A 57,671-nucleotide genomic window follows, 5' to 3' on the forward strand; every position below is an offset into this window, starting at 1 on the left:
ACACTAAAGAAATGCTCTGAATAAACGAGTAATAGATCATCAATAGAAATTCCTGTATTTGCGCTTAAGTGTTCCAGTAATTGTAACATTTCTGAAAAACTATACGTACCAACTGCGGTATAAACTCCACCTGAATCTAAATTAGAAGCATTGATGATGTTATCAACCATTTCTAATCCAAATTTATCTTCAACTAACTCTAAAAACTCAGTAAAAACAATTCCTTTCATTAAATTTGCTTTAATTCGTTAATACTCCAATATGCTAATAATCTTTCCATTTTAGAAACGTAATCTTCATATTTTAAAGGCTTTAACACATATCCTGCAACACCTATTTTATAACACTCTAGCAAATCTTTTTGATTACTTGAAGTTGTCAAAATAATAGTAGGTATATATTTTAAAACATCATCATTTTTAAGAATACCCAAAAATTCAATTCCATTAATTTTAGGCATATTCAAATCTAACAAAATAATGTCAGGTAATTCATCTTTTTTCTTTAAAATTTTTAAGGCATCTTCACCATTATTAGCTTCAATAACTTTGTGATTAAGTTGAAGTTGTGAAATTGTTCGATTAAACTTCATGATTTCAATCATGTCGTCCTCAATTAGTAGAATATTTAATGTCTTGTCCATTTTGATGCTATATATTTACCGTAAAAGTATTATAAATATGCAGTAAACAGATTAGAGTTCGCTTATTCCAATTTAAGTGTCGATGAATACCGATTAAGTGTCGACGAATGGATTTTACACCATTTTACTTAACTAATACTACTTTCTTAAAATTGCTTTTTGGGGCTTCGCAAAGTGAACACTCGTAGGTATTTGGTAAGCTATCAAAAGGTGTTTTGGCAGGTATATTTTGGGTAAGGTCGCCATACGTTTCATCGTAAATAGTCATACAATCCGAACATTGATGCACTTCTTCCTCTATGGTTTCTTGAATGGTTAAATTTTGATCTTCTTCCTCACGCTCTGATCCTAATTGCTCGAAATACAACTGACTTAACTCCATTAGCAAACCCGGTAACTCCACCTTATCCACATCTTGTACATGTGTAATATATTCTCGGGTGTTAGTATCGAAATTTTTAGCGTACAGTAAATTATAGGTATCTCTAATTTTAAAATCTTTGATAGTTTGAGGTTGTCTGTTTTTTTCTATAACTATAGATGTAAAATTATAAGTATCACTATCAAAATTCGTAATACCAAAGGTTAAGCCATAAGTACTAATATCATTTTGATCGAAATTATTAACCAAATACTTTTTTAAATTTAAAGCACTTTCGTCGTTAACTGGTAAATGCCAATTCATTTCTAACATAGAATGGCGCACATTAATACCAAACTTACCCAATAATTTTTCCCATTTTAATTTAGACTGCAACGGGATCCCTTTTACAATAAAAGATTTCCATGGTGTTATGGATATTTTACCAATTTTATTTTCGGAACATAAATCGCACATAGCCTTTAAAAACTTAAGGTCGTAACGATTATTTCGCCAATACAAGCCTAACCAATACCTATCGGACCCAATTCTATTCATGCCTTCGTAATACGGGAATGGGTAAAATGGTACTTCTAGTGGTTTATCGACCGTTCTGTTATTCGTATCAACAGCATCACTTACTAAATCGAACACAGTTTCAATGGTTTCAGGTTCTTCTATAAGAATGTTTTCTATAGTAAATTCAATTTTATCCATATCCCAACTGTAAATAAGCGCTGGGTACATTTTGGTTTCTTTCCAACCCGGTAACCTTACAAATAAATACCAATAATCTTCATGATCTGAAGCTATAAAATTCACATTACCTGTAAACAGTGGTACAAGTTTTTGTTTTGGGTCTATAACATTAATACGCAGTTTTGGATGATACTTAAATTGCTCTAAAACATATAAATACCTATCACTAGTCAACCATGAAGTACTTGGTAAAATTTCTGCCGAAACGTATGATGACGCTATATTTTCTATGCCATCGCGTTTAGGTTTTACAAATTGAATTTTATTGAATTGATCGAACTTACTTTCGTCTATTTCCTCTGGAAAAATAATATCTTGCCTAGACCCAAAGGATATAGCATCTAAACCTAAACCTTCTGCTGCCTCACAAATGTATTTTAACTCGCCTGGAGATAAAACTCCTCCGTTTATCATTAATCTATATGGTTCTGTCATTATGCTAAAACTTTAGAATTTTGAAGTATCTCTCTAACTTGGGTTTTACAACTACCGCAGCCTAATCCTGCTCCCGTTTTATTACACAGCTCTGTAAAATCTGTACAGCCAGAAGCTATGGCTTCCTGAATATTACCTGCACCAACCTGACTGCAAGAACACACTAACTCCCCTATTACAGGTATATCGTTTGATGCGCCTCTAAGCAAAGTATCGCGTTTATCGCCCATTTCAATTTTACTTTCAATCATGGTTTTAAATTCTGCAAATTCATTTTTATCGCCCATTAAAACCGCGCCAATCAATAAATCGTCTTTTACGATACACTTTTTATAATAACGCTTTTTTATATCCGTAAAAATAATTTCTTCGTAACTGTTATCGTTATCTGGCACATTAATATCGCCAATACTACACAGATTTAGGTCGTTAAATTTTAAGATGTTCATTAACACCGATCCGTGATATGAACAACTAATATCGCCAGCAATAAAGTTAGCCAATGTATTGGCTTGTTCTTCTGCGGCAGATGTAATACCAAATAACTGATTATTATATTCTGCTATTTCACCTATGGCAAAAATATCGGGATCTGATGACTGTAAATGCTGATTTACAATAACCCCTCTTCGACATGCAATACCATTAGTTCTTGCTATTTCTACATTTGGAATGGTTCCTATGGCATACACAATGGCATTTGCGGTTAAAAACTTTCCACTTTTTAAAGTGATGTTTAATTCTCCTGTATCCTCATCATCAAACACCGTACTAACTTCATTATCAAAATAAATTTGAATACCTCGTTCTTGCACATCCAACGCGAGTAATTTACTAGACACCTTATCTAATTGACGCTCCATTAAACGCGAACCACGTTGTATTATAGTAATTTTAGCGTTTTTATGTTTCATGGCAGCGGCGAGCTCTAAGCCTAATAAACCACCACCAACAATAACTACATGTTGTTCTTCTGGCGGTAAACCTGTAGCCTCTAAATGAGCTTTAAAGCTATCGGCATCCATTTTGTTTCGCATGGTAAAACGACCAGGTAAATCTATCTGAACATCTTTAGGTACAAAAGCGCGACTACCTGTAGCTAATATTAATTTATTAAAATCATGCTCTACGTGATTACTATCGGTAACCCGTTTTGCTTTTTTATCTATTTGCGTTATGAATGTTTCGGGGTGAAGTTGAATGTTAAGCTTTTTAAGCTCTTTTTGTTTGATTTTTAGTAATTGTTCCCATGATAATTCTTCGGTAACATACTCCGGTAACAAGACTCTATTGTAGAATAAATTTGGCTCCTTTGAAAACACATGAATTTCATCTACCTCGTTGTATTCTCTATAGTTTTGCACAAACCTAAAGGCAGCAGCACCAGCACCAACTACAATAATTTTTTCAGCCGCTTTTTTATATTTAGCAACCGAAACACGGGTGAATTTAAAATCTGGCTCTTTGGAAACAGGATCGACATGTGTATTGGTTAAATTATTTGCCCTATTTAAATTACTTTGTAATTGTTTACCCCAATGCATTGGTAAAAACACGACGCCTTTTTTAATAGTATCGGTTACTTTTGCACGCACTCTAACAACTCCATTTTCGCTTTTAATTTCGGTAATATCGCCGTTTTTAATTTTATTTAAAAAAGCATCTACCGGATTTATTTCTAAAACAGGCGTTGGGTAATGTGTTTTTAAACGTGATACCTTACCTGTTTTTGTCATGGTGTGCCATTGGTCTCGAACACGCCCTGTGGTTAATATTAACGGGAAATCCCTGTTTGGTAATACCGATGTATTTTCGGTTACACTTGGTAAATTAAACTGTGCTTTTTTACTTGGTGTATAGAATATTTTATCTTCAAAAAGTCTTGGAGTGCCTTGATGCCTATGTTCTGGAACTGGCCACTGAAATGTACCTTCGCTCTTTAAACGATCGTAATTTAAAAAAGACACATCAATATTTGTGCCTTTGGTCATAGACGCATATTCATCGTAAATTTCGCTAGCATTATTAAAATTGAACCCTCTAAAGCCCATGCGTTGTGCAAAATCACAAAATATTTCGACGTCTGGTCGCGCTTCACCCGGTGCTTCTATTTCTTTTGGTAAATAGGAAATACGACGCTCTGAATTGGTCATAGTTCCTTCCTTTTCCAACCAACCAGCTGCTGGTAAAACTAAATCGGCAAAACCTACGGTATCCGATTTATGAGATATTTCTTGAACCACAACAAACTTGGCGTTTTTCATGGCTTTTTCTACTCTATTTAAGTTTGGTAAGCTAACTAAAGGGTTTGTACAGGCAATCCAAACGGCTTTTAATTTTCCGCTTTCCAAGGCATCGAACATTTCGGTAGCCGTTAATCCAGGTTTAGGGTTAATTTTATCGACTCCCCAAAACTCGGCAACCTCACGACGGTGTTCTGGATTTAGTAAATCTTTATGAACCGCTAATAAATTAGCCATACCTCCTACCTCGCGTCCGCCCATAGCATTAGGCTGTCCCGTTAAAGAAAAAGGTCCTGCTCCAGGTTTTCCAATTTGCCCGGTAATTAACGACAAGTTAAGTAGTGACACATTTTTATCTGTACCCACAACACTTTGGTTAAGTCCCATGGCCCACATACTTATAAAACCTTTGGATAGCCCTATAATATCTGCTGCTTTTCTAATATCTTTTTCTTCAACACCACATAATTTTGATGCTTGTTTTAAAGATGTTTTAAAAATTAATTCCTTGTAAGATTCAAATCCTTGTGTATGATTTTTTATAAAATCTTCATCAATTAAACCACGCTTATACAAACATCTTCCTATGGCGTTGTATAAAATAATATCCGTTCCGGGGAGTAATTGCAAATGTAAATCGGCAAAACTAGCCGTATCCGTTTTTCGTGGGTCTATTACAATAATTTTAACCTTTGGATTATCCTCTTTACGCTTTTCTATCCTTCTAAATAAAATAGGATGACACCAAGCAGGATTTGCTCCGGTAATTAAAAATGTATCTGCTAATTCTATATCTTCATAAGAAATTGGAACACTATCTTCTCCAAATGTTTTTTTGTAACCAACCACTGCCGAACTCATACATAAACGTGAGTTTGTATCGATATTATTGGTACCTATAAATCCCTTTGTAAGTTTATTTGCTATATAATATTCTTCTGTTAAACTCTGACCCGACACGTAAAAGCCTACGCTATCTGGACCATGCTTTTTTATAATCGATTTAAAAACGTTGGCAGCCCTATCTAATGCATCATCCCAACTTACACGCTCTCTTGGGTGCGAACGACTCCATCGCATTTCGGGATATAAAATTCTATCGGAAGTATCATTAGCAACATAATGCAAATTCATCCCTTTAGAACATAACATGCCTTTGTTTACGGGGTGATCTTTATCGCCTTCAACAAACACCTTGTTATTGCTGTCTTTTTTTACAATAATCCCGCAACCAACACCACAATAAGAACACGTTGTTTTTACTTCGCTTTTAATCATAGAGACTTACATTTTACACTAATTAATGCATTTTACTTGCAGTAAACAAATGCACAACTCATTATTCTTAATACCTTAAAAAAGGTAGTTATAATTTAAACTATATCAAATATTATAGTATTAAAATAATTTTTTAACGAACAGGAATTAGATCCTTTTCGCTAACCGCAGTATCTATTTCGGCGACCTTTTCGTCTTCTGTTGAAAAACGTATAGCTAAAGCAGAAATCGCTGTTACGACAACCACTATTCCAATAATAAAATAACCACTAGAAACTGCCGCCGATGAAGCTGCAGATTGTGCCGCTTGTATAGCTGCCTCACCCATACCTTGATTTGCTGCAATAGCTGCTTTTTCGGCCACTGCCGATTGCGATTTTAACAACATAGCCGCTAAAAATGCGCCCACATTTCCTCCAGCTCCTACTATACCAGAAACAGAACCAATAGCCTTTTTATTAATAAACGGTACTACCGAAAACGTTGCGCCTTCGGCCATTTGAACCGACAAACTAAACAGTATTAAAAAACAAATACCTATCGCTATACTAGTTGTTCCAGAAAAAGTAATTAGCATAAAACCTTGAATGGCTAGAATAGCTGCTAAAAAAATAACACGACCTCGTAAGCCTTTTAATTTACCAAATCGATCTCCAAAGAAACCTCCAAGTGTTCTTGCAAAAATATTCATTAATGCGAAAGACAGTACAAGGTTTCCGGCAGTAACTCTTTCTAACTGAAAAGTGTTTTGCAGATAATCATCCATAGTACCATAAACAGTAAGCTCTATACCAAATGAGGCTGCATAAACAAAAAACAAAATCCATGTTCTGTAATCTTTCAATACGGTTGCAAAACCTACTTGATCTTTTTTCTTTTCTATTTTAATTCCAGACTCTTTTAAATCTTTGAAATTACCTTGAGGTGTATCTTGTGTAAAAAAGTAATATACAATGCCCATTAGGAAACAAACCGCACCTGCAATAACCATAGAATATCTCCATGCCTCGCCTTCTGCAATACCAAAACTAACTACACCAGCAGCAATAATTGGCATACCTAATCGGTTGGCGCCACCACCAAGATTTCCCCAACCTGCCGACGTTGCATTTGCAGTACCAACTATATTTGGAGCAAACATTAATGAGGTATGTACTTGAGTAATTACAAATGATGCTCCAATAAAACCAATAAATAAACGGCAAATTAAAAACTGCGTAGGTGTTTGGACTAATCCGCATAATATAACGGGAATAGCTCCTAACATAAGTAACCATGTATAACATAACCTAGGACCATATTTATCGCATAATTTACCAATAAGTAAACGGGCAAATACAGTTCCTGAAACCGCAAGAATTATAGAGTTCCATTTCTGATCTGGCCTTAAACCAAGTTCTTTAACCACATCTGGCATAAAAGGCACAATACCAAACCATGCAAAAAAGCATAAGAAAAATGATATAGCCGTTATCCAAAACGTACGTATAGAGACATTTTTTAAGTTGAATAAATTTAATGTGGTTGATTTACTTTGTGTTGTAGCATCCATAATTAAGTAATTTATACGTACAAAACTAAGTATATTTACTTAATTTACTTAAATCATGAGTAAGTAATTAAAAAGAAATACGATATTAGTAATTATAGAATGTCAATTTTGATGAATCCCTAAAATGAAGAAATTAATTTATAAAATATTAAGAATATGAAAATCTAGATTATCCAAAAAGCGTAATTAAAGCGAAGATGTAAAATATAATAATTAATGCCCAGAGGCTAATATGAGCATTCCAAGAAGCAATATTACTATTTTTAAAACTGATAGAATCCTTCTCATTTAGCTTCTAAATTAACAACAAACTCGCCAAAGCAAAACTGATTAAACTTGAATATAAAGGATAATCTTCAATAAAATGAATGATATAACTTTTAATTGAATCCATGCATAACAATTACGTAGTAGCAAATAAAGTTTAAAGCACTGAGCTCTTGTATTATTTTTTATTTTCGTCTACAAAGGCATCTTTAAACTCGATTTCATCGTCAATTCCCCCCTTAAAAGCTTTAATCCAAGCGTTACTAAAAATATTAATAACAGTAGGCCAAACGCTGCCTTCTACGTTGTTTAAATCGCCCTCTAGTGGAATTTTAGTAGCAATAGTATTTGTGCTTTGATTTTTAAGAATAAATTTAAAAAAGCCTACTAAACCTTCCCATAGTACTTCTAAAAATTCATCATTTTTACCTATAAGTTTACTATTTTCTAGTAGCGGTTTCATATACCCCTTTAAATGACCGTCTGCAATAGCTATCTCGCTAAACAACTCGAAATTTCCAGATTCAAAGTCTATACCTGCATAATGACTTGTAAAATCATTAAGGGCTTTTACATTTGCTTTTTCTAAGGCAAACGATACGTCCATATCTGGTATTTGCTTTACTAAATTTATTTGGCCATCTAAAGTCATTTTGCCACCGCCAATGGAAACTCCTGTCGCATGAATTGGAGATGGTAAGGTTCTGTTTTTTTCTACAACATTTCGTAAGTTGGTTGCTGTAAGCTCTACATCATCAAAATCTAAATCGATATTTGGGTCTGTTCCTAGCTCAACATAAGCAATTTTACCTTTATGAATAGTAAATTTATTAATATCAATAGGTACAATTTCGGTTAAAGCTTTAGTCCAATCATCGACACTCACATCTGCATCTGTAGCATTTTGATCTTCAATTACATAAATCACTTCGGGATTATGCATGACAATTTCACTAACTATTTTGCCCTTAAATAACGAGCGCCATTCAATAGAAATATCACTTTTAGGGAAATTTAAAAACTGAACTTCTGTTTTAGCTTTTAACTTATTTAAATACATACCATCAATAACGTATGCTCCTCGATACAATGCAATATCTACATCCTTCACTTCACCGTAATATCCTGGTATATCCGCCAAGGTGTTGTTAATTTGATTTTTAACAAACGTAGGCAGATAAAACCTAAGCACAACCAAAAGCCCTAACACTATAAGAGGAATAGTTAAACGCTTCTTTTTATAAGTTTTCCGATTTTTTGGGGTTTCCATTCGCAACTAATTTTTAAACAAAGAAACGTTTTAAAGCGCTATTTTCGTAGTCCTATCCGTATAAGTATTAACGCAATTGCGAGATATATAACTTAAGCTAAACCAAACTCTTTAGCTTTATTATTAAGTTCCATTAAATTTTTAACCTCCAATTTTTTCATGAGATTAAAACGATGCACCTCGGCAGTTCGCTTACTAATTTTAAGCTCCTCGGCTATATCTTTATTATTTTTAAGCTGAAGCACTAAATTTAGTATTTGCTTTTCGCGTTTAGTAAGTTTAAAAGGATCTTCCTTTACCTCTTTCTTAGTAGCAACCGCTGCATTTGTGTTACCGTTTACGAAGTTATTCATAATAATAGAAGACACATCGCCAGTAAAATATTTTCCCCCAGAGGCTACGCTATTTACGGCTTTTAAAAACTCTTCCTTACTAGCTCCTTTTAATAAATACCCATCGGCCCCAGCTTGAATTGCTTTTACTACGTATTCTTCTGAATCGTGCATAGAAAGCACCAAAGTGCGCACATCGGTATACAATTTGTTAATCTCTCCTACAGCCTCTATACCATTCATTTCGGGCATACGAATATCTATAATCAATACATCCGGTTTGTTTTTGGCAACAACATCTAAAGCTTCTTTTCCGTTTGAAGCCTCATCAATTACAACAATTCCTGTTTGATCCTCTAAAAGCGCTTTAATACCATCTCTTACTAAAACATGGTCGTCTGCTAATACTACATTAATTACATCCATAAACTTAAATATGATAGTCCAAAAATACGTATATAAAAGAAAACTACGTATACATTTTTTAAGAATTGCTTCTATAATACTTACTTACTCTTAAATATCCTCTAAAGGAATATTAAGAGTCACTCGAGTGCCTTGTCCTGCGCCCGAGGTTACAAAAATGCGTCCGTTAATATATTTAATTCGCTCTTTCATAAAAGTCATTCCCATGCCGCCATCGCCCATTTTTACATGCTTAACATTATCTGGATCGAAACCTTTACCGTTATCGTCAATAACAATACTTAACATGCTTTCGCTATGCGATAAAGACACCAAAATATGCGTAGATTCGGCATATTTAATAGCATTATTAATAGCTTCTTGAGTAATTCTATAAATATTTATTTCGGTAAGCGAATCTAGTCTCTTATTAAAATCTGTTTTATTAAAAAGAATAATATCCTTACCCGTTAATCTGGTTAACTCTTGCGTTAACTTAGTAATTGCTGGCACAATACCATGGTCTGATAATTCTGGAGGCGTTAAATTAAAAGTTGCCGTTCTAACCCCTTTTATAATGTTAGTTGTTAACTCCTTTAAATATTCAATTTTAACGCTTGCTTTTTCAATATCTTTGGTATCAATACTTTCTAGGTTATATTTTAAACCGGTAAGCATTTGCCCTATACCATCGTGTACATCTTTAGCAATACGACTTTGCTCCTTTTCTTGGTTTTCAATAATCTTACTAGAAATTATTTTTTGCTGACTCATACGTTCTTCAAAACGTTGCGTATTAAGTCTACTTATTTCTAATTGAGCTAATTTACGCTCTGTAATTTCTGAAGCTATAATTAATATTTCAGATTTCTCATTTGTAGGATTGTATGGAATAATAGCCATTTCGAGCCAAATAACATCCTTAGTTTTGGTTGTTGCTTTTACTTCGCCTTGCCAACCCGTTTTTTTATACTTACTAATTAGATCTTCTATTATAACTTGTTCATTTTCTTCGGTAGACAATACCTTCCAGAACATGATAGAATTATTAAATTTTGAAAATTTAAATAATCTAGAAAACTTATTTCCTAAATGAACAATACTTCCATTGGGTAAAATACGAGCAAACAATAGCGTGTCTTCCATAACACGACTTAAGGCGCGCAATTCTTTAATAGATTTTTCTTTGGCAAGACTGAGCTCATCGGCATCGAAAGCCATTTTTTTAGCACGCTTTTCGGCAAGTAATAAATCGGCTAAAACAGATTTTACAGATTTTGCTGCCGGCCAAAATATGAATAAAAACTCGGCTAAAAGTATTAATAAGGTTAATGCTGTTAACCAAAATTCTAGTTGCCTTAACCGGTCTACTTTAGCGTTAGCCTCAAGATCATATTGATTTACAATATCATCCATGATACTTAAAAAGGTAGCTTCGTACGCCTTAACTTTTTCTACATCCTGTTTATAATTCTCATTGGAAAAGTCTGGAAATAGCTCAATTATATTAATAATAGATTGTGAAGCCGTACTTATCGAATCGAAAATAGGATTTAACCGCTTAAACTTCTCATTAATGTTTTCGCTATTGTTATTTGGTAACCCTAAACTATCATTACCTTTTTGAAGTGCATGATGAGATAATGACCAAAGATGTAGTGTTTCTTTGATTTTTTCCTTTAGAAGAATACGATTACTTGTATTAGTTTCTACTGATATTGAGAGGACATCTTTAGTGAGTTTCTGACTTAACATACGTTGGCGACCAGCAACATTTATTACGGTAGAATCGCTTTCCTGATCGCTTAAATGTGTACGTATTAAAACCTGACTTAAAACCACCGATATAGCGATGGTAAATAAGGCAATAATGTATAAACGGCGTAATTTATCAAACGTTCTTTGGTCTAATGAATTACTTGATTTAATCATACGTATGGTTTAAGAAATAGCCTGTTTTACTAAGGCTAAACTTTTTTCAGAAAAAGGTAAACCTAAAGCAGCTTCATGACCCTTATCGGACATTTTTACCCAGGTTTTTTTAAGAATATCAATTATTTTTTCGTCGCTATGCTTAGCTGCAAATTCCTCAAAATAATAATCTAGAAACACCAAACAAATGGTATCCTCTAAGGTTTGAGATTCTTCGTTTTTCTTAATTAATTTTTTAAGAATTATAGCTTTAACCCTATCGCAAAATTGTTCATCAAAACCCACTTGTATTAAAATATCGACAGTTAAATCGGCATGCATTTTCTTTAAGGTTTCACGCCATTTCAAATAACCCACACGATCCATTGGATATTCGTCTCTACCAATTTTCCAACGACAAATATGTTGTGCGCGTGCAGCGATTTGTAATGCTTTGGATGCATTAGGCTCAAACTGCAATAACTTCCTTGTCATACGTTGCGAATACAACAGTTCCTTTGGGTAACTCATACCTGCAACTTCGTAGGTATTAATATCTTCGGAGTTTGCTTTATCGATTAAAGCAATGGCAGTTTCAAATCTGGTAGGCTTCATATTTTGTGTGTTTTGGTCTATCAATTATTCTGAAAAGCCAATATACACATTTTCTTCTTCAATTTTAACAGGATAAATCGCAATAGGCTCCAATTCTCCATTTAAATTTTCTCCTGTTTCCAAAGAAAATGTTTTTTTATGCAACGGGCAAGCTACCATAGGAATTCCCTTATGATCACCTATCATACCTCTACTTAACACCATTTCCTCTTTATAAGGCGATAGGTTTTGGCAAGCATACCATGTACTTAATCTGCTAAAGTTAAAGACTGCTATTTGTAAATCTTTATACTTAACACAGGCACCTCCATCCTTTGGAAAGTCATTAATATGTGCTGCTTTAAACCAAATCTTTACCTCGTCGTTTTTTACTGTTTTGTACTTACTAGCGATTGTATTCATATGATATAAATTTTTGATATTAATTATTTCCAAGGCTCTGGCATTTTTTGCTCTCTTAAAGGCACAAACACTAAATTATCATCTTCATCTTCAGTGTTAACAAAATGATTAAAACGCTTCATCATTTCTGGATCATTGACCGCTTGAGTCCATTCGCACTCAAATTTATTTACTAATGATTGCATTTCGTTTTCTAAATCTTCAACAATACCCAATTTATCGTCAATAATTACCTCTTTTAAGTAATCTAAACCGCCTTCTAATCGCTCTTGCCATGCGGCAGTACGCTGTAAAGGTTTTGCTGTTCGCATATAAAACATCAAGTAACGATCAATATATTTAATCACAGTTTCGTTATCAATTTGTTCTGCAAATAATTCGGCATGTCGTGGTGTAGCTCCACCATTTCCACCTAGATATAAATTCCAACCACCTTCAACGGCAATTAAACCAAAATCTTTTCCTCTAGCTTCTGCACACTCACGAATACACCCTGAAACACCACCTTTAATTTTATGTGGCGCACGAATACCACGGTATCGATTTTCTAGCTCGATACCAAAGCTTACACTTTCGGCCATACCATAGCGACACCATGTTGAGCCAACACAGGTTTTTACAGTACGTAACGATTTTCCGTAGGCATGCCCACTTTCAAACCCATGGCTTATTAAATCTTTCCAAATTAGTGGTAATTGTTTTAAGGTTGCACCGAATAAATCGATACGCACACCACCAGTAACTTTGGTATATAAATCGTATTTTTTAGCAATTTCTCCAAGTGCAATTAACTTATCGGGCGTGATTTCGCCACCTGGAACACGCGGTACAACAGAATAGGTGCCGTTACGTTGAATATTTGCCATAAACCTATCGTTAGAATCTTGAATAGCATATTCCTTATTGGCAGTATCTGCATTAATAGAGGCCATTAATGAAGCAACAAGTGGCTTACATAATTCGCAACCATGACCTCCCGTGCCATGATTATCCAGCACCTCGTTAAACGTGGTATAGCCTTTTACTTGTATAATTTTATATAAATCTTGTCTGCTTAGTTCGAAATGTTCGCAAACGCCTTCTTTAACTTCAATACCCAAAGCTTTAAGTGTAGCATTAGTTAAATCGGCAACCATTGGTTTACAGCCACCGCAACCTGTACCTGCTTTAGTACAACTTACTACGCCTGCAATATCTGTGGCTTCACCATTTTCGATAGCTGAACAAATTTGTCCTTTAGTTACGCTCTCGCAAGAACATACCTGAGCCTCATCTGGCAAATCGGTTACATCTCCAAAGGAAGACGCACCATCGCTTGCCGGTAATATCAATTGAGATGGGTCTTCCGGAATAGCCATACCGTTTAAATATATTTGATGCAACATGTTGTAAGTAGAAGCATCTCCAACAAGAATCCCGCCTAATAATTTTTTACCATCGTGACTCACATTGATACGTTTATACAAATGCTGAGTTTTGTTTTCAAAAATTATAGAATGCCCTTTTGATGCCGGCATAAATGGTTCACCAAAACTAGCAACATCAACACCAATTAATTTTAGTTTGGTAGACATATCGATATCTGCAGGCATAATTACCTCTGCCTTACCAATAATTTGATCTACCGCTACCCCAGCCATATCGTAACCTGGAGCAACCAAACCATAAATCATTTGATTATATAGAGCAATCTCGCCTATGGCAAAAATGTTTTCATCGGAAGTTTGCATTTTATTATCTACCACAATACCACCACGAACACCAACTTCGAGTCCGCAGTTTTTCCCTAGCTCATCTCTTGGACGAATACCTGCTGAAACAATTAGCATATCAACATCTAACACATCGTCTTCACCAAACTCTAAGCCTACAATAGAACCATTACCTAAAATTTGATTGGTAGCCTTACTTAAATGAATATTTAACCCAATAGATTCTAGTTTTAGCTGTAAAACTTGACTACTTCGTAAATCTAATTGCCTTGGCATTAATTTAGATGCAAACTCGACAATATGTGGTTCTAAACCCATATCCATAACAGCCTTACCAGCCTCCAAACCTAATAGACCGCCACCAAGAACAGCAGCTTTAGCATTGGGGTTTTTAGCTTTAAGTTTTGCGGCATAAGCTAACATACCTTCTAAATCTTCTATGGTTCTATACACAAAAACACCTTCCTTTTCAACACCTTTAATTGGAGGTACAAAAGGTGAAGACCCTGTAGCTAAAACTAAATAATCATAAGAAAACTCACGATCTTTAGCAGTTTTTATAGTTTTATCTTTTCTTGAAATATCTGAAACACGTTCTCCAGTAATTAAGTCAATATTATTATCGGCGTACCATTCTGCCGGAGCCATTTCTAGAGCTTTAGCATCTTGGTTTTCGAAAAACTCACTTAAATGAACCCTATCATAAGCAGGTCTTGGCTCTTCACCAAAAACCGTTATTTTAAAATCTTTAAACTCGGTTTTTTGTACAAATTTTTCACAAAACTTGTAACCAACCATTCCATTTCCAACAACAATAATATGTTTCATAATTACGTATTTGAAACAAAACTAAGTATTTTTACTTAATTTACGTAGTCGAAATTAAAAAACTACTTAAAAAACACGTAATATTATTGATTTCTCAAATTGAAATACTAATAATTGATTTTTAGAAAAATTATGAAGTTGATTTTGCTGAAATCTTAAACTTTTGTGATAGTTACCCTAACACTCTTAGAAGCCGGTGTTTTAGCAGTATGAGCAAAACTATCCAACGGCACCAACACATTTGTTTCAGGAAAATAAGTCGCACAACAGTTTTTAGGAATATCGTAACCAACTACTTTAAATTGATTAGCCTCTCGTATAACACCATTATATTCAGACTTAATATTTACAACCTGATGCTCATCAAAACTACGTAGTTTCATATCGTCTCGATTCATAAAAACAATTCGTCTTTCGTTAAAAACACCTCTGTAACGATCGTTTAATCCATAAATAGTAGTATTAAATTGATCGTGACTACGTATTGTCATCATTATTAACTCCCCGTCCTTTAATTTCCAATTAGGAAGTTTATTTGATGTAAAATTGGCTTTCCCCGTTTTCGTTTTAAAAGATCTTACTCGTGCACCATTAGGTAAATAGAAACCTGAAGGCTGTTTTAGTTTTTTATTATAATCTTCGAACCCAGAAACAACCTCAGCAATATCATCACGAACTAAATTATAATCATCCTTGTAGGCTAGCCAATTAATTTTAGAGCGGTCTTTTAAAGTTGCATGAGCTATACCACAAACTACGGCAACTTCACTTAATAAATCATCAGAACAAGGTTCTAAAATACCTTTTGTTGAAGACACAACACCCATAGAATTTTCGACACTTTGTGTTTGTACTCCAGATTTTTGATAATCCTTTTCTGCACGACCTAAACACGGAAATATTAAAGCTTCTTGCCCAGTAACTAAATGCGAACGATTTAGTTTTGTACTCACATGAACCGTTAAATTACAATTGGCTAAAGCCTGTGCAGAATACTTAGTATCTGGTACCGCAGAGATAAAATTTCCGCCCATACCGAAAAACACTTTTACTTTGCCCTCGTACATCGCTTTTATAGATTCTATAACACTATAACCATGCTTAACTGAAGGCTTAAAACCATATTTATCTTCAATCTTGTCTAAAAACGCTTGCGGTGCAGCTTCCCAAATACCAACTGTTCTATCGCCTTGAACATTAGAGTGTCCACGAACGGGACAAGTGCCGGCGCCTTCTATACCAATACTACCTTTAAGTAATAATAAATTAACAAGCTCTCGAATATTATCGACGGCATTTTCATGCTGTGTTAGGCCCATGGCCCAACAGATAATAATTTTATCGTTATTCAGGATTAAATCAAAAGCCTCATTAAAAGTTTCAAAAGTAACTCCTGAAGCCTCCAAACAAGTTTCAAAATTATAGGTTTTTAAATCTGAAATAAAATCGTTGTATCCCGAAGTAAATTCATTAATAAAAGCTTTATCAAAAACACCGCCTTGAGCCTCCTCTTTTTCTAGTAATTTTAACAACAAAGCTTTAAAGAAAGCCACATCTCCATTAATGGTTATTGGCACAAACACATCTGAAAGTTTAGTACCTCCAGTAAGCATTTTTATTGGGTTTTGAGGATCTGTAAATTTTATTAAACCGGCTTCTGGCAAAGGATTTACTGCTATAATTTTACCTCCGTTTTTTTTAGTTTTTTCTAGAGCAGATAACATTCTTGGATGGTTGGTTGCTGGATTTTGTCCAATTACCATAACTACTTCTGCTTTATATAAATCATCTAAAGTAACGGAGCCTTTACCAATACCTAAAGTTTCGGAGAGCGCACTTCCACTTGCCTCGTGACACATATTAGAACAATCTGGCAAATTAGAAGTCCCGTATTCTCTAACAAATAATTGATATAAAAAAGCAGCTTCATTAGTTGTTCTACCAGAAGTATAAAACGCGGCTTCATCCGGATTATCTAAAGCATTTAAATGTTCTGCTATTTTATTAAAAGCATCATCCCAAGAAATAGGTTGATAATGAGATGCTCCTTTGGGCAGATACATGGGTTCTGACAAACGACCTGATTTTCCTATTTCAAAATCTGATAAACTCGCTAAATCATCAACGGCATTTTGTGCAAAAAACTCACGGTTAATAAGTTTGTTCTGCATTTCTTCAGCCATAGCTTTTAAACCATTTTCGCAGTATTCACCAATTGCAGAACGATCGTCGTCTGGATCTGGCCACGCGCAACCTGGGCAATCAAAACCACCTTTTTGATTCATTTTTAACGATACCTTTAAAGCATCTAATGGTTTCATGTATTTGTTAGCATGACCCAAAGAAGCTTTCAATGCTCCAAAACCCACACTATTAGTTGGCGGCGTTTTAGTTTTTAAATTCTCGAATTTTTCGGGTGTTAAGGCTTTTTCTATTGGTGATTTACTCATTAAATTTCAATTATTTGAATGGGAACTCTTTTAAATCAAATTTACAATATAATCGTCGTTTAGGTTATAATCTTCGAATAGCAAATGGTTTTTTTAATAACAATTATGATTAAAAACTAAAACAATTAATTATCTAACCTTGCCTGTTGCTTGCAAAAACAATCTTCCATCATTTTATAAAGCTCCGGATGCTTTCGTTTAAATAATTTAGGACGTTCAAAAAAATACTCGGAGGCTACGGCAAAAAATTCTTCTTGATTTGTACCGCCATAATTTCTAATATCTGATGCGTTATTATTTATAGCCTCCATTTTGTCGTGCATAAGCTTTAACCAAGGTATAGCGTAGGCACTGGATAATAAAAGTTTAGGAATACCATCTACATCGCCATCCAATTTATCTATAAGATGCACAAACTCATGGATTGCCGTATTTCCTTTATCTGTTTTATTATTAAACCCTAATCGCAATGCTTTTCTAGATAATATCATCTGGTTTTTAAAACGTCCTGTACCAACTAAGCCAGCAATATTTCTATTTTCGCCTTCAAAATTATAATCGGCATTAAAATGATCTGGATAAATAAGCACCGTTGTTAAATTTGTGTAGCTCCAATTATCGAAACAAAAAACGGGAATAACGGCACTTGCGGCAACTAAAACCACATCCAATTCTTCTAATTGAAACTTAACAGATTCTACATGCGTTTCCGATAAAAAACGTGCCATTTTGGATCTAAAAAGCGCTTGTTCTTTACTTAATTCTAGATTTTTATAAAACAATACATGACTTAACAAAAGCTTATGCCATGTATCTGGAATTTTATAAATCTTCTTGGGTTTACTGTTTTTGTAATGATAGATTCCATACAACAGCAAAGTAATTACTACTATAACTAATACCATAAATTAACCAACAACCGAATTTTCAACATTCATATTACTCATGTAAGGCTGTTTTGTTAAACGTTTGCCTGTGGCCTTATAAATAGCATTTGCAACAGCTGCCCCAATTGGTGGTAACGTTGGTTCGCCTAAACCTGTTGGATCTATATTATTTTCTATAAAATGAACATCGACTTTAGGCGTTTGCCCCATGCGAATTAATTGATACGTATTAAAATTATTAGATTGTGGTACACCGTTATTAAAACCAAAATCTGAATATAAAGCATGCCCAATACCATCAATAACACCGCCTTTAGCTTGGTTCATAGCACCTAGCGGATTAACTACAATACCACAATCTACAGCACAAGTAACGCGCTTTACATTAGGTATTCCATTTTCCATAGTAATGTCTGCCACCTCAGCGACATGCGAATTATGACAATAGTACACCGAAAGTCCTTGATATACTCCTTCTTCGGTATTACCCCAATTCGATTTTTCGACAGCCAATTTTAAAACAGCCTGTAAACGGTCTGGACTATACTCGATGTTGGCCTCCGGATTCTTCTTAACATTATCTAATAAATCCATGTGTAATTGCACTCTATCCATGCCTAATTCTTCTGCTAATTCATCAAAAAAGCTTTGCTCTGCACTAGCTAAAAAATTGGTATATGGCGCTCTCCACGCTCCGGTAGTAATATTACTCTTGTAGTTAGCAGTATCGACTTGATAATTCTCTATAGCACCTGCAGGAAAGAAATTAGGAATTAAACCATACATATTTCCATTTACACAAGCCTCTTTTAAATGATAACCTGTAACCTTACCGTCTTTAATTGATGCTGCTATTTTATATTTTGTTGACGGCCGATATACACCCGTAGTCATATCATCTTCTCTTGAAGAAACTACTTTTATTGGTTTCTTGATAGCATTAGATATTTCAGCAGCTTCATAAACAAAATCACCGTATAAACGTCTGCCAAAGCCACCTCCCATTCTGGTCATTTCTAAATGAACATCTTGTAAATCTCTTTCTAATAACTCTGAAACAACTTTAGCCGCAGCCTCCGGTGTTTGTACTGGACCAACCAAATGCACTTTTTCTGGTGTTACGTTAGCGAAGAAATTCATAGGTTCCATAGTGTTATGAGGTAAAAAAGGCGCCTCGTAAACCCGTTCAATAACTTTATCTGCAGCAGCAAAAGCTTTCTTTACATTTCCGTCCTTTCGCCGTGTTTTAAACTTCTTTCCATCCAATAATGCTAGTAAAGCTTTATCATGAGTTTCGGTGCTTTCTAGTGGTGTTTCGGTTTTCCAGATAGCTTTAATTGCTTTTTGGCCTTTCATTGCTTCCCAAGTAGATTTCGCTATAACAACCACTTTATCAGAGCTACTCATCTGCATTGACCAATTACTTTTTCCGCTGTCTCTGTAGGCTCTAATTTTTTCACCAATAGTAATTACAGCAACAACTCCAGGTAATGCCAATGCCACAGAATCATCAAAAGATTCTAAAACCTGCCCGAATGCAGGTGGTCTTAAAACACAAGCATACAACATGCCTTCTTCTTTATAATCTATTCCAAAAAGTGGTTTTCCCGTTATTATATTATCAATGTCAACATTGCCTTTTCCTTTTCCTATAATTTTAAAGTCTTTAGGATCTTTTAAAGTTACCTCTTCTGGTACTTCAAGAATGGCTGCTTCGGTTACCACATCGCCATAGCCTAAAGTTTCGCCTTTGGCGTTTGTAATTACCCCATTTGACACCGAACATTCTGAGGCATCAACACCCCATCTTGCAGCAGCAGCATTTACCAACATTTGTTTTGCCGTTGCCCCTGTTTGTCTTAAAGGTTCCCAACCATGACGAATAGACTGACTACCACCAGCTACTTGTCTTTGGTAATTTTCGGTATCTAATTTACCTTGTTGCACATATACATCTTTCCAGGCTACATCCAACTCTTCTGCAATAAGCATTGGCATAGATGTTTTTACGCCCTGACCAATTTCTGGGTTAGGAGAAAAAATAGTTACTTTACCTTCTTCTGAAATTTTAATAAACGCATTAAAATCGTTGTAATTTAGTTGGCTTAAATCTACCGGAGGTTTTACATCTGCTTTACAAGCATTGAATAAATTAAAACCTATAATCATACCACCACTAGCTAAAGCCGATGATTTTAAGAACGATCTTCTACTGAATGTCATTTTTTTTGAAGCTGCCATTTGTTTATTTATATAGGATTAACTTATTTTTTTGATGCTAATTTTACAGCTTCTTGAATACTATTATAGGCCGCACATCTGCAAATATTACCATGCATCGCATCGCGTATTTCAGAATCTGAAGGACTAGCATTCGTTTTTAAAAATGCTGAAGCCGTCATAATTTGTCCGGCTTGACAGTAGCCACATTGCGGTACATCTACTACTTTCCATGCTTGCTGTACAGGGTGGTCGCCATGTTCTGAAAGCCCTTCAATAGTAGTTATATTCATGCCTTCTGCTTGCGATACTTGTAATAAACAACTTCGTGTAGCATTACCATCTACATGCACTGTACAGGCCCCGCATTGTCCAATACCACAACCAAATTTTGTACCTACTAAATTAATTTTATCGCGTAACACCCATAGTAATGGCATATCGCTATCTGCTTCAACAGCAAAAGATTTATTATTGATTTTTAAGTTGAATGTTGGCATGGTTTAAATTTTTGTATTAAGGTATTAAAAATTAAAGCGATTACTATCCTAACTTAATTTATTTAACATTCGATTAACTAGTTTCTAGTTTTCAATATTCGCCCTTTTTGTAATTTCATTTTTTCTATTAAAATAAAAACTACTTTTAAGAAGTAAATTATTTTATATTGTGACATGACTAACACTAAACGCATTGGCCTAATTCTAGGTCCTATTTTATTTGTTTTAATACGATTATTTTTTCATCCTGAAGGTCTCTCAGACGAAGCTAACGGTGTTTTAGCTTCTACGCTATGGATTGCGCTGTGGTGGATTACCGAGGCTATTCCTATTGCGGCAACAGCTTTATTACCTATAGTATTATTTCCTCTTTCGGGAAGTTTGGATATTGGCACAACCACTGCATCCTTTGGTCATAAATTTGTGTTTCTGTATTTAGGCGGTTTTATTATTGCTATAGCCATTGAAAAATGGAATTTACATAAACGTATTGCGCTTAATATTATTAATATAATTGGGTCCAACGTTCAAAAAATTATTTTAGGGTTTATGCTAGCCACAGCATTTTTATCGATGTGGATTTCCAATACAGCCACTTCGGTAATGATGTTACCCATAGGGATAGCCATAATAAAACAATTAAAAGACAATCCTAAAACCGATGAAGATGAAAACTTAGTATTTGGGAAGGCCTTAATGCTAGCCATAGCCTACAGCGCATCTATTGGAGGTATTGCCACCTTAATTGGAACACCTCCAAATTTAGTGTTAGCAGGTGTTGTAGCTGAAACCTATGGTTACGAAATAACCTTTGCACAATGGTTTATTTTTGGGTTTCCTATTTCAGTGCTTTTATTATTTATATGTTGGAAGTATTTAACCGTATTCGCTTTTACCTTTAAGCAAAAAGAATTCCCAGGAGGCAAAGAAGAAATAAAACGTTTGCTAAAGTTACTTGGTAAAATGACTTATGAAGAAAAAGTAATAGCTACCGTTTTTGCAGCAACTGCTTTTTGTTGGATAACCCGCTCCTTTTTATTAACGAAACTCTTACCGCAAATTGATGATACTATTATAGCTATTTTATTTGCTATCATTTTATTCTTGATACCATCAAAAACCAAGCACGAGAATTTAATTTCGTGGAAAGACACCAAGAATTTACCTTGGGGTATTATTTTACTTTTTGGAGGCGGTATGGCGTTAGCAAAAGGTTTTGATTCTAGTGGATTAGCCTCTTGGATAGGAAGCCAAATGACTGCATTAGAAGGCGTAACCACCATACTTTTAATTTTCCTTTTAATAGCAGCGGTAAATTTCCTTACCGAAATCACATCCAATTTAGCCACTACTGCTATGCTATTACCTGTATTAGCACCAATGGCAATCACTATAGATATACACCCGTTTATTTTAATGGTTGGTGCAGCTGTAGCGGCATCGTGTGCCTTTATGCTTCCGGTGGCAACACCGCCTAATGCCGTAGTTTTTGGATCCGGTTACTTAAGAATACCTGATATGGTTAGTAAAGGGATTGTTATGAATATCATATCGATAATCATTTTAACGCTTTTTGTCTATTTTGTTTTACCTGAACTTTGGGGTATTGTAATTGAAGGATTTCCGGAGAGCCTTAGGACATCTAAATAACGTTATACATTAATCTAAAAATACAGGAAACTTACTAAAAAAATAGTGATTTAAGAGACCTTATTTTTTACAAATTGTAAGGCACGTTTTTCATTATAATACACATTCTTTTTATCTATAAAACCTGCATGCCCACCATAATTAGGCATTTCTAAATACAAATTATCATTGTTTTTAGCCTCCTTTACTGGATAACATTCTGGAGATAAAAAAGAATCGTTTAAAGCATTAATAATTAAAGTTGGAATTTTTATTTTCGGCAAAAACTGTAAACTACTACTACGTACATAATAATCTAAAGCATCTTCAAAATCGTGTGCTTTTGCGGTATACACATTATCGAAATCTGTTAATGTCTTTATAGATTCTAGCGTTTTATCATTTAGCTTATCAGGAAACTTTTTCTGTTTAACCTTTAACCTGTTTAATAAATGTTTTAAAAACCTATCGTGGTATAATTTGTTTTTAAACGTATGCAATTGCAATGCCGAACCTGCTAAATAACACGGTACAGAAACAGCTATTGCCGCTTTAACCTCTTCAGGAATAATATTTCGTTCTCCTAAATATTTTAGAATAATATTAGCACCTAAACTAATGCCTTTTAAGTAAATTTCTGAATAAGATTTTGTGCCATTAATATGGGCCAAAACATTTTTTAAATCCTCAGTATCACCAGAATGATAACTTCTATATTTTAAATTGTCTTCGCCACTACAGCCTCTAAAATTTATACAAACAGCATCAATATTATTTTCGTTAAATAATTTTGCTGTTCCCGTCATGTAGGGACGTTGTCCGTTGCCTTCTAAACCATGCAGAAGCACAACAAGCTTATTTGTTTTTTGTTTAGAATAACTCCAATCTAAGTCTAAAAAATCGCCATCAATTAATGTAATACGTTCACGTTCTTGTTTTATAGCTACGCGACGCACCAATCCAGAATACACTGTGGATACAAATCCTTTTTTAAAGAATAATGGTGGCTTGTATGTTGACTCTACTATTGGCATGTATTTATTTTACTTTAAGGTCTGCAAATTTAAAAGTATTTCCGTTAAATAATCCTTTATCGCTTAATTTTAACGAAGGTATAACTAATAAAGCCATAAAAGACAAGGTCATATAAGGCGCATGTAGTTTACTTCCTAAAGTTTTCGCCATTTTATCTAACTCCGCATATTGCTTCCCTATAGTTTCGCCATCTTTATCGCTCATAATTCCTGCTACTGGAAGAGACACTATTTTTTCTTCGGAATTGGAAACAGCACAAATTCCACCTTTATTTTTTATAATAACATTTACCGCTTTACTGATGGCTTCGTCTGAAACACCTACAGCAATGATATTATGAGAATCATGCCCAACAGATGATGCAATAGCACCTTCGGTTAAACCAAAATTCTTTATAAATGCCATAGCTGGCTTTTGATTTTCATAACGATTTACAACCGTCATTTTTAAAATATCATTCTTAACATTGGATACTAAGTTACCACCTTGGTGTTTCGCTTTTTCAACTAACTCATTGGTTACCAACTGCCCTTCTAAAGCTTCAATTACACGAATTTGTTTTGCTGTAGATTCTACTCTAAAATCGGTAACTTCTTTTTCATTACAGTTAAAATTATTGAGATTTTCAAAGGTGACATCCTGTATTAACGATTTTCCATCAGTAAAAACAAGTTCTCCTTTTATATAGGTTTGAAGCGTTTTAAAAGTTCTTAAATCTTGCAACACAATTAAATCTGCATCATCGCCTTTTTGCAGTAAACCAACATCTAGATTATAATGTTTTACAGGATTAATACAAGCGGCTTGCAAGACTTTAAACACATCGATTCCCTTTGCTACTGCACGCTCACACAGTTGATTAATATGTCCTAAAATTAAATCGTCTGGGTGTTTATCGTCGCTACAAAACATCATGTTTTCAAAATGTTCTGGTAACAAATCAATTAAAGCATCGAAATTTTTAGCAGCACTTCCTTCTCTAATTAAAATTTTCATGCCTTTTTGAAGCTTCTCTAGAGCCTCATCAAAGGTAAAACACTCATGATCGGTTGTAATTCCTGCACGAATATACTTCGATACATCTTTACCTCTTAGTCCTGGTGCATGTCCATCAATAGGTTTATTAAAATATTTAGCCCAAGCTATTTTTTTCATGACTTCATCGTCATTAAAAAGAACGCCAGGGTAATTCATCATTTCAGCTAAATACTTAATATCGGGGTTTTCAAGAAGTACTTTAATATCATCGGAATCTATAATGGCTCCAGCCGATTCAAAATCTGTAGCAGGAACACAAGACGGTGCCCCAAAGTTGAATTTAAAAGGGACTTGCTTTCCGTTTTCAATCATAAACTCCACACCTTTAACCCCTAATACATTAGCTATTTCATGCGGATCGGAAACGGTTGATACTGTGCCATGAGTTACTGCTAGTTTAGCAAACTCACTAGGCACTAACATAGAACTTTCTATATGAATATGCGCATCTACAAAACCTGGAATTATATATTGGTTAACCTGATGCTCCTTTTCTTGAATAGAAACAATTTTACCGTTTACAAATGTAATTTCTCCTTTGTAAATGCGTTTATTTTGTATGTCTACTATGTTGCCTTGTAAAATCAAATGGATGCTTTTTTTAAGTTTTAATAAGAAATATTATAAGCTTACTATTATATACGTGGAAAAGAGAATTTAAAGCTATGCGCTATTTCAATTCAATTTTCATTATTTGTTTGGTACTTTCTGTTACTCTAAACCGGTTATCGGCGCGCCTGTTAATTACCCACACGATGTCTTTGCCTGAATAGAGGAGCCATGTATTTTCTTTATCTAAAAGTGATAATTTTTCGTCTTTAAAATACTTACTTACTTTTTTCTTTCCTGTCATGCCTAACGGATAAAACACATCGCCTTCTTCATATTTCTTAATAGTTAAAGGAAACTGCAGCTTGCTTTTATCAACATAGATAACATTGGTTCGTTTTCCAAAAATAGCGTCGGCTTCATCGAAAAATAAGATGCCGAAAGGTGTTTCTATTTGCTTTTCGTTTTTTAAAACTGAAATAGATTTATGATGCTCCACATCTATTTTACTTAGCAATAAATGCGCTCTGTTTTTTATTAATCGGTAGGTGTTAGAAAATACTTGCTTACCGGTTTCGCCATCCAATAAACTAACAATATCGTCCCATTGGGTGAAACCAAATTCCTTTAAAGCCTCATAAAGGTATGGCTTAGGGTTGTTAAGTTTTTTAAATTCGGCAATTTTAAACCGTACTTCGTTACCCTCTATATTTTCGATAGCTTTATTTAAAAAAGTATCGACACTATCTTCGACGATATGATTTGTTTCCTTTAGATTATTGAGTGTGTTTTGAAAACTTTGTAGCAAACTTGGGTTTATTTCCTTTAAAACAGGAATGACTTGGTGTCTTAATTTATTTCGTAAATATTTTACCGATTTATTACTACTATCGTCGCGCCAAGATATGTTATTTTTCGCGGCATAGTTTTCGATGTCTTGAGATGAAAATGGTAATAATGGGCGCACAAACTTACCATTAACTTCGGGTATTCCTGTGAGACCTTCTAACCCTGTTCCTCTTGTAAAATTGATTAAAAATGTTTCTAGATTATCGTCGGCATGATGTGCGGTTAATATGTAATCGAATTTTAATTGATTGGCTAAATCGTTAAACCAATTGTAACGCAACTCGCGTGCCGCCATTTGAATGGACAACTTAGCATCTGTGGCAAAAGTTTGCGTATCGAAACGTTCTACAAAGACTTCTAGATTTAATTTATTGGCAAGATTAGCTACCGATGCTTCGTCGGCTTCACTTTCGGCGCCTCTTAAATTAAAATTGCAATGTGCTAAGGTTATATCTAGTTTTAATTGGTGACATAAATGAGTTAGCACCACGCTGTCTATTCCGCCAGAAATAGCGATTAGTATTTTACCTTCGTTTAAAAACGAGAGGTTTTTATTGATATGAGTTTGTAATGTATTGTGCACGCTCAAAGTTAAGTTTTATTTTATTCTCGCAAAAGATGAGAAGCCTTAAGTTTTTAAAATATACCATAGATTTCTGTTTTAAAACCTGCGCTGGCAGATGCGTGCGCAAGGGATTGAAACGGCATCCTTTTTTTGCTGCCATAAATGGCAAAAAAAGATATAGTGTAAAGCCCGACCCTTGGGTTGCCTGCCTGCCGGCAGGCAGGCGCCATAAACCTTTTAATTTTCTAAAACATCGCGCATAGCCTTGGCTTTTATTAGGCATTCCTCGTACTCTTTTAAGGGATCGCTTTTGGCTGTTATGGCGCCACCAACGGAATAAGAGACGAATTTTTTGGTTTTATTGTAGAGAATGCTTCGTATTACGACGTTAAAATCGAAATCGCCCGTGGGTGTAAAATACCCGATGGCACCGGAATAGATTCCGCGTTTGCAATCCTCGAGGGTTTCTATAATTTTCATGGCCGATAATTTTGGCGCTCCCGTCATGCTACCCATTGGGAATGTGCTTTTTATAATATCGACTGGATGCGTGCTTGGATCCACCTGAGAAGTGATTGTAGAAATCATGTGATGCACTTGCTGGAAGGTGTAAATTTTACATAACTCCTCGACTTTTACACTGCCTTTTAATGCTGTTTTTGATAAATCGTTACGCACTAAATCGACTATCATAATGTTTTCGCTACGTTCCTTTTTATCTTTATGTAGGTTTGTTTTTAGCAAATTATCGTCGGCGGTATTCATTGCACGTTTTGCTGTCCCTTTTATGGGTTGCGAAATTATGGTATTGCCTTGCTTTTTTAAATAGCGCTCGGGCGATGCACTAAGTACATACTTATCTTCCAGCTTTATAAACGCTGCAAAGGGCGGTTTGGAAATACTATTGAGTTTTTGGTAGGTTTCCAAAGGGTTTATTTCCTTATTTTCGGCATAAAACTCTTGGCAAAAATTGGCCTCGTAAATGTCGCCACGGTAAATATGCTCTAGCATGGTGTTTACCTTCTCGAAGTAAGCATCCTTATGGGTACGTAGCTTAATTTTAATATCGGAATATGCTTGTCCGCGAGCTACTTGCGTACGTATTTTTATGGCTAGTAGGTCGTCGTCAATTTCGTCGTCAACAAAATTTAAATATTGAATTTCAACTTGGTTACCACTAATTAAAAACACCTTTTTTGGCTGAAAGAAACACATATCGGAAAAGCCTAATCCATCAAATTTACTAGACTTTAACGCTTCGGTATCGTTTTTTAAATCGTAGGTTAGGTAACCAAAAATCCAATCGTTGGTATAGCCTTGGTACTCTTTAAGTTTCTCGAAACCTTGGTGGTAATCTGTTTTAATACTCGTAAAAGCTTCTACCGCCAAAATAGCATCGTAACTGTAATGCTTTTGCTCATTTTTGTTGGTGTTTGGGTTAGAGTCTAGCCATACAACTTCATCAAATTGTTGAGCCCAATTAAGCAGCTGGGTTTTAAATTTTTCGATATCCTCGAAAGTATGAATTTGTTTTGTCCTCAATTAAATAAATTATTAGGAATTCATTTTAACCTTAAGTCACAATAAATTCTAAGCAAAGTTAGTTAGAATCCATAAAGCCTGTCTAAAATTTTATCAATTATTTTAGTAAAACTTATAACCCTTTGTTTATGCTTTTAATAAAAATGATATTCTGTTAACATCAAAAATCAGTAAACCGCTTTTTAAAATTTAAGATTTTTGTACATTGTTTTAAATTTAAAAAATTCATGTACAGCTTAGAAAATAATATCCTTAAAATTGACATTAAAAAAACGGGCGCAGAGCTATGCGGCATTACCGGTTTAAAAAACAACATCGCTTTTATGTGGCATGCAGACCCCGATATTTGGGGTAGTTACGCGCCTAATCTATTCCCTATTATTGGTGCACTAAAAGATAATACTTATATTTTTGAAGACCATAAATACGAGTTACCAAAACATGGTTTTATTAGAAATAATGAAGATATTACACTACTTGAACAAACTAAAAACAGTATTACCTTTAAACTTGTTAGTAATAATGATTTAATAAAAAAATACCCTTTTAATTTTGAGTTTTTAATTACTTACACACTTACAGAAAACACTATTGAAGTAAAACATAGCATAAAAAACCTAGATGACAACACCATGTATTTTTCGGTTGGCGGCCACCCCGCTTTTAAATGCCCTGTTTACCAAAACGAAAATTACGAAGATTACTCCTTCGAGTTTGAACACACCGAAAACTCCAAAACGCATTTAGTGAATATGGAAAATGGTTTAATAACTGCCAATACAGAACAGGTATTTGATAACTCGAATAAAATTGAACTAAACCGCGATATATTTAAAAAGGACGCGCTTATTTTTAAAGATTTAAAATCTAAAAAAGTGACCTTAAAAAGTGCGAATCACGGTCCTATTTTAACGGTAAGTCACCATGATTTCGACTATTTAGGGCTTTGGGCAAAACCAAACGGCGACTATGTATGTATAGAGCCATGGCTGGGTATAGCAGATAGCGAAGACACTAACCAAAACCTAATAGAAAAAGAAGGGATTATTAGTTTAGCCCCAAATAAAAGTTACCAAGCCACCTATAGTATTGAAATACATAATAGCCATTTAGTCTAACAGAATAAATAAGCTTAACTTTGCGCGCTAAATAGCACTATTTTGTAATTTAAGCTTAGGTGTAACTTTTATTTTTAAGGCACCTCACTTTAATTGCAAAGCAAACAACAGTAGTATTACAGAAACTTATGGCACATTTTGAAGATTTAAATTTAAACACACCTTTACTTAACGCACTTAGCGACTTAGGTTTTACAACACCTACGCCTATACAAGAAGAGGCCTTTAACATTGTGGCATCTGGTAAAGACGTGGTTGGTATAGCACAAACAGGTACAGGTAAAACTTATGCCTATATGCTGCCAATACTTAAAAACTTAAAATTTTCGAAACAAGAAAACCCAAGAGTTTTGGTTTTAGTACCAACAAGAGAGTTAGTTGTGCAGGTTGTAGACGAAATAGAAAAACTATCAAAATACATAAACAATCGTGTTTTAGGTGTTTACGGTGGCACCAATATAAATACCCAAAAACAAGCCATTGCCGAAGGTATCGATATTTTAGTAGCCACACCTGGTCGCCTTTACGATTTAGCTTTAACACGAGTTTTACAACTTAAATCCATACAAAAATTAGTAATTGACGAGGTGGATGTTATGCTGGATTTAGGTTTTAGACACCAGTTAATAAACATTTTTGATATCCTGCCAGAAAAGCGCCAAAACATTATGTTTTCGGCAACCATGACGCAAGATGTCGATTTACTAATTAACGATTTCTTTAAAAGTCCTGAGCGCGTATCCATTGCCGTTTCTGGAACACCGCTAGATAATATATCGCAACAGCGTTACATAGTGCCTAACTTTTACACCAAGGTAAATTTGTTAACCCATTTATTAAAAGATAAAGAGCGCTTTAATAAAGTATTAATTTTTGTAGCCTATAAACGTATGGCAGACCGTTTATTCGATAATTTGGATGAGCGTTTTCACGACGAGTTATGCGTAATCCACTCCAACAAAACACAAAATTACAGGCTACGTAGTATCGAGCAATTTCGAAATGGCGAAAACCGTATTTTAGTAGCTACCGATGTTATGGCACGTGGTTTAGATATCGATAACGTATCGCATGTTATTAATTTCGATACACCAGATTTCCCCGAAAACTACATGCACCGTATTGGTAGAACAGGTCGTGCGGAACGCGAAGGTGAAGCCCTTGTTTTTACCACTAAAAAAGAGCAAGAAGCTATCGAAAATATCGAGTTGTTAATGAAAATGACCATTCCGGTTCTAGAAATTCCAGAAACCGTAACCATTTCTACCGATCTTATTGAAGAGGAACGTCCGCAAATAAAAGAGCGTAACAACCCAAACAAACGTAGTAAAGACGAAGATGCTCCAGGACCAGCCTTTCATGAAAAATCTGAGAAAAACTCTAAAGAAAACTTAGGCGGTTCTTATAAATTTAAAATTGCTGCCAAGTACAAAAAACCTAAAACTAAAGGCGATAAAAACTATAACAGACGTAATAAAAGGAAATAAGTCGCAGTTTTCAGCGGCAGTTTTCAGTGGGTTGCGTTTTTAAGAATTAGTGTTTAAGTTTCCTATTGATATTTTTTGGGCGTTACCACAAGGGTCGCGCTTTCCGCTGCAAGTCCTCGCTCCTCCTACGTCGGGCTGTGGGCTTTTCACTGCAATCCCTAACGCACCTATCTGCCTAGTATAATTATTAGGTGATTTCTATGGAGTTGCTTGCTTGGGTTAATTTTATAATTCGTTACGCTAGCGCTAGTATTTACTAATGCCCATTTTAATCATACTCCTAAACTGGACGCACTCAATACGTCACTAATTTAAACTAGCGCTATCGAGGATTTATTAAAACATGCAAAAACCTCTCTTTCAATCTAATGAAAAAGAGATTTTAAATAATTCGATTAATTGATTGATGAAGAACCGCTATAGCTACTAACCCTTCTGTAAGCCTCTTAAAACAATAATGCCTATTCGTGGTAAAATAAAAGTAATACAGCCAAATACAGTAGTTAAAAAGGCTACTTTAAGTCCTGTGGCCATCATGCCTTGGCTAATACCGCCAATAGACTCTATAGCATCAAAGGCTGTAATCATGCCAATTGTAGAACCTAAAAACCCAAATACTAAACCTAATATACTAACATCGGATGCTAGTTTGGTCATTTTTTTAGATTTTAAAATATCCTTTTTCAAATTAACAAAGCCCATAACGAGAAACGCTATTGCCAACAACAGACAAATTAATATTAAGGACATAAATAGTGGTCCGCCTTCCATAAATCTATCTACAAAAACATTCAAGAAAACAACTGATAACATAAACATAATTAATTGGTTTTAATTAAACATGGTACAAACATATAGCCTTAATGTGTACTAAAAATTAATATGCGACGGATAACGAATTTAGCAATTAAAACAGCAATATGCTAAAACCGTAATTAAACCGGTTATTCGTCTACAAAATATTTAAGCCCTTAAAATTTATAGTATTATTGTAATATAAACCGAACTGTGTTTTTACTTAATAAGCTAAGCACAGTTTGATCTAGAATAATACGTTTTAAAACGGAATATTATATACTCGAAACAAATTTCACTCATAATAATGAGTAAAAACACACTCGAATTGACAAAATTCCTAAAACATTTGTAATGCTAACAAAGCAATTCATTTTAAAAAAAATAGGACAGGTAATACTCCACGTTGCCTTTTGGTGTGGAGTCTTGCTGTTTTACACCTATTTTTTTGGTGTGGATAGTAGCGACTTTAGTTATGTATTATCCTTCTCCCTGTTTTTAATGCCTATTACTGTTGCAACAACCTATGTTTTTATTTATAAAATAATACCAGAATACCTGGTTACAAAACGCTATGCTTTATTTGGGTTGTACAGTTTATACGCCTTAATTATATCAACGTATCTTATTTTATTATCTGTGTTTTACGGCTTAGTTTACCTTTCTAATTTTAAGTATGCTAATATGGCGCCCATAAGCAAAAGCTTATTGTTAGTGGCTATTGCAGTTTACTTGGTAGTTGTTATAGTAAGCGCTTTTAAGCTTTTAAAACTAAATTTAAAACATACCGAAGACACAAAAATATTAGAAACTAAAATTCTTGAAACCCAACTAAAACTAAAAGAGCAAGAGTTAAATTATTTGAAGATGCAAATTCACCCACATTTTCTATTTAACACCTTAAATACCATGTATGGTTTTGCTTTAAAGAAAGCGGACGAAACGCCCGAAATGATTTTAAAGCTTTCAAATTTGTTAGATTATTTATTGTATCAAGTAGATAAACCTTTTGTTTCGCTTAATGATGAAATACATCATATTAACGATTATATAGAGTTGGAAAAAATGCGTTTTAATAACACGCTACACATAGATTTTAAAACTGAAAACATACTTACAGAAACTAACATTGCCCCTATGCTCCTACTGCCCTTTGTAGAAAACAGTTTTAAACATGGCAGTTTAAAAAATGGTATTCTAACCGTAAACATCAATTTGTATTGCGAAAATAAAAGCCTCTTTTTTACTATTGAAAACACTAGTAATGCTAATACCGCTTCAGAAAACGGCATAGGTTTAGACAACATTAAAAAGCGATTAGATTTACTCTATAAAAACCAATACACGCTTAACATTAATAATGAAAACGGATTATTTAAGGTACATTTAAAGCTTAATATGGTTAATTAATGACAGCAAGTAAAGACATATCGTGCATTATTATTGATGATGAAGCTATTGCTAGAGAGGTAATCGCAACGCATGTTGCTAAAATTCCAAAAATTACTATTGTAAAGCATTGCAGGAATGCTATTGAAGCTTTTAATGCGCTAAGGGAACATAAAGTCGATTTAATTTTTCTGGATATAAATATGCCCGAAATCTCAGGTATTTCGTTTGCAAAATCTATAAATACCGATGTTAAAATAATATTTACCACCGCCTATCGTGATTATGCCGTTGAAGGTTTTGAGTTGCAAGCGGTAGATTATTTATTAAAACCCATTTCTTTTGATAGATTGCTAAAAGCGGTAAATAACTATTTTGATATCTATACGCAAGCCAGTTCAATGGAACAAACCCAAACAGTTAATAACAATTTTATGTTTGTGCGTGCAGATAGACGTATGATAAAAATTGATTTTGAATCTATTATTTATATTGAAAGCTATAGCGATTACATTAAAATTCATTTAGCCAATAAAACCATAGTAACTAGAGAAACTATTAGCGCTATAGAAGCCAAACTACCTAATGCTCATTTTTTAAGAATTCACAGATCTTATATAATAGCATTAAAGCATATAGAATCTTTTACTAACGAAGAAATAACCATTAATAACATCGCTTTAACCATAAGTAGAAGTTACAAAAAGGATGTATTAAAGATTTTAGAAAAGTTCTAAAAACCAAAAAACCCTTTCCAAATTAATGAAAAGGGATTTAAATATAGAAAGTTTCAATATTAACAAGTATTAACCAACCAAATTAACCCTAACTTATAGAAAACTCTGTTTATATATAACTAACTACAATTTACTTGTTATACCAGAGCACAAGTATTAACTAACTTTTCTTTTGCTCTTTTTATTCTCATTTTAACTGCACTTGTTCCAAGCCCCATAACCTCTTCAATATTTTTAATAGACAAATCGCTTTGGTATTTCAATAATAAAATTGATTTATCTTCAGCAGAAATCATACTTAAACCGTAGTTTAATTTATCAACCAAATCTTGGTTGCTATAACTTTCTTCAGTTAAATCGGCTGCATCATAATAATCAGGAAAACGCTTTTCGTATTTTTTTACTTTACTTCTAGATAAATAATTTACACAATGATTATATGTAAAAGAGTATACCCAAGTTGAGAATTTAGAATCTCCTTTAAAACTTGAAAGTTTTACATATAACTTTAAAAAGATGTCTTGAGTTAAATCTTTAGCTTCGTCTTCATCGTTTACAAAAGAATAACATTTATTGTAAATACGCTTTGAAAATCTATCGTATAAAATTTCAAATAAAGCTGAATCGTTTTTTACTACTATTGCGGATACTAATTGTTCGTCTGTCAAAATTAAAAGGGTTATTGGTTATTTATACTCCAATATTACAGAATAGATACCCCGATGAACTTTTTAAGCAAAATTGGTTAACCAAATCGATTAAAGACATATTTAATCGTTTAAAAGTATTTATTTATGACAGAAAAAACCTATTTTAATGATTTTAAGTAAATTTAAAAAAAAATAAATCTATTAAATTCATCCCGTTTCAATACTTTTTTAAATAAAAAAACCTCTTAAGTTATGATGAAACTCATAACGAAAGAGGTGTAATATAAGAGTAGAGAGTTTTTCGGTGTACAGAAAAGTAACCAACCAAATTTTAACCCTAACTTAAAGTTAATCCTGTATACTTACTTGACTCTCTACAATATCTTTAATTGGTACTATTAATTTTCCTTCTTCAGTTTTAATGGTTACGGTTATCCCGTCAATAGATTCAATACTTCCTTTTAAATTATTGAATTCTATTTTCTGACCTAACTCGTATGTTTTTCTAGTATAAAAAGTTCTTAGCAAATCGGCTACTACCTTTTGTGCTCCTAAACCTAAAGCTAGTGCAAAGGCTATTAAAAAGGCCGCCAAAATCATGGTTAAATTGCTCGTTATTATCTCGGTATCTATACCCGCTTGATTTAGTGCTGTAATGGATACAAAAATTAAAATAAGAAAAAAGACTACCTGACTAATCATTTTTGCTCCAGATAAATCCATGGATTCAAAAAATGATTTTATACCTTTCTTAATAAGGTTAGCAAGTATTAATCCTACTGTAAAAATTACTAAGGCTGCAAATAACTGTGGTAATAAGCCTAACAAGTTGCTAATTTGCTCTGAGATCATAGTAAGGTTCATAATATCCGATGCCATAATAAATAGCATGATATACATTACCCATTTAACAAAACTCGACACAATTTTTATGGTGTCGAAATTTAGTTTTTTGCCTTCTACAATTTCTATTTCGTTAATAGCATCATCTAACTTTTCTGCCTTAGCAAGCTTTAAAGCTTTTTTAATAATCTTAACTATTAATTTTGTTATTAGCCATCCAAATACAAGTACAATGATGGTACCTATTATATTTGGAAATATTTTTGATATTTCAAGCCACATCGTTGTTAAAGATTCCATGGCCATGTCTTTCCATTGTGTTGCTTTATCCATAATTATTAATTTTTTTGTTAGGGTTGTTGTTGGTTAAATTTTAATTATCGGAATTTCTATTTTTCATTACAGTTTCTATAACATCTCCTATATTATATGAAAATAATGACGCCAAATCCATTATAAGCTTTGCCATAGCAATATCGCTCATTACCTTGTTCTTAAGTTCCGGTGGAACTTCTTTAAGGGGCTGGTCTATTAATTTGAATGGATCTTCCATTATTTCTGGTTTTCGTTATACACTGCTATTAGCTTATCCTTAGCACGTTTAATTCGCATTTTAACCGCACTTTCTCCAATCTCCATAGCATTTACAATTTCCTTTATAGAAAGGTTATCTTGATACTTCATCAATAAAATCATCTTCTCTTCTGGAGAAATTAATTCTAATGCCACTTTCAATCTATCAACCTTCATACTAAGGAAACTACTATCGTCTTCCTCTTCTTCTGAAAGATTTTCTATATCCTTATAATCAACCGACTGTTTTTCAAATTTTTTAGCTGTATTTCTTGTTACATAATTAACACAGTGATTATATGAAAAAGCATAAAGCCAAGTTGAAAACTTAGATTTTCCTTTAAAACTAGCCAATTTAACAAACAGCTTTAAAAATATATCCTGAGTTAAATCTTTAGCTTCATCGCCATCTTTTGCAAACCCATAGCATTTGTTATAAACTAACGTAGCGTACCTATCATATAAGGTTTCAAAAAGCAAAGTATTATTAGTCTCCACTATCGCTTCCACTAATTCCTCGTCAGTTAGATTATTTATGTTGTTAAGGGTTTTCAAAATTAGCTTTCGCTATTTAGTTGTTATAGGGATTAAGACACAACCTTTTGTAAAGAGTCACAAAAAATAGTAGATATTCAAAAATTACTTACAGATTTACAGGCGATTCAACGGATTTTATCTGTTTCTAATCTATAATCATTTAAATAACACTGTTTTAATGGATTTTTATTGATGCATTATACTATAATAATAAATGAAATTAAACTTTTGTTAAGGCGCGTTTTAATGCCTAAACTTATTAGGGATATTCCTAAATTTGCTCAAAATCAATATTTATGAAATTCTTTTACACCTGCTTAATTGTTACTTTTTTTGTTTTACCTTTTAAAAGTCATGCCTTTGATGATTTTTGGGGAGCCACTGGCCACCGTGTTGTTGGTAAAATAGCCGACGATCATTTATGTGGAAAAACAAAAAGACAAGTTAAACGCCTTTTAAAAAGAAAGTCGCTAGCTTTCGTATCTACATTTGCCGATGAAATAAAATCTGATAAGCGCTACAATGAATTTTATACTTGGCACTATATTAATATGTCTCATGAAGAAAACTATGAAGACTCGAGAGTAAACCCAAAAGGCGATTTAATTACAGGCATTGAATATTGCAAAAAAATTATAAGTGATAAAAATGCTACGGATGATGATAAAGCGTTTTACTTAAAACTATTAATACATTTAGTGGGCGATTTACACCAACCTATGCACGTAGGCTTACAAGAAGATAAAGGAGGTAACGATTTTAAAGTACAATGGTTTTATGAAGATTCAAATTTACACCGTATTTGGGATTCTGAAATGATTGAGAGTTTCAATATGAGTTATAATGAACTTGCCGAAAACGCAGATGTTTTATCTAAGAAGCAAGTAAAAGCTATTCAAGAAGGAACTGTTGTTGATTGGGTAAACGAAACGCACGAACTTACTAAAAAGGTATATGCGTCTGCGAAACCAGGTGATAACTTAAAATACCGTTACTCTTACGAAAACTTTAATACCGTTAGAAGCCAGTTACAAATTGCTGGCATTCGTTTGGCTAAGGTTTTAAATGATTTGTTTTAACAAAAAATAACTTATATATTAAATTAAAAAGGCTGAATTTAATTATTAAAGTCAGCCTTTTTTATTATAAGATTCCTGCCTTCGCAGGAATTAGATATGTAACGCTCTATCTTCAGTGGCAGCTAAGGCCGCTTCTTTAATAGCTTCTGTAAATGTTGGGTGTGCGTGAGACATACGAGAAACATCTTCGGCAGAGGCTCTGTATTCCATAGCAACAACAGCTTCGGCAATCATATCTGCAGCACGAGCTCCAATCATATGTACACCTAAAATTTCATCGGTAGTTTTATCTGCAAGAATTTTCACAAAACCATCTAAATCCATACTTGCTCTACTTCTACCTAAAGCACGCATTGGAAAAGATCCTACTTTATAATCGACACCTGCTTCCTTAAGTTGCTCTTCTGTTTTACCAACAGCAGCTACTTCTGGCCATGTATAAACAACACCAGGTATTAAGTTATAATCAATATGTGGTTTTTGTCCTGCTAAAGTTTCGGCTACAAAAACACCTTCTTCTTCTGCCTTGTGCGCCAACATAGCACCTTTAACAACATCGCCAATAGCATATATGTTTGATGCAGATGTTTGTAAATGCGCATTTACTTCAACACGACCTCTATCGTCTAATTTTACTCCTGCAGCTTCAGTATTTAAACCATCTGTATACGGCTTACGCCCTACAGAAACTAAACAGTAGTCGCCTTTAAACTCAACTTCTTCTCCTTTTTTGTTATCGGCTTTTACAATTACTTCATCGCCTACGCGCTCTACCGATTTCACTTTATGAGAAACCTGCATTTTAAACTTCGCTTTTTTGAAAACTTTGTTTAATTCTTTAGATAAGCCAGCATCCATTGTAGGAATAATTCTATCCATATACTCAACAACAGTAACTTCCGCACCTAAACGACGGTAAACTTGACCTAGCTCTAAACCAATAACACCACCACCAATAACTATTAAATGCTTAGGGATTTCTTTAAGTTTTAAAGCTTCGGTTGATGTTATGATGCGTTCTTTATCAATATTTATAAATGGTAAGTTTGAAGGCTTACTACCTGTAGCAATAATGGTGTTTTTTGCTTCAATCTCGGTAGTTTCCTCTCCGTTAATAGTAATGTGAGTGGCATCTTTAAAGCTTCCTAAACCTTGGTACACATCAATATTGTTTTTCTTCATTAAAAAATCAATACCTCCAGTGGTTTGGTCTACAACAGCTTGTTTACGAGCAATCATTTTCTCTAAATTCACTTTTACCTCACCAGGGATTTCAATACCATGCTCTTCAAAATGCTTTACCGCATCGTCGTAATGGTGCGAAGAATCTAAAAGTGCTTTACTTGGTATACAACCTACATTTAAACAGGTTCCTCCTAATGTTGAGTATTTTTCTATAATGGCCGTTTTCATGCCTAATTGTGCGCAACGTATAGCTGCAACATATCCTCCGGGTCCAGAACCAATAATGGCTACATCGTATGAATTCATATAATAATTTTGAGATTTTCTATTTATAAATCGAAAATCAAAAATACGAATTTAGATTCAAGGTAATTAATGGATTAACAGTTTTTTTGAGGAAATTAATCTAATTTATAAATATCTTTAAGAATCCACTCCAACTCGGTATCAATTCCCGATTGAATATCAATTAAATTAGGTAACACCTCTACATCTGGTTTAATGCCATAACCATCTGGATTTTGCTTTTGTGGCGCTTCTATTTGCATTAAGCCCATGCCTACTTTAACTTGAGAAACAGGTAATCTATAAATTTTAAAAACGCCTGCTACCGTTCCATTATACGCACCTCCAGTTTCTTCCCCTATAAATGTAGCGCGCTTTGTAGCTTTTAAATGGGTTGAGAGTATTGAGGATGCCGAAAATGAATTACCATTTATCAAGACAAACAACTTTCCGGTATATGCTAATGGCTTAGGAGCTTTAATTCTAGTGTACTTATTAAAATCAAAATAGATTTTATCGTTATGTTTTTTAGTTTTTATTAAACTATAAGTCGCAACCACGGGATAAAACAATGAACCAATTATTTTTATACTATTAGGTGTGGTATTACTCATAACAGATTTTATAAATGGCGTCCTATTCGTTACCTCACTTTCTTTAATAAATTGAAACGGTTTATTAGCTAAATAACCATATAAGTAATCAATTTCGGCTATTCTTCCACCTCCATTATCTCTTAAATCTAGAACAAAGTGGGAGGTGTTTTTGGCATCTATTTTAGCAAAACTTTCTTTATAAAAACGTTTATAATTGCCGTTGGTAAAACTTCTTAATTTCATATAGGCTATGGAGCTATCTTTTCCTATGTATTTAAAATTTCTGGTAAAGTTTTTATCCTTCGGTATATACCCTCGTTTCCTTTTTTGTTTTCTAAATTGTTTTTTTGCTAGTCTATTTTCTTTTTTATCCTCTAGACTACGTTTTTTAGGTTTTATGTCTTCCGCGGAAGCGCTAATGGAATCCTTATTCTCTTTTTTTGGATTTTTATCGATGCGCCTTAATACTTTTGAAAATACAGAATCCTTAGCTTTAAAAGTTAACTGTAAACTATCTAGAAACCCTTTATCTCTGTAATAATACAATGCAAAGGTTTTGGACACATATCTGTTATACAGTGTTTTATTATAACCATCGGAAGCAAAACGTGTTTTATAAACTTCTGCCAATTTTGTTGCCGACTCGCCATTAATACTCACAATTTCTTTTCCTATTAAAGTAGAATCGTTTCCCTTATAATTTTTTACCCAAAGTTTACCGTCTAGATAAACAACATCTAAATCGTAAAACTCAAATTTTTTCTTTTTTAATGCCTTAAGTTCCTTTCTTGTAAACCGCTTACCTTCTAGCCCTACCGAAACATGACCTTGCTTAACTTGTGCCACAACGGGAGCTAATTGCTTATAAAACGCTCTGGAATCCATAGGCCGATTAATGGATTGCTTTAAACTATCAAACTTAAAATCTAAAACCGCTTTAGGTGTGTATTGATATAACTTAGGATGATGGCGTTTAAGTTGCTTATATAACTTATCGATATCTAGATGTAAGTCTTGTACCGTATGCAACTTGGTAATTTGTGTATTATGTTTTTCAATACTCTTACAAGACACCAAAAAGACCAATAATATAAATGTATAACACATTTTTTTCATGCTTACTAAAATAGTGCTTCTGGTTAAATCTTTATTATCTATTAATGTTTGTTTAACTTTTAATTAAATTCGAATGAAATTCTGTAATTTTGTACGGCATGCAAAAAAACATAAACATACAAAATAAGAAAGCGCGCTTTCTATACGAAATACTCGATAAATATACCGCTGGTATTGTATTAACGGGTACCGAAATTAAATCTATAAGAAGTAGTAAGGCCTCTATAGCCGAAAGTTTTTGCGAGTTTAGCGAAAATGGTGAACTATTTGCGGTGAATATGACTATTCAAGAATATGCCTTTGGTAACTACTATAACCATAAACCAAAAGCAACCAGAAAACTTCTACTAAATAAAAAGGAATTAAAAAAGTTAAATAAGGAAGTTCAAAATTCTGGTTTAACCATTATTCCGTTACGCCTTTTTATAAACGATAAAGGTTACGCTAAGTTAGATATTGCATTGGCTAAGGGTAAGAAATTATTTGACAAACGCGAATCGATTAAAGATAGAGATAATAAGCGCGATTTAGACAGAATAAAGAAAGCGTACAAATAGTATTATATATTTTTTAACGCTTTGACTAGTTAATTTTTATTAATTTCCAAACTTAAATTTTTAATATGAAAAAGTTAATTATTCTTGTACTAGTAAGTGTTTTATCCATAAACCTTCAGGCTCAAGATAAACATAAAGACAAAGGCGAAAAATTAGAAAAAGAAGCTGTAGAATTTACAGTAGATAGCACCGCTGTTTTAACCTTAGATAAAACTATAGAAACCTTATATAACGTTATTTCTGGCGAGAAAGACGAAGAAAGAAATTGGAAACAATTTAAGTTTCTGTTTTCATCTGATGCTAAATTGATAGCTTCTGGAAAAGATAAAGAAGGGCATTTAAAAGTCGTTTATATGTCTCCTGGAGATTACATAAAAAGCTCGGGGAAATGGTTAGTTGAAAACGGATTTATAGAAAAAGAGATACATAGAAAAGTGGATACCTTTGGCAATATTGCTCAAGTTTTTAGCACTTACGAATGTTTTAAAAGCAAAACAGACCCAACGCCTTTTATGCGCGGTATAAATAGTATTCAATTATTAAATGATGGGGAACGTTGGTGGATTGTTAATGTGTTTTGGTCTCAAGAAACGGATAAACATCCTATTCCTGCAAGGTATTTAAACTAAGCATTTGTGGTATGCAGGATTCTAATACAGAAGAAACTTATTGGACACAACGCTATTTAGAAAACCAAACCGGTTGGGATATTGGAGAACCATCGGCACCATTAAAAGCATATATTGATCAATTAGAAAACAAGGATTTAAAAATTTTAATTCCCGGTGCTGGTCATGCTTACGAAGCCGAATACCTATTTAACAAGGGCTTTAAAAATGTTTATGTGTTGGATATTTCTAAAGAACCATTGGATGCCTTAAAAAAACGCATCCCAGAATTCCCCGTACACCAAGCCATTCAAGGCGATTTCTTTACACATAACAACACCTACGATTTAATTATAGAGCAAACTTTTTTCTGTTCCTTCCCTCCTACAAAAAGTAGCCGACAACAATACGCTGCTAAAATGCACGAACTACTAAACCCTAATGGGAAACTAGTGGGCCTATGGTTTTCAATGCCATTAACAGGCGATATGGAAAAACGTCCTTTTGGTGGTTCTAAACAAGAGTATTTAGGCTATTTCAAGCCCTTTTTTAATATCATTACTTTAGAGGCTTGCTATAATAGCATTACGCCACGACAGGGCAATGAGTTGTTTGGTATTTTCAAAAAGCAATAAAACCCTAATTTTTATCCTCCAATAAGGGCACAAACCTAAACTCGCCAAACTCTTCTTGTTCAAATTCTTTAGGACCTTTTCTAGTAAACATATTCATGATTTGCACATCGTCGCCTACAGGAATAACAAGTCTTCCTCCTATTTTTAACTGGCTTAACAAAGGTTTTGGAACAAAAGGTGCTCCTGCTGTTACTATTACACCATCAAAAGGCGCCTCGTCTTCAAGTCCTATATAACCATCGCCAAAAATTAACTTCTTAGCACGATAACCTAGTTTTGGTAGAAACTTACTCGTTTTTTTAAACAACTCGTTTTGGCGCTCAATACTATAAACTTTAGCGCCCAATTCGCATAAAACAGCAGTTTGATATCCACTTCCTGTTCCAATTTCTAGAATCTTATTTCCCGGTTTAATTTTTAGTAATTCCGACTGAAAAGCAACCGTATAAGGTTGAGAAATAGTTTGGTCTGCACCAATAGGAAATGCTTTATCTTGATAAGCATGGTCTAAAAAGCTAGAATCCATAAACAAATGCCTAGGAATTTTACCTATGGCGTTTAAAACACGGGTATCTGTTATTCCTTTGTTTTCTAATATTTTAACGAGCTGCTGTCTTAATCCTTGATGCTTAAATGTGTCTTTCAATGTTGGCGTGGTTTAGTTGGATAAAATTAGGCAAACATTTTTAAGCTAAAAACTATTTATTGAGATTTTATTTTTCGCCATTTATAAGCCAAATTTTTAGATTAATTTCCTAACTTCATCTTTTAATTATCTTATTTTTGTTGAAAACGTATAAATTATGCTAAAAGCTGGAGTTCTTGGTGCTGGTCACCTAGGAAAAATTCATTTAAGACTTCTTAAACAATCTACAAAATACGACCTTGTTGGGTTCTATGATGCCGATGAAACAAACGGTAAAAAGGTAGAAGCCGAATTTGGATATAAATTTTTCAACTCTATAGATGCGCTTATTGATGCTGTAGATATGGTGGATATTGTTACGCCAACCTTGTCGCATTACGATTGTGCGAAACAAGCTATTGCTAAAAACAAACATGTTTTTATTGAAAAACCTATTACTAATACTGTTGAAGAGGCAGAACATATTAGAGAACTGCTAGCAGAACATAATCTGCGCGGACAAGTAGGCCATGTAGAGCGTTTTAATCCGGCATATCTTGCTGTTAAAGATGAAATTAACTCGCCTATGTTTATCGAAACACATCGATTGGCAGAGTTTAATCCTAGAGGTACCGATGTTCCTGTGGTTTTAGATTTAATGATACATGATATTGATATTATACTTAGCGTTGTAAAATCGAAGGTTAAACATATTTCGGCAAGTGGTGTTTCGGTAATTAGTGATACTCCAGATATTGCCAATGCGCGTTTAGAGTTCGAAAATGGCTGTGTTGCCAACTTAACAGCGAGCAGAATTTCACTAAAAAACATGCGTAAAGCACGCTTTTTTCAAAAGGATGCTTATATCTCTGTAGATTTTCTTACTAAAAAATGTGAGGTGGTAAAAATGAAAGACGCTCCAGAAAACCCTGGCGATTTCGATATGGTGTTACAAAATGCCGAAGGCGTAAAAAAACAGATCTATTTTGATAACCCATCGGTATTAGAAAACAATTCTATTTTAGATGAATTAGAAACCTTTGCCGATGCTATAAATAACAACACGACACCAATTGTATCTTTACATGATGGTACCGAAGCACTTCGTGTGGCTACCCAAATAATAAATGCCTTTTAAATGAAAAAAATAGCAGTAATTGGTGCAGGCACTATGGGTAATGGTATTGCGCATACCTTTGCCCAATCTGGATTTAAAGTCTCGCTTATAGATGTTAATGAAGCCGCTTTAGAAAAAGGCATGAATACTATTGCTAAGAATTTAGATAGAATGATTGCTAAAGAAAAAATTTCGGAAGCTGATAAATCTAATACTCTAGCAAATATAAGCACATATACCAATTTAGAAGACGCTGTAAAAACCATTGATTTAGTTGTTGAAGCTGCTACTGAAAATTTAGAATTAAAACTTAAAATATTTAAGCAATTGGACCAAGCGTGTCCAGAAGCTGCCATTCTAGCTAGTAACACATCGTCCATATCTATAACACAAATTGCAGCTGTAACATCCAGACCAGAGCAAGTTATTGGTATGCATTTTATGAATCCGGTTCCAATCATGAAACTGGTTGAAATAATTAGAGGATACAACACAAGCGATACCGTTACTAAAACCATTATGGAACTTTCTGAAACATTAGGAAAAGACCCTGTTGAAGTAAACGACTACCCTGGTTTTGTAGCCAACCGTATTTTAATGCCCATGCTTAACGAATCTATTGAAACCCTTTACAATGGCGTTGCTGGTGTTAATGAAATTGATACCGTAATGAAATTAGGAATGGCACACCCAATGGGACCATTACAACTTGCCGATTTTATTGGACTAGATGTTTGCTTGTCTATTTTAAATGTAATGTATAACGGCTTTAAAAACCCTAAATATGCCCCTTGCCCATTACTAGTTAATATGGTGCAAGCAGGGAAATTAGGTGTAAAATCTGGTGAAGGTTTTTACGATTATTCCGAAAGTAGAAAAGCAGAAAAGGTTTCGAAACAGTTTTTAAAATAATGATTGAAACCAAGGCATTTTCATTAACTAAAGAGAACTATTATAAAATTGTTTTATTAACGCGATTTAAAAAATCATGGTGGCTTTACCTTATCATGATACTTATTGCTATTTTCAATTTACCTAAGTTTGGAAACGATAGTTTTAGTACCTTTTTTATTATTTTCTCATTTGCGTACCCTTTCATAATATCAATTTACCTCTATTTTTGGACAGGTTCAAAAGACCATAAACCCATATTTTCAAAAACCACTTTATCATTTAATAATGAGTATTTGCTATTTAAAAGAGCAGGAAATGAATCGAAATTAGTTGCAAATAGCATTCAAAAAGCGGTTTCAAAAAACAACTATTGGTTAATATATATTGCTAAAAATCAGTTTATTTACGTCCCAAAACAAATTTTTTATAATGTTAACGATTTAGAGGCTTTTTCTAAATTAATAAAACAGAATTTATAGATACATGAGTATTAAAGAAAACCTAAACAACATAAAATCTAAACTTCCAGAGCATGTTACTTTAGTTGCCGTTTCAAAAACAAAACCTGTTGGCGATTTAATGGAAGCTTATCAAGCAGGTCAGCGTATTTTTGGAGAGAATAAAATCCAGGAAATGGTAGAAAAATACCAAGACATGCCAAAGGATATTGAATGGCACATGATTGGCCACGTGCAACGAAATAAGGTTAAATATATGGCCGAATTTGTGAGCTTAATTCATGGTGTTGATAATTACAAATTATTAAAAGAAATTAATAAGCAAGCAAAAAAACATAATCGTGTAATTGATTGCTTGTTACAACTAAAAATAGCATCAGAAGACTCTAAATTTGGAATGTCTTTTGAAGAAGCATCAGAAATAATTCAATCTGAAAAATTTTCGGAATTAAAAAATATTAATGTGGTTGGTGTTATGGGGATGGCTACTTTTACTACTGATGAAAACCAAATAACCAATGAATTCAATCGTTTAAAATTTGCTTTCGATGCTTTAAAAGCCCTACAAACCCAATACTGTAGCTTAAAAACTATTAGTATGGGTATGAGTGGCGATTTTCCTTTAGCAATTGCAGCTGGTAGTACAATGATTCGAGTAGGAAGTAGTATATTTGGTTCACGAAATTATACAAATTAAAAAATAACGGTATACTATTTACGCAATACTAGACATAGAAACCACAGGTGGTAAATTTAATGAAGAAGGTATAACTGAAATTGCTATTTATAAATTTGATGGTCATGAGGTGATCGATCAATTTATAAGCTTAGTAAACCCAGAACGCGATATCCAACCTTTTGTAGTAAACCTAACAGGAATTAATAGCAATATGCTTCGTAATGCACCTAAATTTTATGAGGTTGCTAAGCGTATTGTAGAAATTACTCAAGACTGTATTCTTGTGGCGCATAACGCCCAATTCGATTACCGCATTTTAAGCACAGAATTTAGGCGATTAGGTTTCGATTACGAACGTAAAACCTTATGTACTGTAGAGCTTTCAAAAGATTTAATTCCAGAGCAAGATTCTTATAGCTTAGGAAAACTAGTACGCTCATTAGGTATTCCAGTAACCGACAGACATCGGGCTTCGGGTGACGCTTTAGCAACCGTAAAACTTTTTAAATTACTACTTACTAAAGACACTACTAAAACCATTATACAAAAATCTATAAAGCTTAGCGCCAAACGAAAAATGGAGCCCAAGCTATTAGATATTATTGAAACTTTACCATCTATAACCGGCGTTTATTACATTCATAAATCTGATGGAGACATCATTTATATTGGCAAAAGTAACAATATAAAAAAACGTATAAATCAGCATTTTACAGGCACCAATTCCAAATCAAAAAAATTACAATCTAAAGTGGCCTCGGTAACCTATGAAGCTACAGGCAGCGAATTGGTAGCACTACTAAAAGAAAGCGAAGAGATTAAAAAGAACAAGCCACTACATAACAGAGCTTTACGTCGTTCTACATTTACGCACGCCTTATACGTTTTTAAAGACGACAATGGCTATTTAAACCTTAAAATTGATGTTGCCGATGGTCGTAAAAAAGCCATAACAACCTTTAGCAATCGCGAAAGCGGAAAAAGTTTTATTACTAGAGCTGTTGAAGATTATAACCTATGCCAAAAACTCTCAGGCCTATATAAAACAAAAACAAGTTGTTTTGGTTACGATATAAAAGCTTGTAAAGGCGCTTGTATTCAAGAAGAATCTGCAGAATCTTACAACAAACGTGTTGAGGCTTTAATTGAAAAAAACAGCTATTCCAACAAAAATATGGTTATCGTTGATAGAGGTCGAGAGGTTGATGAGCGCAGTGCTATATTAATTGAAAACGGCGTTTTTAAAGGCATTGGATTTTTCAATTTAAACTACCAAATAACTAACCTTAAGGTATTAGAATCTATTATTACGCCAATGGAAAATAATAGAGATGCACAGCATATTATTCAAAATTACTTAAGAAAAAACAAACGTTTAAAAATTATTACCCTAGATTAAATTATGTTGAAATTTACTTCACTAGTCATTCTACTTTTTAGCATGACAACCCTTGCCCAAGAAAATTACAATTCAGAATCTTACAAAGTTGTACTTGGCGATATAGAAAGTACCACCTTTGCTAAAGATTCAACTGCAAATGCACTCGTAATTTATGAACAAGGTAAAAGTCATGTTGATAACAACGATTATGATCTTAGAACTGAAGCCAAATTCAAAATAAAAATTTTAAATTCTGAAGGGTTTGATAATGCAAATGTTGAAATCCATTTATATAATAATAAATCAAAATCTGAAAAAATAAAAGATATAATTGCTACAACCTATAATAAAAATGGCAATGAGGTAACGACAACAAAACTAGAAGAAAAAAATATCTTTAGAGAAAAGTACGACGAAAACCACACTCTAGTTAAATTTACTTTACCTAATATAAAAGAAGGCTCAGTTATTACATACAGCTATAAAATAATTTCGCCGTTTGTTTCTAGCTATAAAGGTTGGGAGTTTCAAGGCGACATTCCTAAATTATATAGCGAATACAACGCGAGTATTCCTGGTAATTGGCTATTTCATACCAGACTTGTAGGCGGAAAAAAACTAACCACAAACACTTCGGTTATTAAAAAAGAATGCCTGCAAATGCGAAATGGTGCTAGTGCCGATTGTAGCGAAAGCGTTTATGCCATGAAAAACGTTCCTGCCTTTATTGAGGAGGATTATATGACCACAAAACGCAACTATTTGGCGCGAATTGAATACGATTTAGAAACCTTTAGAGATACCGATGGAACAGTAATAAATTATACCAAATCTTGGAAAGATGTAGATAGGGAATTTAGAACCGATAAAGAAATAGGTAAACAACTAAAAAAAACTATTAAAACCGAAGATTTGTTAAGTAGCGCTATTATAAATGATGCAGACCAACTTAATAAGGCTGAATCTATTTACAACTACGTTCAAGATAATTATACATGGAATGGCGATTATAAAATATATCGTAACGTATCTGTAAAAGACTTATTAAAAAATAAGTCCGGAAACGTTTCATCGATAAACATTCTATTGCACAACCTTTTACGTGAGTCTGGTATAGATGTAAAACCTGTTTTACTCTCTACAAGAAATAATGGCTTCCCAACTACTATTTTTCCTGCTATTTTCGAATATAACTACCTTATAGTACAAGCCACTATTAACGATAAACAATACTTATTAGATGCTACAGATAGCTATTTAAACTTTGGAGACTTGCCTTATAGATGCCTTAACCAAATTGGAAGATTACTAGACTTTAAAAATGGTAGCGCATGGATAGACATTAATCCTAGAACGCACTCAAACGTATTTTACCAAACCAATTTAAAGTTCGATGAAAATGATTTGCTAGTAGGAAGCATTAAAACTAAAAGAACAGGATATCACGCACTATACAAGAAAAAGGAATACTATTCAAATGAAGATGAATACATAAATACGCTAGAAAACAAATTCCCTTATATCGATATTTCTAACTTTGAAGTAACAAGTGATGGTGTAGAAAGTAAAGACTTTAAAGAATCTTACGCTATTGAGTATAATTTTGATGATGTTGGCGATAATGTCTACTTAAACCCTTTTTTCGTTACATTTTTCAAAGAAAATCCGTTCAAATTACAGGAACGATCTTATCCTATAGATTTTGGATATAGCGATAGTTATTTTTATATGTTTAATATAGAATTAAATGATCATTACAGTATTGTAGAAATACCTAAAGAGCAAAAAATAGCACTACCAAACAATACAGGTCAACTGGTGTTTAGCTCAAAACAAATAGGTAATAGCATCAATTTCTTATTAAAAATTGATTTTAAAACACCAATATACGACGTAGATTATTACCCCTATTTAAAAGCGTTTATGAGTAAGATAGTCGAGATTCAAAACAACACGGTTATTTTATTAAAAAAAACCATTTAAGCTACTAGTAAAAAGTAACTTAACTTTTTGCTACATTTGATATCATGAAAAAGTTATTCGATAAACATTGGAAAGCTAGGATCTATAAAATTATTTATCACTCGGATACGCCGGCTGGAAAATTGTTCGATCTTGTACTTTTAGTTGTTATACTTGCAAGTATCTTATTGGTAATGCTTGAAAGTGTTAATACTATTGATGCCGAATATCATACCTTTCTTAACATTGCCGAATGGATAATTACCATACTTTTTACTATCGAATATATTTTAAGAGTAATAACCAACTCGAGTCCTAAAAAATATGTTTTCAGCTTTTATGGTATTATCGATTTGCTTTCAACAATACCTAAATATTTATCGTTTTTCTTAGTAGGATCGCACTCCTTAGTAGCTTTAAGAGCATTACGATTAATGCGTATTTTTAGAATTTTAAAACTAGCCCGTTTTATGGGCGAATCCAATAATTTTTTAAAAGCACTGCGCGCTAGTAGAGTTAAAATTGCGGTTTTTGTATCGTTTGTGGTTATTATTTGTGTTATTCTTGGTACCGTTATGTACCTTATTGAAGGCGAACAAGATAGTGGTTTTACAAGTATTCCACGAAGTGTATATTGGGCTATTGTAACGCTTACTACTGTAGGTTATGGCGATATCGCTCCTGTAACTCCAGTAGGACAATTTCTGGCCTCTGTTATTATGATAATAGGTTACGGTATTATAGCTGTACCCACCGGTATTGTTAGTGCTGAGTTTGCTTCACAGAAAAAGGTAGAAATAAAAGAAGAGGAAGAAATTATAATAGAAACTAAAACCTGTAAAGAATGTTTAACAAGCGATGTGCGTAGCGAAGCTAAATATTGCTATGTGTGTGGTGCAGAAATAGTCTAACTTTTATCTTTTAACTTCTGAAAACAAACAACAAATACCTTATTTCCATAATTGGCCCAACAGCCATAGGAAAAACGGCACTTAGTATTAAGTTGGCGCAGCACTATAACACCGAAATTATTTCGGCAGATTCACGTCAGTTTTTCAAGGAGATGCAAATAGGTACTGCCGCACCATCACCCGAGGAACTCGCAGGTGCTAAACATCACTTTATACATCATAAATCGATTAAGGACAATTATAATGTTGGTGCCTTCGAAAAGGATGCACTGCAATGTCTCGATGCCTTATTTAAAGCTCATAATGTGGTAGTTATGGTTGGTGGCTCAGGCTTGTATGTCGATGCCGTTACAAAAGGCTTAGACCATTTTCCAGAAGTAGATCCTAGCATTCGCGAAGCCTTAAATACCCAACTGGAAACCCATGGGCTAGAATCGCTTCAAGCCCAACTGCAAGCATTAGATATTACCTCTTATAATAGCATAGCCATAGCTAATCCACATCGTGTAATTCGCGCTTTAGAAATTTGCATAGGCACAGGTAAACCGTATTCTTCCTTTTTAAACCAAGGGAAAGTAAAACGAAATTTTAAAACCATTACTATTGGTTTAATGGCAGATAGAGCACTTATTTACCAACGTATTAACCAACGTGTAGATATTATGATGGCTGAAGGTTTATTGGACGAAGTAACAGCATTACTAGATTACAAGAATCTTAATGCTCTAAACACGGTTGGATACAAAGAACTATTTAACTATTTAGAGGGTACTTGGGATTTAGAGTTTGCTACCTCCGAAATTAAAAAAAACACGCGTCGTTTTGCCAAACGTCAGCTTACCTGGTTTAAAAGACAAGACGATACCCTTTGGTTTAATTTCGATACACCAATAGAAACCATTACAAAGCAATTAGACGCCCATATCATTTAATACTATGCATAACGAAAATGTTTTAGATAATCCAGTTTGGTTTTCAATAACAGATAAACATACACAACAAGGAATAGATTATGGTTATACTAAAATGTATCATCCAGATTTTACACCTTTTGGGGCGTTTATAAAAGGAGCAGATACCGCTGCTGCTATAATGGAACATGCTAAATTAACGCCTTCCTTTTTTATGGTAGGCGAAAAACCTAAAATGCCTTCATCTTTTAAACCACCTATTCAGTATGTTGGTTTACAAATGATACTTTATAAAAAAATAGACCATCCCATAACCGAAAGCATTGTAGAACTTAAACCAAGTCATCATGAAGAAATCATGGATTTGGTAGCCATCGCTTACCCTGATTTTTTTAAACCTAAAACCGATACCTTAGGACGCTACTTTGGCATTTTTAAGGATGAAAAATTAGTCGCCATTACAGGCGAACGTATGCAACCAGAGCAGTTTACCGAAATTAGCGGTGTTATAACACACCCAGATTATGTTGGGAATGGTTACGCTAAGCAGCTAGTTACCCATACATCCAATAAAATATTTGAAAAGAACAAAACACCTTTTTTACATGTGGACCAAACTAATCTCGGGCCTATAAATCTGTATAAAAAACTTGGTTTTGTTACGCGAAGAAAATTAGAATTCTGGCAAATAAATAGTTAATATTACCAAAATATAAAAGTAGATTTACTGCATAGTAATATCGCTATATTTAGCGTTAATTAAAATTCTTTTTCCAATAGAAGGATTTCCTGTAGAAAAATTAGAGGTATTACTTTTTACAGCCTGATCTGGCTGTACCAAACGAGAATGCGTGCCTTTATACTGCAAACTATAGTCTGTTTTAGGCAATCCAATAACGGCATTACTATTTTGTAAAATAATATTTAAGTTATTAAAACTATCTTCAATATTATAAATATCTACATCGCCAATATTACTATCTATTATAGCACTTCCTGTTAAAGATTCTATATCTACCTCCGAAGATGTTAGGTTTAAAACCAAATGAGCAACATGCTCAATATCTGCACTTTTAACATAATTTAAATTCAACTCACCTAAATTCCAGTGCGTAATCTGTATTGGCGAATATGAAGCATTAATGGAAGTAGAACTTCCATTAATACTTAAAGCTTTAAACTTTGTATATGCTAAATCTGCTTTTAAATTATCAATATTATTAGCAAATTCTATTTCGCCATACTTAACATTTACTCGTAATTTAGCATCCTTAGGTATTTTAATTTTAATCGTTTTTTTAACTTTAATAGACGATTTATTATCCAAAAGCTTTTCTATTTCTAGCTCTCTTTCTTTAATTAAAACAGCACGTTCCTTAAGGTGCGCTTTACGGTCTTTAGCATATTCCTTAGCCATTTCGCGATGCATCATAGCGCGTTCCTTTTGTGCCGCCATACGTTCGGCATTGGCAGCAATATGTTCTGCTTGGGTTTCCACTCTACTGGCTTGAGCTTCCATGCGCTCTGCAAAACGCTCGCCCCATTCTTCCATACGATCGGCATATTTTTCGCCCCATTCTTCTCCAAACTTCTCGCCCCAAGCTTCCATTTTTTCAGCAAAATCATCACCATACTTGTCACTCCACTCTTTTCCGAATTTTTCTCCCCAAGCTTCCATTTTTTTAGCGTAGTCTTTACCGTATTTAGACTCAAATTTACGCGACCATTTCTCTAAATAATCCTCACCCTGCTCTTTATAGGCTTCATAATCAAAAGCAATAGCATTAACGCCTTCTGGTAATTCGGGTAATTCGGGCATTTCAAACATTTGTGGTATTTCCGGAACACTAATATGCATGACTGGCATATCTGCAAGTTCAAATTTCAATTCATTTAAAATTGCTCCAACACCATAATCGTCATCGCAATTATCGCAATCGTAAGCCTCATGATGTGCCCACATAGCATTTGGAACTTGATCACTACCAGCATTAATTGTCACTTTATTTGTAGTAGCATCAATATCTATATGCCATTGCTTTAAAGCATCGTCTAATTGGTCTTTGCTTAATTTTTCGCCTTCAACATAAGCCTCTATCTCTACAGTGTTTTTGTTCCATGTATCAAACACTATACTGCAGTAACTTGTGTTTAAATCTACCACAACATCCTTATCTACTTTTATAGATTGCGATACTTTGGTTAATTTTTGTTGTGCTGCCAAACTTCCCGAAATAAGAAAGCAGAGCACCGCAAATTTGAATTTTATATAAAAACTGTTCATTTTTTGATTTTTTTAGATTGATTGAGATACTTCTTCGACTAAACCATCAGAAGTATTAAATGTTTTTAATTGTGCTCTTAATCGATACAATAAATTTAAACGCAGTTTTAAATTATCAATTAAGGCATTAACTGTTAACTCACTTGGTCCAGACTCGGTGAGCTCTAAAGATAGTTTTTGGTAAGCTTTATCAAGTTCATTTAACTGGTTTAAATACCCATCAAACAACTCCTTAGTTTCTGGAGTATAGGTCATTTTTGCCAACTCTAAATTTATGCTGGCTAAATAATAATCCTCCACTATTTTTAAACCTGGCGAGATATCACCCAACGATTTTGTTTCAATAGTTTTAGTACTAACTACCGCTGGTGTGCTACCTTTTATGGGCGATTCAATTAACTTATAAGCTCCAAAACTCACCCCTAAAAGCACCACAATACTGGCAGCAATTTTAAGCCAACCAAAGGTAGCAGCTTGCTTTTCGGGCATTGCAACATCCAATTTTTCAAGAAAACGATTTTGATGGTTTTTAGGCATCTCCTCATGTTTTATCTGGTCGTTTTTAAACAACTCTCTAATGTCTTGTGCCATCTTTTTTAAGTGTTAACAGTTTTTGTAATTTTACTTTTCCTCTAGATAGTTGTGTTCTCGATGCCACTTCAGAAATATCTAGAATCTCCGAAATTTCTTGATGGTCGTAACCTTCAATCAAATATAGCATAACAACATATTTATACGTTTCTGGCAAAGCGTTAATAGCCAATTTAACATCGCTTAATGTTACCGTATCTTCTACCAACCATTTGTCGTCTTTAGGCGTATCAATAACCTTTAGGTGCACCTCGTTTAACTCAACAAGCGTGTGCTTTTTAGCCTTTAAAAAATCAATACTCTTATTCACCACAATACGTTTTAACCACGCACCAAAAGTAACCTCAGCTTGGTATTGATGCAGCTTGGTAAACGCCTTAATAAACGCCTCTTGTACCACATCTTCAGCATCGGCAGCATCCTTTAAAAACCGTTTTGCAACAATATACATACCATCGCAGTACTGGTTGTATAACTGCAATTGCGCCTTCCGGTTATTCTGTTTACATTGCTCAATAATGTCAACTTGAAACATGCTTGCTTTACTTTTGGTTGTTATCCACATTATGCATCCTGCAGATAGGTTAGTTCGTTTAAAAGACGATTAAAAACTAAGAGTGTTGCAAAAAACTTTAATTTTTTTCAAAAAAACAATTTTGGCACTACCACAAGGGTCGGGCTTTCCGCTACAAGTCCTCGCTCCTCCTACGTCGGGCTGTGGGCTATCCGCTACAATCCCTAGCGCGGGTAAGTTTGCAGGTGGCAGTTACAAAACATAGGTACAAGCTCGGTTTGCATGCTACTTTAAACATCTGTTACCAACCATTTGTCTTGTGTTATTTCTCCCTCACAACAAATCTAAATAATTTAACGTTTCTACTTTATCAGTTATTCCAATTAAATTATCTTTATACCTTAATAAATATCTCTAAATGAACACCTTTTTAAAGCGCACCTTAATCCTATTATCAATAATAGCTTTAGGTTTATTTTTATATTCAACTTTTGTCGAAAACATTTTTGCAAAACGATTAAGCCCAAAAGATACTGTAGAATTTAAATTAAACGACTTAAAACTCGAAGTATTTTATAACCGTCCATACCGTAAAGGTCGCGAAATATTTGGCGCTTTAGTACCATTTAACCAAGTTTGGCGTACAGGAGCAAACGAAGCTACAACCTTCGAAACCAACAAAACGCTACAAGTAAACGGCATGCCATTAGCAGCAGGAAAATATACCCTTTGGACTGTTCCAAAGGATTCCACCTGGAATGTTATTTTCAATTCTAAACAATACTCTTGGGGTGTAAATGCCGAAATGCAACCTATGTGGGACCCCAATTACGATGCTTTAAACATTGAAGTACCTGTACAAAAATTACCAAACCATGTCGAGCAATTTACTATTGCTTTCGATAATTCTACCGATAACCTGTACCTAACCATGGCATGGGACGATGTAAAAATTGCAGTGCCACTTAAATAAGTTTTCAGTCGCAGTTACATGTGGCAGTCAATAAAAATAAAATGGTTAATTTAGACAAACGTTCGTGTATATCCAGATAAACTGGGAGGGCTATGGCTAAAAAAAACAAATCTGCTTTACAAGAAAAAGAAGGTGTTTCCATTTCCGAAACCACTAACAAAGCATCTATTGCATCATTTAAACAAAAACGCAAAACCAAATTAGACAGTAACAGCTTAGTAACATCTATATTAAACCAAGACATTACAGCCTTAAGTAGAGCCATTACACTCGTAGAAAGTAAAAATTCAACGCATAAAGCCCAGGCCAACACCATATTAAAAGCCTGTTTGCCTCATGCCAATAAATCCGTTAGAATTGGCATTACTGGCGTACCCGGTGTTGGAAAGAGCACGTTTATTGAAGCTTTTGGAAAACACCTAACCGCACAAGGAAAACGCGTTGCAGTGTTAGCTATAGACCCAAGTAGCAGTATTACCAAAGGCAGTATTTTAGGCGACAAAACCCGAATGGAAGCTCTGGTTAAAGACGATAACGCTTTTATTCGTCCGTCGGCTTCGGGCGACTCGCTTGGTGGTGTAGCCCGAAAAACTAGAGAAACTATTATTTTGTGTGAAGCCGCAGGTTTCGATGTTATAATAATAGAAACTGTTGGTGTTGGACAAAGTGAAACCACCGTACATAGCATGGTCGATTTCTTTCTACTTCTAAAACTATCAGGCGCAGGCGATGAATTGCAAGGTATAAAACGAGGCATTATTGAAATGGCCGATACTATTGCCATTAACAAAGCAGATGGCGACAACATAAAACAAGCCAAATTAGCGCAGGTAGAATTTAAAAGAGCACTTCACCTTTACCCAGAAAAAGCATCGCAATGGCAACCTAAAGTTACTTTGTGTAGCGCACTAGAAAACCAAGGTATTGAAGACATTTGGAATATTATTCTAGATTATGTAAGAACAACCACTAAAAGCAAATACTTCCAACATAACAGGTTAGAACAGAATACGTTTTGGCTCATTCAAACCGTAGAAAATCAATTAAAATCGAACTTCTTCAGCACACCTAAAATCAAAAAAGCATTAAAGGAACAAATACAGCTTTTAGAAAACAACAAAACCACGCCTTTTGCTGCTGCCGATTATCTATTAGGTATTAAAGATTAATCTTATACAAATCGCTTTACGGCATAAGTTCCCAATTTGTAAAACATAAATCCGGATATGGCTCCAAAAGTCATTCCGCAAAAAATATCTAAAGGGTAATGCACACCAACATAAATCCTACTGTAAGCTACAATAGCACTCCATAATAACATTATAAAGATTAAATTTTTATAGTATGGTCTAAGCATTAAACCTGTAAATACAGCAGCTGCCATAGTATTTGATGAATGCCCAGAGAAAAAACCATATTTACCACAGCGCACTGCTATAAAACGAATTTTATCAGCTATATCTTCTGCGCCACAAGGTCGTGGTCGCATAAACGTACGCTTAAAAACATTAGTTATTTGATCTGTAAAGGTTACCATTAAAGCGATAACTACTATAAAAACCAATAACGATTTTAGTCCAAACTGCCTATAAAGTAAAAACAGTAAAATCGCATATAAAGGCGCAAAGGTATACTTATGCGTTATAGCTAACCATAAACCATCCCAGGTTGCAGAACCCAACCCATTTAAATATACAAATAATGCGGTATCATATTGTAAAAGCTGTTCAATCATTTAAATACAGGTATTTCATTCTTATTCATCGTACTTAGCCACTTCGCTATCATAAAAATCTGTAGCTTCTTTTATAGCGTTTTCAGTTTCAACTTCTAATTCCTCTTGGTCTTCTGCATCAAAATCTTCAAACCACTCTACTTCATCATTTTCAAGATTAATAATAAAC

At 34.0% G+C, this 57,671-nt stretch carries 52 protein-coding genes (2 of these 52 cut by a window edge); 20 read left to right on the forward strand and 32 right to left on the reverse strand.

What is annotated here, in order from left to right; translation table 11 throughout:
• From HNQ90_RS13040 to HNQ90_RS13110, 15 genes are all read right to left on the reverse strand, one after another.
• Positions 1-230, reverse strand: partial view of a heme NO-binding domain-containing protein gene (locus HNQ90_RS13040; protein WP_144117526.1) — the 5' portion only. The gene continues 310 nt to the left of window position 1, outside the view; only the first 230 of its 540 coding nucleotides appear in the window; its start codon is at positions 228-230; the stop codon falls past the left edge of the window.
• A complete protein-coding gene (locus HNQ90_RS13045) occupies positions 230-643 on the reverse strand; it encodes a response regulator (RefSeq protein WP_144117528.1) in 414 nt (137 codons plus the stop codon). The genes HNQ90_RS13040 and HNQ90_RS13045 overlap by 1 nt, the downstream gene beginning before the upstream one ends.
• 124 nt (positions 644-767) lie before the next feature.
• On the reverse strand, positions 768-2,198 hold the full coding sequence (locus tag HNQ90_RS13050) for a rubredoxin (protein WP_144117530.1): 1,431 nt from the start codon (positions 2,196-2,198) through the stop codon (positions 768-770).
• Positions 2,198-5,719, reverse strand: coding sequence for a nitrate reductase (locus tag HNQ90_RS13055; protein ID WP_144117532.1), 3,522 nt, complete (start codon positions 5,717-5,719; stop codon positions 2,198-2,200). The genes HNQ90_RS13050 and HNQ90_RS13055 overlap by 1 nt, the downstream gene beginning before the upstream one ends.
• Before the next feature lie 133 nt (positions 5,720-5,852).
• On the reverse strand, positions 5,853-7,271 hold the full coding sequence (locus HNQ90_RS13060; RefSeq protein ID WP_144117534.1) for an MFS transporter: 1,419 nt from the start codon (positions 7,269-7,271) through the stop codon (positions 5,853-5,855).
• Between the two features lie 445 nt (positions 7,272-7,716).
• Positions 7,717-8,808, reverse strand: coding sequence for a DUF748 domain-containing protein (locus tag HNQ90_RS13065; protein WP_144117536.1), 1,092 nt, complete (start codon positions 8,806-8,808; stop codon positions 7,717-7,719).
• 92 nt (positions 8,809-8,900) lie between these two features.
• Positions 8,901-9,566, reverse strand: coding sequence for a response regulator transcription factor (locus HNQ90_RS13070; RefSeq protein ID WP_144117538.1), 666 nt, complete (start codon positions 9,564-9,566; stop codon positions 8,901-8,903).
• A gap of 90 nt (positions 9,567-9,656) precedes the next feature.
• Positions 9,657-11,477 (reverse strand): sensor histidine kinase, encoded by a 1,821-nt coding sequence (locus tag HNQ90_RS13075; RefSeq protein WP_172625912.1) that lies wholly within the window; start codon positions 11,475-11,477, stop codon positions 9,657-9,659.
• A 9-nt stretch (positions 11,478-11,486) separates the two neighbouring features.
• Positions 11,487-12,071 (reverse strand): DUF4202 domain-containing protein, encoded by a 585-nt coding sequence (locus tag HNQ90_RS13080; protein WP_144117540.1) that lies wholly within the window; start codon positions 12,069-12,071, stop codon positions 11,487-11,489.
• A gap of 24 nt (positions 12,072-12,095) precedes the next feature.
• Positions 12,096-12,473, reverse strand: a complete 378-nt coding sequence (gene nirD, locus HNQ90_RS13085) for a nitrite reductase small subunit NirD (protein ID WP_144117542.1) — start codon at positions 12,471-12,473, stop codon at positions 12,096-12,098.
• Between the two features lie 23 nt (positions 12,474-12,496).
• A complete protein-coding gene (nirB, locus tag HNQ90_RS13090; RefSeq protein WP_144117544.1) occupies positions 12,497-15,013 on the reverse strand; it encodes a nitrite reductase large subunit NirB in 2,517 nt (838 codons plus the stop codon).
• A 155-nt stretch (positions 15,014-15,168) separates the two neighbouring features.
• Positions 15,169-17,463, reverse strand: coding sequence for an FdhF/YdeP family oxidoreductase (locus HNQ90_RS13095; RefSeq protein ID WP_144117546.1), 2,295 nt, complete (start codon positions 17,461-17,463; stop codon positions 15,169-15,171).
• Positions 17,464-17,588: 125 nt separating this feature from the next.
• Positions 17,589-18,368 (reverse strand): M90 family metallopeptidase, encoded by a 780-nt coding sequence (locus tag HNQ90_RS13100; RefSeq protein ID WP_144117548.1) that lies wholly within the window; start codon positions 18,366-18,368, stop codon positions 17,589-17,591.
• Between the two features lie 3 nt (positions 18,369-18,371).
• Positions 18,372-20,591, reverse strand: coding sequence for a xanthine dehydrogenase family protein molybdopterin-binding subunit (locus HNQ90_RS13105; protein WP_144117550.1), 2,220 nt, complete (start codon positions 20,589-20,591; stop codon positions 18,372-18,374).
• 23 nt (positions 20,592-20,614) lie between these two features.
• Positions 20,615-21,070, reverse strand: a complete 456-nt coding sequence (locus tag HNQ90_RS13110; protein ID WP_144117552.1) for a (2Fe-2S)-binding protein — start codon at positions 21,068-21,070, stop codon at positions 20,615-20,617.
• 174 nt (positions 21,071-21,244) lie between these two features.
• Here HNQ90_RS13110 and HNQ90_RS13115 point away from each other — a divergent pair, with 174 nt between their 5' ends.
• Positions 21,245-22,720, forward strand: a complete 1,476-nt coding sequence (locus tag HNQ90_RS13115) for an SLC13 family permease (protein ID WP_144117554.1) — start codon at positions 21,245-21,247, stop codon at positions 22,718-22,720.
• A 50-nt stretch (positions 22,721-22,770) separates the two neighbouring features.
• On the opposite strand, the gene HNQ90_RS13120 is transcribed toward HNQ90_RS13115, so the two are convergent.
• The 4 genes from HNQ90_RS13120 to pabB form a co-directional block, all read right to left on the reverse strand.
• Positions 22,771-23,733: a YheT family hydrolase gene (locus tag HNQ90_RS13120; protein WP_144117556.1), complete on the reverse strand. Its 963-nt coding sequence runs from the start codon at positions 23,731-23,733 to the stop codon at positions 22,771-22,773.
• A gap of 4 nt (positions 23,734-23,737) precedes the next feature.
• Positions 23,738-25,360, reverse strand: coding sequence for an adenine deaminase (gene ade, locus HNQ90_RS13125; protein WP_144117558.1), 1,623 nt, complete (start codon positions 25,358-25,360; stop codon positions 23,738-23,740).
• A gap of 82 nt (positions 25,361-25,442) precedes the next feature.
• On the reverse strand, positions 25,443-26,753 hold the full coding sequence (gene tilS, locus HNQ90_RS13130) for a tRNA lysidine(34) synthetase TilS (protein WP_144117559.1): 1,311 nt from the start codon (positions 26,751-26,753) through the stop codon (positions 25,443-25,445).
• Positions 26,754-26,972: 219 nt separating this feature from the next.
• Positions 26,973-28,277 (reverse strand): aminodeoxychorismate synthase component I, encoded by a 1,305-nt coding sequence (gene pabB / locus HNQ90_RS13135; RefSeq protein ID WP_144117561.1) that lies wholly within the window; start codon positions 28,275-28,277, stop codon positions 26,973-26,975.
• Positions 28,278-28,504: 227 nt separating this feature from the next.
• On the opposite strand from pabB, the gene HNQ90_RS13140 reads away from it, so the two are divergent.
• Both HNQ90_RS13140 and HNQ90_RS13145 read left to right on the forward strand, forming a co-directional pair.
• Positions 28,505-29,395 carry an aldose 1-epimerase family protein gene (locus tag HNQ90_RS13140; RefSeq protein ID WP_144117563.1) on the forward strand — a complete coding sequence of 297 codons (891 nt, stop codon included), beginning with the start codon at positions 28,505-28,507 and terminating at the stop codon, positions 29,393-29,395.
• A gap of 128 nt (positions 29,396-29,523) precedes the next feature.
• Positions 29,524-30,882 (forward strand): DEAD/DEAH box helicase, encoded by a 1,359-nt coding sequence (locus HNQ90_RS13145; RefSeq protein ID WP_144117565.1) that lies wholly within the window; start codon positions 29,524-29,526, stop codon positions 30,880-30,882.
• 426 nt (positions 30,883-31,308) lie between these two features.
• Here the strand turns inward: HNQ90_RS13145 and HNQ90_RS13150 are convergent, their stop codons facing one another.
• Positions 31,309-31,701, reverse strand: a complete 393-nt coding sequence (locus tag HNQ90_RS13150) for a MotA/TolQ/ExbB proton channel family protein (protein WP_144117567.1) — start codon at positions 31,699-31,701, stop codon at positions 31,309-31,311.
• Positions 31,702-32,031: 330 nt separating this feature from the next.
• Here HNQ90_RS13150 and HNQ90_RS13155 point away from each other — a divergent pair, with 330 nt between their 5' ends.
• Positions 32,032-33,087, forward strand: coding sequence for a sensor histidine kinase (locus tag HNQ90_RS13155; RefSeq protein WP_144117569.1), 1,056 nt, complete (start codon positions 32,032-32,034; stop codon positions 33,085-33,087).
• Complete coding sequence (locus HNQ90_RS13160; protein WP_144117571.1) at positions 33,087-33,803, forward strand: LytR/AlgR family response regulator transcription factor; 717 nt, start codon at positions 33,087-33,089, stop codon at positions 33,801-33,803. Before HNQ90_RS13155 ends, HNQ90_RS13160 begins: the two co-directional genes overlap by 1 nt.
• A 137-nt stretch (positions 33,804-33,940) precedes the next feature.
• Here HNQ90_RS13160 and HNQ90_RS13165 read toward each other — a convergent pair whose 3' ends face one another.
• The 4 genes from HNQ90_RS13165 to HNQ90_RS13180 form a co-directional block, all read right to left on the reverse strand.
• Positions 33,941-34,471 (reverse strand): RNA polymerase sigma factor, encoded by a 531-nt coding sequence (locus HNQ90_RS13165; protein ID WP_144117573.1) that lies wholly within the window; start codon positions 34,469-34,471, stop codon positions 33,941-33,943.
• Positions 34,472-34,801: 330 nt separating this feature from the next.
• Positions 34,802-35,629: a mechanosensitive ion channel family protein gene (locus HNQ90_RS13170; protein WP_144117575.1), complete on the reverse strand. Its 828-nt coding sequence runs from the start codon at positions 35,627-35,629 to the stop codon at positions 34,802-34,804.
• 40 nt (positions 35,630-35,669) lie between these two features.
• Complete coding sequence (locus HNQ90_RS13175) at positions 35,670-35,849, reverse strand: hypothetical protein (protein WP_144117577.1); 180 nt, start codon at positions 35,847-35,849, stop codon at positions 35,670-35,672.
• The gene (locus tag HNQ90_RS13180; protein ID WP_144117579.1) at positions 35,849-36,424 is read right to left on the reverse strand and encodes an RNA polymerase sigma factor; all 576 of its coding nucleotides are present in this window, start codon (positions 36,422-36,424) and stop codon (positions 35,849-35,851) included. The genes HNQ90_RS13175 and HNQ90_RS13180 overlap by 1 nt, the downstream gene beginning before the upstream one ends.
• A gap of 278 nt (positions 36,425-36,702) precedes the next feature.
• Between HNQ90_RS13180 and HNQ90_RS13185 the strand changes: the two genes are divergently transcribed.
• Positions 36,703-37,485 (forward strand): S1/P1 nuclease, encoded by a 783-nt coding sequence (locus tag HNQ90_RS13185; RefSeq protein WP_144117581.1) that lies wholly within the window; start codon positions 36,703-36,705, stop codon positions 37,483-37,485.
• 90 nt (positions 37,486-37,575) lie between these two features.
• On the opposite strand, the gene lpdA is transcribed toward HNQ90_RS13185, so the two are convergent.
• Together lpdA and HNQ90_RS13195 are read right to left on the reverse strand one after the other, a co-directional pair.
• Positions 37,576-38,976: a dihydrolipoyl dehydrogenase gene (lpdA, locus tag HNQ90_RS13190; RefSeq protein ID WP_144117583.1), complete on the reverse strand. Its 1,401-nt coding sequence runs from the start codon at positions 38,974-38,976 to the stop codon at positions 37,576-37,578.
• A gap of 95 nt (positions 38,977-39,071) precedes the next feature.
• A complete protein-coding gene (locus HNQ90_RS13195) occupies positions 39,072-40,667 on the reverse strand; it encodes a S41 family peptidase (RefSeq protein WP_144117585.1) in 1,596 nt (531 codons plus the stop codon).
• A gap of 98 nt (positions 40,668-40,765) precedes the next feature.
• Between HNQ90_RS13195 and smpB the strand changes: the two genes are divergently transcribed.
• From smpB to HNQ90_RS13210, 3 genes are all read left to right on the forward strand, one after another.
• Entirely contained in the window at positions 40,766-41,224 is a 459-nt protein-coding gene (gene smpB / locus HNQ90_RS13200) for an SsrA-binding protein SmpB (protein ID WP_144117587.1), read from the forward strand.
• A gap of 65 nt (positions 41,225-41,289) precedes the next feature.
• Positions 41,290-41,853 carry a hypothetical protein gene (locus HNQ90_RS13205; RefSeq protein ID WP_144117589.1) on the forward strand — a complete coding sequence of 188 codons (564 nt, stop codon included), beginning with the start codon at positions 41,290-41,292 and terminating at the stop codon, positions 41,851-41,853.
• Between the two features lie 11 nt (positions 41,854-41,864).
• Complete coding sequence (locus HNQ90_RS13210; protein ID WP_144117591.1) at positions 41,865-42,467, forward strand: methyltransferase domain-containing protein; 603 nt, start codon at positions 41,865-41,867, stop codon at positions 42,465-42,467.
• Positions 42,468-42,471: 4 nt separating this feature from the next.
• Here HNQ90_RS13210 and HNQ90_RS13215 read toward each other — a convergent pair whose 3' ends face one another.
• The gene (locus HNQ90_RS13215; RefSeq protein WP_144117593.1) at positions 42,472-43,113 is read right to left on the reverse strand and encodes a protein-L-isoaspartate(D-aspartate) O-methyltransferase; all 642 of its coding nucleotides are present in this window, start codon (positions 43,111-43,113) and stop codon (positions 42,472-42,474) included.
• Positions 43,114-43,270: 157 nt separating this feature from the next.
• Between HNQ90_RS13215 and HNQ90_RS13220 the strand changes: the two genes are divergently transcribed.
• From HNQ90_RS13220 to HNQ90_RS13260, 9 genes are read left to right on the forward strand one after another with little or no spacing between them, the layout of a single operon-like run.
• Complete coding sequence (locus HNQ90_RS13220) at positions 43,271-44,230, forward strand: Gfo/Idh/MocA family protein (RefSeq protein ID WP_144117595.1); 960 nt, start codon at positions 43,271-43,273, stop codon at positions 44,228-44,230.
• The gene (locus HNQ90_RS13225) at positions 44,231-45,121 is read left to right on the forward strand and encodes a 3-hydroxyacyl-CoA dehydrogenase family protein (protein ID WP_144117597.1); all 891 of its coding nucleotides are present in this window, start codon (positions 44,231-44,233) and stop codon (positions 45,119-45,121) included. It abuts the gene before it with no gap.
• Complete coding sequence (locus tag HNQ90_RS13230) at positions 45,121-45,582, forward strand: YcxB family protein (RefSeq protein WP_144117599.1); 462 nt, start codon at positions 45,121-45,123, stop codon at positions 45,580-45,582. Before HNQ90_RS13225 ends, HNQ90_RS13230 begins: the two co-directional genes overlap by 1 nt.
• 4 nt (positions 45,583-45,586) lie before the next feature.
• Positions 45,587-46,258 carry a YggS family pyridoxal phosphate-dependent enzyme gene (locus tag HNQ90_RS13235; RefSeq protein WP_144117601.1) on the forward strand — a complete coding sequence of 224 codons (672 nt, stop codon included), beginning with the start codon at positions 45,587-45,589 and terminating at the stop codon, positions 46,256-46,258.
• Positions 46,259-46,274: 16 nt separating this feature from the next.
• Positions 46,275-47,639: an exonuclease domain-containing protein gene (locus tag HNQ90_RS13240; RefSeq protein WP_144117603.1), complete on the forward strand. Its 1,365-nt coding sequence runs from the start codon at positions 46,275-46,277 to the stop codon at positions 47,637-47,639.
• Between the two features lie 42 nt (positions 47,640-47,681).
• Positions 47,682-49,604 (forward strand): transglutaminase family protein, encoded by a 1,923-nt coding sequence (locus HNQ90_RS13245; RefSeq protein WP_183822359.1) that lies wholly within the window; start codon positions 47,682-47,684, stop codon positions 49,602-49,604.
• Positions 49,605-49,648: 44 nt separating this feature from the next.
• Positions 49,649-50,494: an ion transporter gene (locus tag HNQ90_RS13250; protein ID WP_144117607.1), complete on the forward strand. Its 846-nt coding sequence runs from the start codon at positions 49,649-49,651 to the stop codon at positions 50,492-50,494.
• Positions 50,495-50,511: 17 nt separating this feature from the next.
• The gene (gene miaA, locus HNQ90_RS13255) at positions 50,512-51,426 is read left to right on the forward strand and encodes a tRNA (adenosine(37)-N6)-dimethylallyltransferase MiaA (RefSeq protein ID WP_144117609.1); all 915 of its coding nucleotides are present in this window, start codon (positions 50,512-50,514) and stop codon (positions 51,424-51,426) included.
• 4 nt (positions 51,427-51,430) lie between these two features.
• The gene (locus tag HNQ90_RS13260; protein WP_144117611.1) at positions 51,431-52,105 is read left to right on the forward strand and encodes a GNAT family N-acetyltransferase; all 675 of its coding nucleotides are present in this window, start codon (positions 51,431-51,433) and stop codon (positions 52,103-52,105) included.
• Positions 52,106-52,129: 24 nt separating this feature from the next.
• Here HNQ90_RS13260 and HNQ90_RS13265 read toward each other — a convergent pair whose 3' ends face one another.
• Genes HNQ90_RS13265 through HNQ90_RS13275 form a run of 3 tightly spaced genes read right to left on the reverse strand, consistent with a single transcriptional unit; the run spans position 52,130 to position 54,815 of the window.
• Positions 52,130-53,689, reverse strand: coding sequence for a DUF4097 family beta strand repeat-containing protein (locus HNQ90_RS13265; RefSeq protein WP_144117613.1), 1,560 nt, complete (start codon positions 53,687-53,689; stop codon positions 52,130-52,132).
• Positions 53,690-53,701: 12 nt separating this feature from the next.
• Entirely contained in the window at positions 53,702-54,280 is a 579-nt protein-coding gene (locus tag HNQ90_RS13270; protein WP_144117615.1) for a hypothetical protein, read from the reverse strand.
• Positions 54,264-54,815 carry an RNA polymerase sigma factor gene (locus HNQ90_RS13275; protein WP_144117617.1) on the reverse strand — a complete coding sequence of 184 codons (552 nt, stop codon included), beginning with the start codon at positions 54,813-54,815 and terminating at the stop codon, positions 54,264-54,266. The genes HNQ90_RS13270 and HNQ90_RS13275 overlap by 17 nt, the downstream gene beginning before the upstream one ends.
• A 397-nt stretch (positions 54,816-55,212) precedes the next feature.
• Between HNQ90_RS13275 and HNQ90_RS13280 the strand changes: the two genes are divergently transcribed.
• Positions 55,213-55,767 (forward strand): DUF2911 domain-containing protein, encoded by a 555-nt coding sequence (locus HNQ90_RS13280; RefSeq protein WP_144117619.1) that lies wholly within the window; start codon positions 55,213-55,215, stop codon positions 55,765-55,767.
• A 92-nt stretch (positions 55,768-55,859) separates the two neighbouring features.
• Positions 55,860-56,936: a methylmalonyl Co-A mutase-associated GTPase MeaB gene (gene meaB / locus HNQ90_RS13285; RefSeq protein WP_144117621.1), complete on the forward strand. Its 1,077-nt coding sequence runs from the start codon at positions 55,860-55,862 to the stop codon at positions 56,934-56,936.
• Between the two features lie 2 nt (positions 56,937-56,938).
• On the opposite strand, the gene HNQ90_RS13290 is transcribed toward meaB, so the two are convergent.
• Positions 56,939-57,502, reverse strand: a complete 564-nt coding sequence (locus HNQ90_RS13290) for a phosphatase PAP2 family protein (RefSeq protein WP_144117623.1) — start codon at positions 57,500-57,502, stop codon at positions 56,939-56,941.
• Positions 57,503-57,523: 21 nt separating this feature from the next.
• Positions 57,524-57,671, reverse strand: partial view of a hypothetical protein gene (locus tag HNQ90_RS13295; RefSeq protein ID WP_144117625.1) — the 3' portion only. It continues 80 nt past the right edge of the window; only the last 148 of its 228 coding nucleotides appear in the window; the start codon falls outside the window, past its right edge — the gene reads right to left on this strand; it ends in the stop codon at positions 57,524-57,526.

This window comes from Algibacter amylolyticus (genome assembly GCF_014202225.1).
GTDB lineage: Bacteria > Bacteroidota > Bacteroidia > Flavobacteriales > Flavobacteriaceae > Algibacter_B > Algibacter_B amylolyticus.

Bases quoted from the DNA above. Each gene is read 5' to 3' on its own strand.
- HNQ90_RS13045 (WP_144117528.1), bottom strand. From the start codon at position 643: ATGGACAAGACATTAAATATTCTACTAATTGAGGACGACATGATTGAA.
- HNQ90_RS13050 (WP_144117530.1), bottom strand. From the start codon at position 2,198: ATGACAGAACCATATAGATTAATGATAAACGGAGGAGTTTTATCTCCA.
- HNQ90_RS13055 (WP_144117532.1), bottom strand. From the start codon at position 5,719: ATGATTAAAAGCGAAGTAAAAACAACGTGTTCTTATTGTGGTGTTGGT.
- HNQ90_RS13060 (WP_144117534.1), bottom strand. From the start codon at position 7,271: ATGGATGCTACAACACAAAGTAAATCAACCACATTAAATTTATTCAAC.
- HNQ90_RS13065 (WP_144117536.1), bottom strand. From the start codon at position 8,808: ATGGAAACCCCAAAAAATCGGAAAACTTATAAAAAGAAGCGTTTAACT.
- HNQ90_RS13070 (WP_144117538.1), bottom strand. From the start codon at position 9,566: ATGGATGTAATTAATGTAGTATTAGCAGACGACCATGTTTTAGTAAGA.
- HNQ90_RS13075 (WP_172625912.1), bottom strand. From the start codon at position 11,477: ATGATTAAATCAAGTAATTCATTAGACCAAAGAACGTTTGATAAATTA.
- HNQ90_RS13080 (WP_144117540.1), bottom strand. From the start codon at position 12,071: ATGAAGCCTACCAGATTTGAAACTGCCATTGCTTTAATCGATAAAGCA.
- nirD (WP_144117542.1), bottom strand. From the start codon at position 12,473: ATGAATACAATCGCTAGTAAGTACAAAACAGTAAAAAACGACGAGGTA.
- nirB (WP_144117544.1), bottom strand. From the start codon at position 15,013: ATGAAACATATTATTGTTGTTGGAAATGGAATGGTTGGTTACAAGTTT.
- HNQ90_RS13095 (WP_144117546.1), bottom strand. From the start codon at position 17,463: ATGAGTAAATCACCAATAGAAAAAGCCTTAACACCCGAAAAATTCGAG.
- HNQ90_RS13100 (WP_144117548.1), bottom strand. From the start codon at position 18,368: ATGGTATTAGTTATAGTAGTAATTACTTTGCTGTTGTATGGAATCTAT.
- HNQ90_RS13105 (WP_144117550.1), bottom strand. From the start codon at position 20,591: ATGGCAGCTTCAAAAAAAATGACATTCAGTAGAAGATCGTTCTTAAAA.
- HNQ90_RS13110 (WP_144117552.1), bottom strand. From the start codon at position 21,070: ATGCCAACATTCAACTTAAAAATCAATAATAAATCTTTTGCTGTTGAA.
- HNQ90_RS13115 (WP_144117554.1), top strand. From the start codon at position 21,245: ATGACTAACACTAAACGCATTGGCCTAATTCTAGGTCCTATTTTATTT.
- HNQ90_RS13120 (WP_144117556.1), bottom strand. From the start codon at position 23,733: ATGCCAATAGTAGAGTCAACATACAAGCCACCATTATTCTTTAAAAAA.
- HNQ90_RS13140 (WP_144117563.1), top strand. From the start codon at position 28,505: ATGTACAGCTTAGAAAATAATATCCTTAAAATTGACATTAAAAAAACG.
- HNQ90_RS13145 (WP_144117565.1), top strand. From the start codon at position 29,524: ATGGCACATTTTGAAGATTTAAATTTAAACACACCTTTACTTAACGCA.
- HNQ90_RS13150 (WP_144117567.1), bottom strand. From the start codon at position 31,701: ATGTTTATGTTATCAGTTGTTTTCTTGAATGTTTTTGTAGATAGATTT.
- HNQ90_RS13155 (WP_144117569.1), top strand. From the start codon at position 32,032: ATGCTAACAAAGCAATTCATTTTAAAAAAAATAGGACAGGTAATACTC.
- HNQ90_RS13160 (WP_144117571.1), top strand. From the start codon at position 33,087: ATGACAGCAAGTAAAGACATATCGTGCATTATTATTGATGATGAAGCT.
- HNQ90_RS13170 (WP_144117575.1), bottom strand. From the start codon at position 35,629: ATGGATAAAGCAACACAATGGAAAGACATGGCCATGGAATCTTTAACA.
- HNQ90_RS13175 (WP_144117577.1), bottom strand. From the start codon at position 35,849: ATGGAAGATCCATTCAAATTAATAGACCAGCCCCTTAAAGAAGTTCCA.
- HNQ90_RS13185 (WP_144117581.1), top strand. From the start codon at position 36,703: ATGAAATTCTTTTACACCTGCTTAATTGTTACTTTTTTTGTTTTACCT.
- lpdA (WP_144117583.1), bottom strand. From the start codon at position 38,976: ATGAATTCATACGATGTAGCCATTATTGGTTCTGGACCCGGAGGATAT.
- HNQ90_RS13195 (WP_144117585.1), bottom strand. From the start codon at position 40,667: ATGAAAAAAATGTGTTATACATTTATATTATTGGTCTTTTTGGTGTCT.
- smpB (WP_144117587.1), top strand. From the start codon at position 40,766: ATGCAAAAAAACATAAACATACAAAATAAGAAAGCGCGCTTTCTATAC.
- HNQ90_RS13205 (WP_144117589.1), top strand. From the start codon at position 41,290: ATGAAAAAGTTAATTATTCTTGTACTAGTAAGTGTTTTATCCATAAAC.
- HNQ90_RS13210 (WP_144117591.1), top strand. From the start codon at position 41,865: ATGCAGGATTCTAATACAGAAGAAACTTATTGGACACAACGCTATTTA.
- HNQ90_RS13220 (WP_144117595.1), top strand. From the start codon at position 43,271: ATGCTAAAAGCTGGAGTTCTTGGTGCTGGTCACCTAGGAAAAATTCAT.
- HNQ90_RS13225 (WP_144117597.1), top strand. From the start codon at position 44,231: ATGAAAAAAATAGCAGTAATTGGTGCAGGCACTATGGGTAATGGTATT.
- HNQ90_RS13230 (WP_144117599.1), top strand. From the start codon at position 45,121: ATGATTGAAACCAAGGCATTTTCATTAACTAAAGAGAACTATTATAAA.
- HNQ90_RS13235 (WP_144117601.1), top strand. From the start codon at position 45,587: ATGAGTATTAAAGAAAACCTAAACAACATAAAATCTAAACTTCCAGAG.
- HNQ90_RS13245 (WP_183822359.1), top strand. From the start codon at position 47,682: ATGACAACCCTTGCCCAAGAAAATTACAATTCAGAATCTTACAAAGTT.
- HNQ90_RS13250 (WP_144117607.1), top strand. From the start codon at position 49,649: ATGAAAAAGTTATTCGATAAACATTGGAAAGCTAGGATCTATAAAATT.
- HNQ90_RS13260 (WP_144117611.1), top strand. From the start codon at position 51,431: ATGCATAACGAAAATGTTTTAGATAATCCAGTTTGGTTTTCAATAACA.
- HNQ90_RS13265 (WP_144117613.1), bottom strand. From the start codon at position 53,689: ATGAACAGTTTTTATATAAAATTCAAATTTGCGGTGCTCTGCTTTCTT.
- HNQ90_RS13270 (WP_144117615.1), bottom strand. From the start codon at position 54,280: ATGGCACAAGACATTAGAGAGTTGTTTAAAAACGACCAGATAAAACAT.
- HNQ90_RS13275 (WP_144117617.1), bottom strand. From the start codon at position 54,815: ATGTTTCAAGTTGACATTATTGAGCAATGTAAACAGAATAACCGGAAG.
- HNQ90_RS13280 (WP_144117619.1), top strand. From the start codon at position 55,213: ATGAACACCTTTTTAAAGCGCACCTTAATCCTATTATCAATAATAGCT.
- meaB (WP_144117621.1), top strand. From the start codon at position 55,860: ATGGCTAAAAAAAACAAATCTGCTTTACAAGAAAAAGAAGGTGTTTCC.
- HNQ90_RS13290 (WP_144117623.1), bottom strand. From the start codon at position 57,502: ATGATTGAACAGCTTTTACAATATGATACCGCATTATTTGTATATTTA.